The organism is Rhizobium sp. YTUHZ045 (genome assembly GCF_051124255.1).
GTDB lineage: Bacteria > Pseudomonadota > Alphaproteobacteria > Rhizobiales > Rhizobiaceae > Rhizobium.
Genome location: NZ_CP101432.1, coordinates 3,098,312 through 3,152,678, shown reverse-complemented (window position 1 = coordinate 3,152,678; position 54,367 = coordinate 3,098,312). Strand labels below are relative to the sequence as shown.

Below are 54,367 nucleotides of genomic sequence, written 5' to 3'. Positions count from 1 at the left end.
CGGCGCAATTCTTGGAGGAAGAAAATGGACGCGACATCAAAACCCACCTGCCACATCGTTCGTCCCAAGCACGCCTATGACGGCAAGCAGGGGCTCAGCTATTTCGAAGGGATAGCGGCCGAGACTGTCGGCGCCACGGGCATCTGCATGCACCTCCTGACGATCCCGCCCGGCGTGCGTGCCAAGGCGCACCTGCACGAGGCGCATGAGACGGCGATCTACGTGCTCTCCGGCGAGGCTCATACCTGGTACGGCGACCGGCTGGAGCATCACGTCATCACCCATGCCGGCGAACTGTTCTACATCCCGGCCGGCGTGCCGCATATGCCTGCGAACCTCAGCAGCACGCCCTGCACGGCGGTCATTGCGCGCACCGATCCCCACGAGCAGGAAAGCGTCGTTCTTCTGCCGGAACTGGACGCGCTGGTGCCGGCGTGAAGTCATCCGCATGAAGGCGTCGTTCCCCGGTTGATGGCCGTATCGCTATGCTCCATCGTCATACGCCGGTTGCCGGGATGCCACTGCGTTCCACTTTGCGCGGAGAGGTGATCTCCTTCCAGGTGGACAGCGCCTTGCTGACGGCTGTCACCGGTTCGCGCCTGACGAACTCGCCGTGGCCCTCGCGGGTCTTGATCGTACTTTCCTCGATCGCGACGACCCCGCGCGTCAGCGTGTAGCGCGGCAGGCCAGTCACTTCCTTGCCCTCGAAGACGTTGTAGTCGATCGCCGACTGCTGGGTCTTGGACGAGATGACCTTCGAACGGTTCGGGTCCCAGACGACGATATCGGCATCGGCGCCGACGAGGATCGCGCCCTTCTTCGGATAGATGTTGAGAATCTTGGCGATGTTCGTCGAGGTGACGGCGACGAACTCGTTCATCGTCAGCCGGCCGGTGTTGACACCATGCGTCCAGAGCATCGGCATGCGGTCTTCGAGGCCGCCTGTGCCATTCGGGATCTTGGTGAAGTCGCCGACGCCGAAACGTTTCTGCGCCGTGGTGAAAGCGCAGTGGTCGGTCGCGACCACCTGCAGCGAACCAGAGGCGAGCCCCGCCCAGAGGCTATCCTGATGCTGCTTGCTGCGGAAAGGCGGCGACATGACGCGGCGGGCGGCATGATCCCAGTCCGGATTGGAATATTCGCTCTCGTCGAGCGTCAGGTGCTGGATCAGCGGTTCGCCGTAGACGCGCATGCCCTTGGAGCGGGCCCGGCGGATCGCCTCGTGCGCCTGTTCGCAGGAGGTGTGGACGATGTAAACAGGGCAGCCGGCCATGTCGGCGATCATGATGGCGCGATTGGTGGCCTCACCCTCGACTTCAGCCGGCCGGGAATAGGCATGCGCCTCGGGGCCGTTATTGCCCTCGGCGAGCAGCTTTGCCGACATCGAGGCGACGACATCGCCGTTTTCGGCATGCACCAGCGGCAGCGCGCCGAGCTCGGCGCAGCGCTGGAACGAGGCGAACATCTCGTCGTCATCAACCATCAGCGCGCCCTTATAGGCCATGAAGTGCTTGAAGGTGTTGATGCCCTTGTCGCGGACGATGGTCTCCATCTCCTTGAAGACCTGCTCGCTCCACCAGGTGACCGCCATGTGGAAGGAATAGTCGCAATTGGCGCGGGTGGATTTGTTGTCCCACATGGTCAGCGCTTCGAGCAGCGACTGGCCAGGGGCGGGAAGGGCGAAATCGACGACCATGGTCGTGCCGCCGGAAAGCGCCGCGCGCGTGCCGCTCTCGAAATCATCGGAGGAATAGGTGCCCATGAAGGGCATTTCGAGATGAGTGTGCGGGTCGATGCCGCCCGGCATGACAAAACAGCCGGAGGCGTCGAGCGTTTCGTCGCCCGAGAGGTTCGGGCCAATCTCGACTATCCTGCCGCCATCGATCTTGACGTCAGCCTTGTAGGTGAGGTCGGCCGTGACGATGGTGCCGTTCTTGATGACTGTGGTCATGGCTGCTGTTCCTTTTTCCTAGCTGTTACTGCTCAACTGCCATCGTGGGCGTACCACTTCGCAGGAGCGCTGCACCCTTGGCGATTAGGCTGTAGATGGCTTCCTCACTCAGCTCAGCTGGCGTGTCATGCTCTTCCCCGTAATACCAGTCGGGCTGGTCAACGACGTCAGTACCGCCGACGGACAATGACCAAAAACCATCGCTTTCGCGAAAGTAGAAATCCTTGCCATCGATCAGCCCAGTTGACTGTACGGGATGGCTGCCGTTGGGACGTTCGATCAAAATGCCGGGCATGGAAGGGCCGAGTTCGATTCGAACGACACCAGGCCCATGTCCATAGATATAATGGGTTCGATGGGCCCCATTTGTGTCGGGGTCATCCGAATTGGCCAGTTGGACCCCGGAAGGTTTATACCGCCAAAAGCTGGATATTTGCGGAAGCCTAATCCGCTCGCCTGCAGCGTTGACGCCAACGTAATAGATCTGCGCGCTAGGGACGTCGCCCCACGGTCCTTCAGTCATTGGCGCCACATTGGAGGTGGCCCATGCGAGGTCGTCGGCAGTTCGCTGAATTCCGAACTTGAAGGCATCGGCATAGTCGAGATACGTCGTTGGCAAGTCGGATGCCATCACACCACGATCTCCGCCGTCTCGACCACCGCGTGGAACAGCACGTCGGCTCCGGCCGTCGCCCATTCCTTGGAGATTTCTTCCGCCTCGTTGTGGCTGAGCCCGCCGACGCAGGGGCACATGACCATGGTGGCAGGCGCGACCTTGGCGGCCCAGCAAGCGTCGTGGCCGGCGCCGGAGATAATGTTCATGTGGCTGTAACCGAGCCGTTCGGCGGCGGAGCGAACCGAGGTGACGAGCTTTTCGTCGAAGGTGACCGGTGCGAAATGGCCGATCGCCTCGATGGAACAGCCGACGCCCAGCGCGTCGCAGATGCCAGGCGCCTCAGCCTCGATCTTTGCCCGCATGCGATCGAGCTTGGCCTTGTCGGGCGAGCGGATGTCGACAGTGAAGACCACTTTGCCCGGCAGCACGTTGCGGGAATTCGGCGAGAAGAAGACTTGGCCGACGCCGCCGACGGCGCCCGGCTGCTCGCTCATCGCGACAGCCTGGACCATTTCCAGGATGCGCGACATGGCAAGACCGGCATTGACGCGCATGTTCATCGGCGTCGAGCCGGTATGGGCCTCCTTGCCGGTCAGCGTAAATTCCAGCCACCACAGGCCCTGACAGTGGGTGACGACGCCGATCTGCTTTTCCTCGGCTTCGAGGATCGGACCCTGCTCGATATGATATTCGAAATAGGCGTGCATCTTGCGGGCGCCGACCTCTTCGTCGCCGACCCAGCCGATGCGCTTCAACTCGTCGCCAAACAGATTGCCCTCTGGATCCCTGCGGTTATAGGCGAAGTCCAGGCTGTGCACGCCGGCGAAGACGCCCGACGCCAGCATGGCAGGGGCGAAGCGTGCGCCTTCCTCGTTCGTCCAGTTGGTGACGACGATGGGGTGCTTCGTCTTGATGCCGAGGTCGTTCATCGTGCGCACGATTTCGAGGGCCGAGAGCACGCCAAGCACGCCATCATATTTGCCGCCGGTTGGTTGGGTGTCGAGATGCGAGCCGACATAGACCGGCAGGGCGTCGGGATCAGTGCCCGGGCGGGTGGCGAACATCGTGCCCATGCGGTCGACACCCATGGCCAGGCCCGCCTCGTCGCACCATGTCTTGAAAAGGCTGCGGCCCTCGGCATCCGAATCCGTCAGCGTCTGGCGGTTGTTGCCGCCGGCGATTCCGGGGCCGATCTTCGCCATGTCCATGAGACTGTCCCAGAGACGGTCGCCATTGATGCGCATGTTCTCGCCTGGTGCTGCCACCATTCTTCAAGCCCTCACCTGTTTGCGGCAGTCATGCAAGGGGCATGCCCGCCTGTTCCCGTGGTCCTTTCCCGCGCCTGTTGTTGGTTTTGTCGAGCGCCGGAAAATCGCCAGTTGCCTTTGTTTTTCATCTGGCGGATATTTGACCGATTGGTAAACATTACAACTTCCACCGCGGGGCTCAAGACGAAAATCACGAAATTTGCCGATAAAAATGCGGGCAGTTGCTCAAGAAAGCGCCAGGGGTCGCCTCTGCCGAAGCTTGAGGGAAGAAGTTGAATATCAAGGGGAAACAATAGCCGATGGCTATTCCGAGAGCAGCGAAGACCCAGAGGCGAACGCGAATCCAGGAGGAGAAGGAAGAGCAGATTCTGGAGGCGGCGCTCGACGTGTTTTCGGCACGCGGCTTTCGCGGTTCGACGATCGACCAGATCGCCGAAGTCGCGGGCATGTCGAAACCCAATCTTCTCTATTATTTCCGCACCAAGGAAGCGATGCACCGGGCGCTGATCGACCGGGTCCTCTATACCTGGCTGGAGCCGCTGCGGGCCTTCGACGCCGAGGGCAATCCGGAAGAAGAAATCCGCAGCTACATCAGGCGCAAGCTGGAGATGGCGCGCGATTTTCCGCGCGAGAGCCGGCTGTTCGCCAATGAGGTGCTGCAGGGCGCACCGCATATCGAGGACGAATTGAAGGGGCCGCTGAAGCAACTGGTAGACGAGAAGGCGGAGGTCATCCGCGCCTGGACGAAATCTGGCAAGATCGTTGAATGCGATCCCTACCACCTGATCTTCTCGATCTGGTCGACGACCCAGCACTATGCGGATTTCGACGTCCAGGTGCGCGCGGTGCTGGGGCAGGAACATTCCGGCGAAGGGCGCTTCGAGGATGCCGCGCGGTTTCTGGAGCAACTCTTTATTGGCGGGCTGCGGCCGGAGGGTGGCTAACAGCTCGATTTCCTGAGAAGATGCCTTTTTCAGCTCATGACCGCCGGCAATTCCGCGGCCAGCCTATCGATGGCAAGACGCACTTTCGGCAGCATCACCGGCGATCGCGGCCAGACGGCATACGCTTCAAATATGGTTGATGGCGTATCAGTCAGAACCCGCACGAGTTCACCTGAGAGGACCTTGTCCCGCACCAGCCAGCAGGTCAGCCAGGCAAGCCCGCGGCCTTCAACCGCGGCGTCTGCGATCGAGGCGAGATCATCGAGCCGCAACCGAGATTTCGGCAGAACTTCGCGTGAGGGGCCGGACGGAGCCGGGAAGGTCCAGGCCTTGTCATTGTCACCCCTGCGATAGACGATGCCATGATGGCGGGCGAGATCGTCGAGCGTTTGCGGCACGCCATAGTTTTCGAGATAAGCCGGCGAGGCGCAGACCGTCATGGACTGCCGGGCGATCGTTCGCGCCATCAGGTCGGGATTGTCCTTCAGCGGACCGTTGCGGACGGCAAGGTCGAAGCCGTCCTCTAGGAGATCGACGACCCGATCGCTGAAGGATAAGTCCAATTCGAGATCGGGGTGGTCGTCGAGCAGGCGGGTCAGGATCGGAGCGGCGCAATGACGTCCAAACAGCGCCGGCATCGCTACCCTCAGCCTGCCGCGGACCTCGCGCCTGCCCGATTCAAGTTGGGCCTCGCCGATCCGGATTTCCTCGATGGCTTTCAGGCAGCGCTCATAGAAGAACCGGCCCTCGTCGGTCAGGCTCTGGGTCCGGGTCGTGCGGTTGAAGAGCCGGACGTCGAGTCGCTGTTCGAGCCTTGCGATCGTCTTGCTGACTGCCGAGCGGGTGAGGTGAAGCCGTTCGGCGGCGGCGGAGAAACCGCCGGCTTCGACCGTCTGGACGAAGATCGAAATCCCCTTCAATTGCTCCATCTTTGTTTCCTTTGTGGCACCAGTTCGACGATATAATATCGCAACAGGCGATGAATATTCAACGATATACCTGCTGCTCCTCCAATCGAGAAGGAGCAGGAGATGCAGACGACAAAGCAGTGGCGAACCGATGCCGTTGGGCCGGAGGCCAATCTGAAGATCGGTGAAGCGAGAATTCCCGACGTGTCTGGCAGGACGATCCGGGTGCGGACGCAGGCGGTCTCCCTCAATTTCCGCGACAGGCTTGTGCTCGAAAGCGGCATGGGACTGCCGCTGCAGTTTCCCTTTGTGCCGGCCTCGGACATGGCAGGCGTGGTTGAGGCCGTCGGGCCGGATGTCACACGCTTCAAACCCGGAGATCGAGTTATCTCCACCTTTTCCCCGGATTGGATCGATGGACGCGGCCCGGGCAACGCGCGTAATCTACCCTACCAGACGCGCGGCGGCTTCCATCCGGGCGTGCTGACCGAACACACCGTGTTTTCCGAGGAGTGGTTCACGCATGCGCCGAAAACGCTCGATGCCGCTGAAGCGAGCACGCTGCCCTGCGCCGGACTGACGGCATGGTTCGCGCTGATCGAATGCGGCAAGCTCAAGGCTGGCGACACGGTGCTGGTGCAGGGAACCGGCGGCGTCGCGCTCTTCGGCCTGCAGATCGCCAAGGCGCATGGCGCCGAGGTCTTCATCACGTCAGGCAGTAGCGAAAAGCTCGACCGGGCGCTGACGCTCGGCGCCGATCATCTGATCAACCGGCACGAGGGCGACTGGGTGGCGCAGTTCCATCAACTGACCTGCAATTACGGCGCCGACCACGTGCTCGAAATCGTCGGCGGACCACATCTCGGCCAAGCGCTGAAGGCTGTGGCGATTAACGGCCGCATTTCGGTGATCGGCGTCCTCGAGGGTTTTGAGATCTCGGCGCCGGTGGCGCCACTGCTTCTCAAGGCGCCCGTCCTGCAGGGAATTACGGTCGGTCACCGCAGGGCACTGGAGGATCTGGTGCGCGCCGTCGACCAGACCGGGCTGAAGCCTGCTATCGACAAGCGTTATGGTTTCGAAGAGCTGCCGCAGGCGCTCGATCATCTCTATCGAGGCCCCTTCGGCAAGATCGTCATTGAGTTTTGAGACATGAGGCTCCCTGCGCATCGTGGAGGGGAGCCTTCTGTTATTCGGCAGCGATGGTTTCGGTTTCGAAGGCAAAACCCTCATCGGCCCAGCCGGTCATGCCGCCGATCATCAGCTTGGCTCTGAGGCCGAGATTGGCAAGGCGAAAGGCCGCCTTGTCGGCGCCGTTGCAATGCGGACCAGCGCAATAGACGACGAAGAGCGTGTTTCTTGCCCATTCCGACATGCGATGTGCGGTCATCTTGCCGTGCGGCAGGTTAATCGCGCCCGGCACATGGGACTGCGCAAACAGTGCCGGCGAGCGCACGTCGAGAAGAACGAAATCGACCTTACCAGCTGCGAAAGCGGCGCGGACATCCGAACAATCGGTCTCGAAGGTGAGCTTAGCGGCATAATGGGCGGCGGCGAGGTCAGGCTCGGCGGCGGGGATATCGGAGACGGCGCTTGGCATCGGTCTTTCCTTTCGTGCTGGATTGCCCCCTGATATCGCCGATGTTAAAGCTTGGCGAAATTGGCCATCATGACTGACAGCGTAAAGATCATGCCAAACATATCTCCGAAGACGAACGGACCGCTGGTCGCGGTGCTTGCCTATGACGGGCTCTGCACCTTCGAATTCGGGATAGCTTATGAGGTCTTCGGCCTGCCGCGTCCCGAGATGGGCGAGGGGTGGTATCGCTTCTCCGTCTGCGGCATCGAGCTGGGGCCGCTTCGCGCCGCCGGCGGATTGACGGTCGCGGTCGACAGGGGGCTGGAAGTGCTCGACGCGGCGGACCTGATCGTCGTGCCCGGCTGGCGGTCGATCGATGCGCCGGTGCCGGAACCGCTTGCCGCCGCTCTCAAGGCAGCGCATCAGCGCGGCGCGCGCATCATGTCGCTCTGTTCCGGCGTTGCAGTCCTTGCCGGCGCCGGACTGCTTGCCAACCGCAGGGCGACAACACATTGGCGCTATGTCAACTCGATCGCGGCGCGTTATCCCGAAATCACGCTCGACGCGGATGTACTCTACATGGATGAGGGCAGCCTGCTGACAGCGGCCGGCAGCGCCGCAGGCATCGATCTGTGCCTGCATGTGGTGCGCGGCGATTTCGGCTCGGAGGCGGCAAACAGCGTCGCCCGCCGCCTCGTCGTGCCGCCGCACCGCGAAGGCGGGCAGGCGCAGTTCATCGGCGCGCCGGTTCCGGAGGAACGTGAGGGCATACGCCTCAGCCCGCTGATCGACTGGATGCGCGCAAGCCTTGCCGAGGAGCAGCCGATCAGCCTGCTCGCCAAAAGGGCCGGCATGAGCATACGCACTTTCCAGCGCCGCTTCGAAGCGACGACGGGTCTCAGCGTCGGCGAATGGCTGCTGAAGGAGCGGCTGCGCCATGCGCGCGACCTTCTCGAAAGAGAACTTGCCGTATCGCTCGACGATATCGCGATATCAAGCGGCTTCGGCACGCTGGCGACGATGCGGCACCACTTCCGCAAGCGGCTGGGCACGAGCCCGCATGCCTATCGGAAGTCATTCGGCGGCTGATCGCGTCATAACATAGGGTGCAACTTTTCAAAGAGTTCGAGATCGCCGAAAACCGTCACTCCGTCGGTTGGCAAAGCGCGCACTGGCTCGAGAGCTTCACTTACATTCTATCGCGAAGGTTTCGTACGGCTTGAGCTCAACAGTTTCGCCGATCATGTGCACTGGTTCATAATTGCAGATGAGGCATTCTCCGTTGATAGCGAGCTCCGTCGGCAAACTCAGCGTAATGTCCCTGGGTGTGAAGTTGGCGACCACGATGATCCAGCTCCTGTCGAGCGTGCGGGTATAAACGAAGACATCGGGGTGCTGGTCGAGCCAGGACCGGTACTCGCCATAAACGATAACAGGGTCGGTTTTCCGGAGAGCGATCAGCTTGCGATAATGATTCCAGATCGACTTCTCGTCCTTGATGGCCGCTTCGGCGTTGACCTTCGGATAATTGGGATTGACCTCGATCCAGGGGACGCCTGTGGAAAAACCGCCATAGCGGGCAGCACTCCATTGCATCGGCGTGCGGGCGTTATCGCGGCCGTTCTCGTTTGCTCCGCGGATGAATTCCTCCGGTGAAAGGCCGGCCTCCACGTGCAGCCTGTGCATGTTGATAGTTTCGATATCGCGATACTGTTCGATGGAGGTGAAGGGAACGTTCGTCATGCCGATCTCCTCGCCCTGATAGACGAAAGGCGTGCCCTTCAGGAGATGCAATGCAGTCGCCAGCATCTTCGCCGACTCAACGTGATAGCCGGTGACATTGCCGTAGCGCGAGACTGCGCGCGGAAGATCATGATTGCCCCAGAAGAGCGAATTCCACCCATCTTCGGATAGAGCAAGCTGCCATTTGCTGAGGACGGTCTTGAGGTTTACGAGGTCGAACGGCTTCGGGCGCCATTTCCCATAAACCGCGTCCCATTGCTGGGTGACGTGCTCGAACTGGAAGATCATCGACAGTTCCCGGCGTTCACGCCCGGAATAGAGGAGCGCTGCGCCGGGTGTGGCGCTCCAGGCTTCGCCGACCGTCAGGATATCGCGGCTGCCAAAGGTCTTGGCATTCATCTCCTGCAGATAATCGTGCAAATGTGGTCCGTCCTTGACGAGCTCCTGATCCACCTGCTTGCCGATATAGTCGATGACATCCATGCGGAAGCCTGCAATGCCGCGCTCGAGCCACCAGTTCATCATGTCGTAGATTTCCGCCCGGACCTTCTCGTTCTCCCAATTGAGGTCCGGCTGGCGACGGGAAAACATGTGCAGGTAATATTCGCCGGTGGCGGGATCGAGCGTCCAGGCCGGCCCGCCGAAGGAGGATGTTAACCGGTTCGGCGGTCCTCCGTCCGGGGCGGGCTTGCGCCAGATGTAGAAATCGCGGAATGGGTTGTCCAGGTCGCGGCGAGATTGAAGAAACCATGGATGCTCGTCGGAGGTGTGGTTCACGACGAGGTCGAGCATGATGCCGATCCCGCGGTCTTTCGCCTCCGCCACCAACTCGTCGAAATCTGCGAGCGTGCCGAACTCGGGGGCGATGTCCCTATAGTCGGATATGTCGTAGCCGTTGTCGTCCATCGGCGACTTATAGATCGGCGACAGCCAGACGATGTCGATCCCGAGTTTCTTCAGGTAATCGAGCTTGGAGGTAATGCCCGGAATATCGCCGATGCCATCTCCGTTACAATCGCAGAAGCTGCGCGGATAGACCTGATAGACAGTTGCCGTATGCCACCATTTCGGTTGGAGAGGTGATCGCGTGGGACCTCCCAGCGGTGTCGTGGACTGATCCATCGGAAGCTTTCCTACTTGTTTGGGATCTTTGGAGAACACCGGTGGTGCGCGTGGGTTCCATCGGGCCAGACCTCATCCCCACTTCCCGTTCGTAGCCGTGGCGCGGCTCAAGGAACCCCCTCCCTCCGGAACCGTTAGAAGGTGTGGCAACAGAGATTATCGGGAGACCGTCGCGGTGCCGAACCGAAGCAGCAGCTGGTATGCATAGGCTATTCCATATTCGAAGGTGCAGAACCCGTCCTAGGCAAGCACCGCGACCAGCAGTGCGGATGCCGATGCAATGGTGGTCGGAGAGGAAGGCGGGGTTCTGCAGTGCGAATGTCGGAAAACTGTGTCAGCCGATCGTCGCCGCCGGACCGTTTTCCTACAAGACGGAAATCGATTTTAGCGGCATGCAGCCCAGGAAGTTCAGAGATCCCATCGGCGATGTGGAGTTCGAAGGTATCCTCCAATCACGCCCGGAGCTCGAGCCCTATGCCGACCATTGGTTTGTTTCGGAAGGAAACGGATCATGACGCTCATCGGTTATCACGCATCCCATGAACAATTTTCGCCAAGTGAGCTCCTTGGACATGTGCAGGCGGCGGAAGCTGCAGGTTTCGGCGCCGTGATGTCGTCCGATCATCTGACGCCATGGAGCGAGAGGCAGGGTCAGTCAGGCTTTGCTTGGGCTTGGTTAGGGGCGGCCCTCCAGGCGACGCGGTCTATTCCCTTCGGTATCATAACCGTCCCTATGGGCTGGCGTTATCATCCGGCGATTACTGCACAGGCCGGCGCGACGATCGCAGAGATGTTTTCCGGACGGTTGCCGTGGATCGCGGTCGGCAGCGGGCAAGCCATGAATGAACACGTCATGGGTGAACGCTGGCCTTCCAAGGCAGAAAGAAATGAACGACTGCGAGCGGCGGTCGAGATCATACGGGACTTATGGTCGGGGAAGCTTGTCAGTCGGTCAGCGCCGATCAAAGTCGATCAGGCGCGGGTCCATACCCTGTCGAACAGGCTTCCCCGCATTGTCGCCGGTGCTCTTTCGCCCGAAACGGCCGAGTGGGCGGGAGAATGGGCGGATGCGCTTATCACCATCAACCAGCCGCCCGACAAGCTCGGCGAAGTCGTCGATGCCTTCCGCCGTGGCGGCGGGAAGGACAAGCCGCTCTATTTACAGGCGCATGTGTCCTATGCCGCCTCCGAAGGCGAAGCCAGGGCAAACGCTTTCGACCAATGGCGGAGCAACGCGATTTCGGCCGCGATCTCGGAAACGCTTCGTTTGCCGGAGGAGTTCGACGAGGCGTGCCTGAAGGTGCGGCCCGAAGACATGGATGAGCATGTGCGCATCTCGGCCGATCCGCAACAGCACCTCGAGTGGCTGAAGGCCGATATCGCGATGGGATTTGAAGAGATTTATATCCACAATGTCGGGCGCAACCAGCGCGAGTTCATCAAAACCTTTGGACACGAGGTCGTGCCCGCTTTCAGCATCGGCGCGCCGATTGCTGCAGGCGATCTCTCGATCCGAGCGGACTTGGAGGGCAGGCCAGGTATCAGCTGATGAGGACTTCAAAAAGTGCGGCTGGTCGTGCACGCGCCGCCCACCGGTCGCCTGTCCAAAGGAGGTATCATGTTCAAGAAATACGCCTACGCCTGGATCACAGTCGGCTTCTTTCTATTTTCGCTCGCCGGCCATTGGTTATTTGGCTGGTTCGCCTTTGTCGGCGAGCAACACAGCCACGGTCAAGCCCCTGATATCAATGCCTACCTGATGGAGATGAGCCGAGACACCTTTGAAAACTGGCAGTCCGAATTCTTGCAGTTGCTCTGGCAGGTCGTCGGTCTTGCCTACTTTCTCTATATCGGCTCTCCGTCTTCGAAGGAAAACGATGATCGCACCGAAGCGAAACTGGACGCTCTGATCAGATTAAATGCCGGAGAAAAAGCTGAAGCGATTATCGCCGAGATCGATAAGCACTTCATGAGAACCGGTGGACATGCGGGACCCTACGCCCACGAGCTGGAGACGCGCAGGGGACCCCAGAGGACCGGCGACGCCACTTAGGCAGGCTAAGCTGGACCACGGAGCTGCCGGTTCGGTTGCATCCTTGCAGCCGGCCGCTTAGGCACCTCACGGAGGTACGCTAGCGAACGGAAACAAGTCCCTCCAGACGACGTTGGATCTATGGCAGTCAGGAGGATTCGTGCCACACGATGAACAGATAATGGCGATCGCCGGTGCGCTTGAACGCCGGCAGGCCATCTTGTTCGTTGGGGCAGGCATTTCGATGAATGTCGGCTTGCCGTCGTGGACCTGCCTCATCGACCACATGTTGGTGGATCTCGGCCTGCCGTCGTCGTTCGCCGCCGAGCACGGCACCACCTATCAGGAAATCGCCGAATATTACCGGCTGAAGCACGGGTCATTGTCTCAGTTGGTCGCATGGATGAAGCGCGAGTGGCAGATTTCGCCGGAGCAACTGAGGAGTTCGGAGTTGCATCGGCTCATCGTGGAACTGGACTTTCCTCTCGTTTACACCACAAATTATGATGCAAATCTCGAAATGTCCTATGAGACATTCGAGCGGCCGTTCACCCGGATCACAAGTGCGAAAGACATGGCGGCCGCGCCAGCCGGCAAAACGCAGATCGTCAAATACCACGGTGATTTCTCCGATCCCGACACGCTGGTGCTGACCGAGTCGGATTATTTCGACCGCCTCTCATTCGACGCTCCCTTGGATATTAAATTCAGGAGCGATGCCTTCGCCTCAACGTTGCTGTTCATCGGCTACAGCATGTCCGATCTGAATATACGCTTTTTGCTGCATCACTTGTGGTCAACATGGCGGCGGACAGGACTGGACCGACACCGACCACCTCTTTTTCTCTTCATGCACGAGCCAACCGAAGTCCAGGTGCACGTTCTAAAGAGGTGGGGTGTTACCGTCCTCAGCGGCGAGGGCGAGAATTCAGGCCACTCCCTCGCTCAGTTCCTCGAACGTCTGCTTGAACGCCGAAGGCCGGGTGCCTGCCGTTAGCTACCGGGAGTCTCCGGCTCGCAAAATGCCGGCCTGCCATTCCTCCATCGGCACTGCCGAGGCGTTTTGCCGGTTGTCGACTTTTACGGGGGCGAGAACCAGGGCGATATCCCCGTTCAACACCCAACGCTTCTGAAAGTCATAGGGGCGGCGTCCGCTGCCACCGTAGGCGGCATCTTCACTCGACCACCAGAGATGCCATTGGTGACCTCTTGGTGAAGCAAAAAGCGGGTCCGGCAGACTGTCGATCACGAGATCATTGCCGAAGTTGATCAGCAATAGTCTCTCCTCAGACGGTTTTTCCGCGAAGAATCTGAGGAGGAAGGCGGTGCTGGAGGCGCTGGACAAGATACTGCCGTCCAATTGCCCGTCACGGGCGCAGGCTTGGCGGGAAAATGCCTTTTCTGTCTGACGCAGATTCAGCAGGTCGCGATGAAGCTGAACGACTGCCGCGTTCCTCTCCCATTCGGCCCAATCAAGCTTCACCTTGTCGAACGTCTCGCGAGCACATGGATCCGCCATGTGTCTGATGAGTTCTTCATCCCGCAGGTTCGGGAATTGACTGATAAAATCGCGCCGTCCCTGCCGTACGATGTCGGCGATTGCTCCTGTGTGATCAGCGAAATAATGGAACGGGGAAGAGGAACCAAACTCCTGCCCCTGAAAGAGCATGGGCGTCTGCGGCCCCAGCAGCTGGAGCGCCGTCAGGGCTCGAAGGCGAGCCGGCGATGTTATGTGGCCGATCCTCGCTCCTGTGCCGGAGTTAGCGACTTGATCGTGGTTTTGGAGAAAGTGTACGAAATTCCACGGCTTGAGGTCGAGCCCCGCAGTGCCCCGTGGTTTGTCCTGCCAATCATATCTTTGTCCCTGAAACAGGCAGCCATATTTGGCGGCGGAAACGAGCTCCTGAGCGGTACCACAATAATCATGAAAATAGGCTTCGTTGCGGCCCGTCAGCGCCACTGTCGCGGAGCGGTGGAAATCCTCATTCCACAAGGCGTCCAGCCCATGCCCTCCCACCTCAGCCGGCCGCACCATACTGGTTTGTTGCGGCTCATTTTCGCTGACGAGATAGATTTGACGCTGTCTCGCTGCTGCGCGAGCTTCCCTGGCGATAACCGTGACGATGTGTTCGCGGCTTGAGTCGAATAAGGCCTGCGTTGCATCGATGCGCAGTCCATCAAAATGAAATTCGTCGATCCAATAAGCCGCGTTCTTTGCGACGTACTCGCGAACGCCACGGCTGTTCGGTCCATCGAAGTTGATCGACTTGCCCCACTCGTTCGAATAACGCTCGGTGAAATAGTCTGGTGTGAATTCGCAAAAACGCTCACCTTTACCGAAGTGATTGTAGACGACGTCGAGGATCACCCCAATGCCGATCCGGTGGGCTTCGTCGACAAAGGCGCGCACATCATCCGGTGGTCCATAGAGTCGGGTCGGAGCATAGAGCAACGTGCCGTCGTAACCCCAGCCGAACTCGCCTTCAAATTCGTTGATCGGCATGACTTCCAGGCAGTTGATGCCAATCGACCGGAGTCTTGCCAGCTTTTCCCTGGCCGCCGCAAAGGTCCCCTCCCTTGTGAAGGTGCCGACGTGCATCTCATAGAGAGCGGCTCCGAAGGGGGACATTCCTTGCCAATGGTGATCGCGCCACTGATACCGCGTCGGATCCACGACGACTGATGGCCCCGATGGACCCTCCGGCTGAAAACGCGAGGCAGGATCGGCAAGAAGATCACCTGCGTCCTCAAAGTGAAACCGGTATCGCGTCCCTGCAACCAGACCGGGCAGATAGAGGCAGAAGTAGCCGCCTTCCTCCGCCGTCATCTCGTATCCGGGATTTTCCTCGATGACGAGGAAACAGCGTTCCCTGGCAGGGGCCCATAGCCGGAACGAAACGCCGCCGGCATCAACCTCCGCTCCGATCGGGAGGCGTCGGCTCCAACGGCGGGGTGCCGGTCTCGATTTTTCGCTGCTTGAGTGGTCGTGCATGGCTCTCTCGCGGAGATCGCCTGCGCTAACTTCGGCAGCCTCATGATGTTCCCGCTTCAGGGTCGTCCATCAAGCCGGAAATCCGGATTTGCAATCTAGCGTTACGCCGCGGACGCGCTAGTCCGCGGCGTTGAGAAGCCGTCACTCCGCCGCCTGGCGGGCCATCGGATTATTCGGGTGGGTCGTCCAGTTGGCATAGTTCGGATCGACGACGCGGCCGGTGCGCTTGTCGATGGTGCCGGCGGCAAGCGGTTCCATGGTGATGCAGTTCTCGACCGGGCAGACGTTGACGCAGAGATTGCAGCCGACGCATTCCTCTTCGATCACCTCGAAATGGCGTAGCCCGTTGACGACGTTGGTGATTGCCTGGTGCGAGGTGTCTTCGCAGGCGATGTGGCAGCGGCCGCATTTGATGCAGGCATCCTGGTCGATCTTCGCCTTGGCGACGTAGTTGAGGTTCAGATACTGCCAGTCGGTGACGTTGGGCACTGCGCGGCCGGTGATGTCGTCGAGATTGCGATGGCCCTTTTCGTCCATCCAGTCGGAGAGACCCGTTATCATCTCCTGCACGATCTTGAAGCCATAGGTCATCGCCGCCGTGCAGACCTGAACGTTGCCGGCGCCAAGAACCAGGAATTCGGCCGCGTCCCGCCAGGTGGTGATGCCGCCGATGCCGGAGATGGGCATGCCGTAGGTTTCGGGATCGCGTGCGATCTCGGCGACCATGTTGAGAGCGATCGGCTTGACCGCCGGGCCGCAATAGCCGCCATGGCTGCCCTTGCCGCCGACCGTCGGGTTGGGAGCGAAGTTGTCGAGATCGACCGACACGATCGAATTGATCGTATTGATCAGCGAGACGGCATCGGTGCCGCCGGCTTTGGCGGCGCGGGCGGGGCGGCGGATGTCAGTGATGTTGGGCGTCAGCTTTGTGATGACGGGCATGCGGGTGTACTGCTTGCACCAGCGCACGACCATCTCGATATATTCCGGGACCTGGCCGACGGCGGAGCCCATGCCGCGCTCCGACATGCCGTGCGGACAGCCGAAATTGAGTTCGATGCCGTCGGCGCCGGTCTCCTCGACCAGAGGCAGGATCGACTTCCAGGCCTGTTCCTCGCAGGGCACCATGATCGAGGCGATCAGCGCCCGATCCGGCCAGTTCATCTTCACCTGCTTCATTTCACGCAGGTTTGTATAGAGGTCGCGATCGGTGATGAGCTCGATATTGTTGAGGCCTAGCAGGCGGCGGTCGGCGCCGAAAATCGCGCCGTAGCGCGGACCGTTGACGTTGACGACGGGGGGGCCTTCCTCGCCGAGCGTCTTCCAGACCACGCCGCCCCAGCCGGCCTTGAAGGCGCGCTCGACGTTATAGGCCTTGTCGGTCGGCGGCGCGGATGCCAGCCAGAACGGGTTCGGGGATTTGATGCCGACAAAATTGTTGCGAAGATCAGCCATTGTTCATTCTCCCCTTCAAGCAACCGCGACAGCCGGAGCGGCTGTTGCGGAGAGGGCGCGATGGATGGATTCAGCCGCGTCGCGGCCATGGGCGACGGCGGAAACCGTGAGGTCCTCGCCGCCGAAGACGCAGTCGCCGCCGGCCCAGACGCCGTCGAGCGAGGTGCGGCCTTCGACGTCGACCGCGATGCGGCCGGACTCCATGCGCAGCGAACCAAGGCCCCCGGCATCAAAGGTCTGGCCGATTGCCTTGAAGATCTGGTCGGCGGCAATCACGCCGGTCTCGCCGGTGCCGACGAGGCGGCCCTCGACGATCTTGGTGTATTCCACTTCGATTGCGGCAACTTTGCCGTCCTGCGACACGATCGATTTCGGCGCCAACCAGTGGCGGATGATGACGCCCTTCGAGCTGGCCAGATCCTGCTCGTATTCGGAGGCGTTCATGTGCTCCTTGCCGCGGCGGTAACAGATGGTCACCTCTTCGGCGCCAAGCAGCTTTGCCTGTACGGCCGCGTCGATCGCCGTCATACCGCCGCCGAGCACGACGACCCGGCGGCCGATCGCGATTTTGCCTTTGTCTTCAGCCTGGCGGAGCGTTGCGATGAAATCCACGGCGTCCTCGACGCCGGCTAGGTTTTCGCCCTCGATACGCAGCGCATTGACGCCGGCAAGACCTATGCCCAGAAAGACTGCGTCATATTGCGACTGCAGATCGGAGAGCGAAAAATCGCGGCCAAGGAGGGCGCCGTGGCGGACGTCGATGCCGCCGACCGCGATGATGTAATCAACTTCCTGCTGGGCGAAATCGTCGACCGTCTTATAGGTGGCGATTCCGTATTCATTGAGGCCGCCGGATTTTTCCCTGCCGTCGTAAATCGTGACGGAATGACCCTTCACGGCGAGACGATGGGCGGCGGCAAGACCTGCCGGGCCGGCGCCGACGACGGCGATCTTCTTTGCTGTCGCTTCGGCCCTGACATAGAACTGTTTGCCGACCTGCATGGCGGCATCGGTCGCATAACGCTGCAGGCGGCCGATCTCGACGGGCCGTTCCTCGGCCGTGTTACGCACGCAGGCCTGTTCGCAGAGCTCTTCGGTGGGACAGACGCGGGCGCACATGCCGCCGAGGATGTTCTGGTCGAAGATCGTCTTGGCCGAACCCAGCGGATTGCCGGTCGAAATCTGGCGGATGAAAAGCGGAATGTCGATCGAGGTGGGACAGGCCGTCATGCACGGCGCGTCATAACAAAAATAACAGCGGTCGGCGGCGACCAGCGCCTCGTGATTGTCAAGGCGCGGATGCAGGTCGGAAAAATTAGCCTCATACTCGGCGGGCGAAAGCCGGCCGGCGTGAATCCCAGTTTCCAGTCGTTCCATTGAAGTTCCCTCATTATTGGTAAACGGCCTGTGAGGGAAAGCGTAACCCAGGTTTAAAAATTTATCAAACGGTAAAATTTTGACGGATCCTCCTGGAAGAGGTGCCGGTAAATAACTGTTTTTTAAAGATCAATTTCTTCAGTCTGGACTGATGATTTTTCTGAGCGTGCGGCGAGGTAAGGGCATCGGAAAAAAGATTAAAAAAACACGATTTTTTTCGAATGGCAGGGAACCAAACTTAAACTTCGCCGTTATTGCGGTATCCGGATGGTGATCGCATCGACCCAACATGCGCGCCCCCAACCCACTATCCGGACGTACTCACGGTCCCCTCCCGGTGAGTGAAGACAGCCGGTGCGCCGCCCTCGCACCGGCTGTTTTTCGTTGTGGTGTCGCGCTTCACACTCGCTTGAAGATCTCGAATTCGGTTTCCGGAATAGTCAGCCGATATTCGATGCGGCCGGGCACGAGGTTCAATTCCGCCTTGCCGTTGACCGACGAGGGCACGACACGCTCCAGCACGGTGCGGCCGAAGCTGTTATCGCTGAATTCGTGGACTTCAGACTGATCCTGCAGCACTTCGGCCCAGGCGATCTCGATCGCCTTCCTGTCGTTGATCATCGCTTCACGGCAGTTCAACGTGATTGAGGCGGCGCCGCCTGATATTGCTCCATAGGAAGCGGAGTTGACAATGAGCTCGTGGAGGGCGAGGCCGAGATGCACGGCGGCATTCGGCGTCAGATGGGCATTGATGCCGTAGATCGGCATGGAGCCTGATGTCTCCGGCCAGTAGGGAGCGAACTGTTTTTCAGCGAGTTCGAAGAGATAGGCGCCCCGCCAGCTCGAATCCGTGACGAGGTCCTGGGAATTCGAAAGCGATTGTAGCCTGCCGCGGAACTTGAGGAGGAAGCTGTCGAGCGAGAGCGTGTTGCGCGCTGTTTGAGTCGCAATGCCCTGAATGATAGCGAGAAGGTTCTTCGAGCGGTGCGAGAGCTCACGCAGCAGCGATTTCAGCACTTTTTCGCGATGCCGGCTTTCAGTGACCTCCGTCATCACGGACAGAAGTCCAAGCGTGCCGCGGTCGCCAGTACGTTGGATCTTCAATTCGTAGGTACGCAGTTCGCCGTCGACATCGATTTCGACCTCGGCATTGTTGGGAATGCCAGTCTCCAGCACCTTGCGCTTCAGCGCCGTCAGATATTGTCCATGGACATCACCGAAAAGGGCGGAATCACTGCCGCCGGGCATAAAAAGCGCTGCGAAATGCGGCGGCAGATTTTCGGCGTAGAAGATTGAAAGCCGGGCGTCCTGGCAGAGGATCGAAATCCCGGCGCTGCCGAGCGCCCGCTCCATCATTGCGGCTTTGCCTTCGAATGTGAAAGGCGTGCCCGACAATGGTTCAGTCGTATTCACTCGGCCGCCTTTCCCTGTGACATCTCGGAACATCGCTGAACGGAACGCCCCGCCAGAAACCGCCTGCCAACTCTAGAATAAAGCGCTGCAAAAACCGTTAAAGCCATCGGGGCGCCCCGGTAGCACCGGAACGCCTGTCTCGGCGGTTTGGTTCCGAGAACCGGAAAATTGCGTCTCAGGCGGCTACCTTGGTCGATTCATTGAAGAAAAGCGCTTGACTGATCAGGGCTTTGACCATGTCGGGATTGAACGGTTTGGTGACGAGGAAAGTGGGTTCGGGGCGTTCGCCCGTCAAAAGCCGTTCCGGGAATGCGGTGATGAAGATCACCGGCACGCTCGACGTCTTGAGGATGTCGTTGACCGCGTCTATGCCGGAACTGCCGTCGGCAAGCTGGATGTCGGCGAGCACCATGCTCGGCTTCGTCTTGTTGTAGAGCGCGACGGCTTCGGCGTGCGTGCGGGCAATGCCGGTGACGCGATGGCCGAGGCTTTCGACCATCTGCTCTATATCCATGGCGATCAGCGGTTCATCCTCGATAATCATGATGTCGGTTGCGACCTGACGGGAGATTTCCTGCGAGGCCTTGTCGAGCAACTGCATGACATCCTGTTCATCGAGTTCGAGAATTTCCGCGATTTCTGCAACGCGGAAATTCTCCACCGACGCGAGCAGGAAAGCCTGGCGGGCGCCGGGGGAAACCTTGGACAGATTGAGTGTGGCGCGCTGTTCCCATGCATAAGGGGAAGTCGGCTCCGGAATCTGCACCGCAGTGGAACCAAACAGTTGCGTGAACAGTTTGTAAAGCGCGACCCGGTCATTGGCCGTATCCGGGAAAATCGACAAATCGGCTATAATGGCTTCAAGAACGGCAGCGACGTAAGCGTCGCCTGAAGTCTGGGTGCCGGTAAGGGCGCGGGAATAGCGACGCAGATAAGGAAGGTGCGGCGCAATTCGAGTGGAAAGTGTCATTAAAGGCTCCCGTATGCAGGCCGGTCGTAGGTTCAATGGCCAGTTAACGCTGCCTTGGTAAAAAAGTTCCGGAACGGTAGGAACTTTTTTTGTCGCGCCGCATTATTCCACCCGACAAGAAAGGGCGGGCGTAGCATTTTGATCCATGCCGCGGCAAATATCAGCGATATCGATAGTGGAACGGTCGGTGTCGGTGGTTGATCTCTTGATTGCACGCCTTTGCAACAGATAACGGTGAGAAGACGAGTTGATGACTACACGCAATAAAGAGGCGGCGGACCAGCGGAAGCTGGAGCTGCGGGCAAGCGATATTCTGGACCCGAACAACCAGATCGGCGTCAAGCTGCGGTCGCTCTATGCCGCGGCACAAGAAGAGGCGATCCCCGATCGTTTTCTCGATCTTCTCGAAAAGCTCGACCATGCTGAAATGATGGCTTCTGCCAAGATGGCCGAATAGGATCGTCGCATGGAAGAGAAACTGCAACCCAGCTTCAAGCGGGAATTGCTGGCGGCCCTCCCTAGCCTTCGCGCTTTTGCCATTTCGCTGATCGGACGGCACGATCGCGCCGACGATCTCGTCCAGGATACTATCATGAAGGCCTGGGCCAAGCAGGACCATTTCGAGATGGGCACCAATATGAAGGCCTGGCTCTTCACGATCCTGCGTAACGAACTCTACAGCCAGATGCGCAAGAGCGGTCGCGAGGTGCAGGACAGCGACGGGCTGTTCACGGAATCGATGGCCATGCATCCCTCGCAGTATGGCGCACTCGATCTGCAGGATTTCAAGAAGGCGCTCGATCAGCTGCCGCCGGACCAGCGCGAGGCGATCATCCTCGTCGGTGCCTCAGGTTTTTCATACGAAGAGGCGGCCGAAATCTGCGGCTGCGCCGTCGGCACCATCAAGAGCCGCGTCAACCGCGCGCGGCAGCGCCTGCAGGAACTGCTGCAGATTTCAGGCGAGGCCGATTTCGGCCCCGACGCCACTTCGGCGCCTCTGACATCGAAGGCTTTTGCGTTCTGAGAACAGTCATGTTCAGAGGAAGCTGGCGGCTGTTTTGGAGCGCCGGCTTCTTCGTTGTGCCCGTCCCTAAATTGCCTCAACGGGGCGACGGCAACGTGGGAGCAGCAGATGACCTGCGGCGGCGGAGCAGGGCATTGCCACATCCCCTTCTCCCCGGCGGGGAGAAGATGCCGGCAGGCAGATGAGGGGGTGAGCGGCAAAGCCGCGAATCCGGAGCGTAAGCGAAGGGCAACAATGATGCCGTGTGGGCACTCACCCGACCCTTCGGGCCACCTTCTTGGATAAGAAAAATGTAGGATATTGATGCTTGCCGGGCGGGTGGCCGCCCGCCCGGCAGCTGGTTGTCGGATCGTCACCTTCTTAGCCGTTTTGGGCTGTGGGGAGCAGGATCGCAACCGGCTCTTCATCTGGCCCGTGTGGTTGCAGGAACCTTGGGGTTCGTATCCAAGACAGGGACGACGAAGATGACCGATAATAGCATGATTTGTGCCGGAATCGATGTCGGCAAAAGCCATCTCGACATCGCCCTCCATCCCGGTAAGGCAAGGCTGAGGGTCACGTACGACACCGCTGGCCTGAAGGCGCTTGACGCCTTTCTTCGAGAGCATGACGTCAGCCGCATCGGCTTTGAAGCCTCCGGCGGCTATGAATGGCGGCTGCTGGCGCATCTGCGGGCCGGCAAGCGGCCGGCGGCGCGTCTGCAGCCGGCGCAATTGCGCTTCTTTGCCAAGAGCCGGCTCAAGCGGGCCAAGAACGATCGGCTCGATGCCGTGCTGATTGCGTTGTTCACGGCAAGTCTCGAGCAGTTGCCGGCGCTGCCGGACGCACGCTTCGACAAGATGGCCGCCGAACTGACCTATCTGGAACAGATCGAGCAGCAGATCGCGCTGGTCAAGACCTTTGCCGAGACCGCCTTGTCGGAGGCGATCAAACGCCGCCACCTGCGCGAGGTCGCCCGCCTCGAAACCTGCCGCAAGGCCCATCTGCTGCGGCTCGAAAAGACGGTTCGCGACGATTGCGACCTGGCGCAACGGCTCGATCTGCTGATCTCCATCAAGGGGATCGGGCTGCGCAGCGCCCTGTGCTTGATCATTCGGCTGCCCGAACTCGGCCATGCCAGCCGCGCCGAGATCGCCGCCCTTGCCGGCGTCGCACCCTATGACGACGATAGCGGAAAATATCACGGCAGACGCCGCATCCAGGGTGGTCGCGAACGCCTGCGAAAGAGCCTGTTCATGTGCGCATTCACGGCAACCCGGCACAATCCGGATCTCGCCGCTTTCTACACGCGCTTGCGTCAGAACGGAAAGGAACACCTGTGCGCCGTCATAGCCGTCGCCCGAAAACTCATCGTCCTCGCCAACACAATCCTCTTTCGCAAGACCGAATGGACGCCCCAATACCGGAAAAATTGAACATGGTTGCTCCCCGCCGAGAAGGGCAGCACAATCGCCATCCTCCGACTCAATCCTCCCGCTTCGAGCCGATCAGATTGGCCGCGACGATGGCGGCCAGGACGCCGGCAGTGAGCAGCGGCTGGGCGCGGACGAGGCCGATGCCTACCGTCGCCAGAGATTCCAGCGCCGCTCGGCGATCGCGGGCTCGACGTGCCTCGCGGGCGTTGATGATCGACATCACCACCAGCATGATGATTGCGATCAGCAGCGCGCCGAAGGCCAGGAAGAGGACGGCGGCGAGCGGACCGTAGATGCCAGCGAGCCAAATGGCGCCGGCGGCCACCGCCAGCGCATAGGCTGTAAGGAGGAACAGCGCGGCAAGCGCGACGAAGATGCTGTTGCGTTTGACGCGCGCAACGGTCCGATGCACGCTTGCGCCCGTGAGCAGACTGAGGATCGAGAGCATCGAGCTTCCTCAGCGACGGGCGAGGAAGGCGATGGCCAAGCCCAAAGCGGCAGCGGCGCCGATGGTTGCCAGCGGATGATTGCGCACCGTCTCGCGCATTTCGGTCGCGCCGCGCTCGTAACCGTGCTGCAGCTCGCGCAGCAGTTCCTCGCTGCGGCCGAGCAGTTCCTCAAAGCCGGCGCTAGCCTGACTGCGAATCTTCTCGCTCTGGTGGCGCGAGTTCTTGCCGACGAGGCGCGTCAGTTCGGCGAGCTCGTCGCGCAATGCCTCGATCTGTTCTTCGATCCCGGATTCAAGATGGTGGAAGGTGCCGTTGCGGCGGCTGCGGCCGGACTGGAAGATAGAATAGCTCATGGCTGTCTCCATTGGCTGGGGCGCGCGCGAGCCCGCCTGTTTCGCACGAGGGTCACCACCGTCCGTTGCATGAATGATGTCGCCCGGCATTGACCCAGATCATTGCCGACAACGTGTTGAAGGGGCAAAAGTTCCGCCTGCGCAGGCTTAGGCATGGGAGAGGGCGCTGTGGGCGAGCACGAAAGGCGTGCCGTCAGCCGGGACTTGGTTGATCCGCAGCGCGCAACCAAAGACCGAAAGCATCGTCGCGTCGGTCAGCACCTCTTTAACTCTTCCGGCGGCGGCGAGCCGGCCGGATTTCATCAGCACGAGCCGGTCGGCAAAGAGCGCTGTCAGGTTTAGGTCGTGCATGACGGCGATGACGCCGCCGCCGCGTTCGCAGAAATTGCGCGCGAGCGTCATAATGGTCAGCTGGTGGCTGATGTCCAAGCTCGAGACCGGCTCGTCGAGCAGCAGCCAGCAGGGTTTGCCGGCGACGACGGGTTCGGAGATCTGGCACAGCACGCGGGCAAGCTGCACGCGCTGCTGCTCGCCGCCGGAGAGTTCCTGGTAGAAGCGGCCTTCGAAACCGGTCAGATCGACCGAGGCGAGGGCGGCCGCCGCCGTCTGATCTGATTTGTCGGGATGCAGGTTCTGGCCCGAAGTCAAGCCCATGCGGACGATCTCGCGCACGGTGAAGGGAAAGGAAATGGCGCTTGCCTGCGGCAACACGCCGCGAATGGCGGCAAGCTGCCAGGGTTTCAGCCCCTTCACCTCGTCGCCGCCGATGCGCACCGAGCCGCCATAGGCGAGCTCGCCTGAAACCGCCTTCATCGTCGTCGTCTTGCCGGAGCCGTTCGGCCCGGCGATCGCCGTCAGCTCTCCGGCCCTTGCGGTGAAAGCGACTTCGCTGATGATTGATTTGCCGGAAAGGCGCACGGAGAGGCCGGACACTTCGATCATCTGCACGTCACTCACAAGTTCTCTCAGATGGCAAGGCGCGAACGCTGCTTCAGCAAGATCCACAGGAAGAACGGGCCGCCGACCGCTGCGGTGATGATGCCGATCGGCAGCTCGGCAGGAGCGACCAGGGTGCGGGCGAGCACGTCGGCGAAGATCAGCAGCGAACCGCCGAGAAGGGCTGCGGCGGGCAGCAAGAAACGATGATCCGGCCCAATCGCCATGCGCAGGACATGCGGCACGACGATGCCGACGAAGCCGATTCCGCCGCTGACGGCCACGGAAGCGCCGGTCGCGGCCGCGACGCCGAGGATCGCGACATTCTTCAGCCGCTGCACCGGCACGCCCATATGAAAGGCGGCTGCCTCGCCGAGCGTGATCGCATTGAGGCCGCGCGCCATGAAGGGCAGGACGGTGAAGGACAGGAGAATGATCGGGCCGGCGGTGGCGATCTTCGTCCAGGTGGCGCCGGCAAGCGAGCCCATGCTCCAGAAGGTCAGGTCGCGCAGCTGCTGGTCGTTCGCCAAGTAGATCAAGAGGCCGGTGAGCGCCAGCGCAAGCGCCCCGAGCGCGATGCCGGCAAGCAGCATCGTCGCCACCGAGGTCTGGCCATGCCGTGTCGCAATCCCGTAGAGCAGCAGCGTCGTGACGAGACCACCGCCGAAGGCAGCCGCCGGCAGAGCATAAATGCCGAAAAATGCCTGGAGGGGCGCTGCGAGGCCGCCGCCGAGCACGATCATGGCGACCGCGCCGAAACTTGCGCCGGAGGAGACGCCGACGAGGCCGGGATCGGCCAACGGATTGCGGAACAGGCCCTGCATCACCGTGCCGGAAACGGCAAGCGAGGCGCCGATCAGGAAGCCGAGGATCGCCCGGGGCAGGCGGATATCGAAGATGATGATGCGGTCACGGGCGCTGAGCGCCGTCTCGGAGCCGGCCATATTGGCGATGACATCGAGGATCGAAGCATTCGAAGCGCCCATTGTCACCGAAAACAGCATCGAGAAGGCAGAGCCGGCGACGAGCAAGGTGATTGCCAGCAGGGCGAGCCGCGTCCTGTCGCCTGCCTGCTGGCTTTCAAGCATCGCCGCCATCGCGATTAATCGCCTTCGTTCCGTGATGGCTTGCGGCAGGGCCATGATCAGCCCCCGTAGATCGCCGCATTGAGGTCACGCACCGCGCTCGCCGTACGCGGGCCGAAGCCGAGCAGGTAGACGCCGTCCATCCGGATGATCGCCTTCTTCTCTCCGGCCGGCGTCAACCCAATTGCCGGCTGCGCCAGCAGGTCTTCGTTCTTAGTGCCGGCGCCGTCGCCGCGGTTCATCATCAGGATGATGTCGGGCTTGGCTTCGATGATCGCCTCGTCCGTCAGCGGCTTGTAGCCCGGAAATACGCCGACGGCATTGACGGCGCCGGCAAGCTTGATCATGCCGTCGGCCGCCGTGCCGGTGCCCGAGGCCATGATCCGGCCGTTCTGGGCGCTGAGTATGAAGAGAACGCGCTTGCGCTCGGCCTCCGGGCGCTTTTCGGCATCGGCGATCGCCGTGTCGAGATCGGCAGCGACCTTTTCTTCGAGCGTCTTTGACTTGTCAGGCACGCCGAGCAGCGTGCCGACGCGGTCGATCTTGGCGATGATGCCGTCGCGGGTGAAGGTGTTCGGCACGGTCTCAAAGGGCACGCGGGCATTCTTCAGCACAACAAGTGCCTCCGGCGGACCGGAGCCTTCGACGGCGATGATCGCCGTCGGGTTCATGGCGAGGATGCCTTCCGGCGAGAGCGCCCGCATGTAACCGACATTCGGGAGCTTCAGCGCCGCCTCCGGATAGAGGCTCGTCGTATCGCGGGCGATCAGCCGGCTTTCCTCGCCGAGGGCGTAGACGATCTCGGTGACGTCGCCGCCGACCGAAACGAGGCGCGACGTATCGAGCTTCTTTTCCTCGGCGTGAGCGGTGCGGATGAAAGTGAAGTGCTTGCCGGCCGGCGCCGTCGGGATCAGCGGCAGCGCCATGACAACAGCCGTCAAGGTTAGTTCCCATAGACGAATCCGGCGCAGATTGTTACGCATCGTCATCGCTGTAATCCTTATGCGGCTACGCTGGCTGCCCGCGGCAGGTTTTCCATGATCTCGCGCCATTCGGCGCGTTCATCGGTACCTTCCTTCCGCTTGCCGAAGAACTGGATGATCATCTCGCCCTCGGCATTGTAGGCTTCCAGCGAGGTGACGTGGCCGTCCTTCGTCGGCTTGCGCACGGCCCAAGTCTCGGCGATGTGATCCTGGCGCAGATGCAGGTGGAAGGTCGGGTCCATGATGTTGATCCAGGGACCCATCGTCTGCACGTTGAAGATCGGGCCGGAATGGATCTGGACGATCCCGTTATTGGCGACGAAGCACATGATCGGCAGGCCCGATTTTACCGAAACATGCATCATTTCCGCCGTCGCTGTGTTGTCGAGCTTCCAGGCATAGTCGTCGCCGACGGTGCGCACAGCCGCCTGGCGGCCGATCTTCAGGCGCTTCAGCATGCCGAAGAATTCGTGGGTATCGGTGAGCTTGCTCCAGTTGTCGCGCAGCTCGTCGCGGCTGACGTCGGCGGTCTCGTCGGCTGCATTCGAGATCTCGGCCTCGACGAATTCCTGCGACTGTTCTTCGAGCTTCAGCTCAGCGACGATCGCGTGATAGGCCTCGATATTCGAATTCGGACGCAGATGCACCTTGTGCACGGCGTTGCCCGCCTTGTCGAAATATTGCAGGCTGAGACGCTCCTGTTCGCCATCCTTCTTGGAGACGGCAAAGCCATGCCCCCAGCGGTTGGGGAAGATGCGCAGGTCGATGTTCTCGCCGAGGACGATCGCGGCCTGGGCGCCGCTCTTGATGTTTTCGAAGACGCCGATCTTTTCGTGCACGGCGCTTTCGTTGCGCGACAGCGCCATCACTTCGCCGAGACGTTCCACGCGTTCGAGAAGCTTCGCCGCGCTGCCATCGATGCGGGTCACGCTGATGCCGGTTTCGGCGGCGACGAGGGCTGCCTCGGAAATCTTCAGCTGGGCGGCGATATCGCGCTCGCGCATTTTCGGGTTTTCGGCGCGAAATGCACGGATTTCGGCTGGCGCCGGTCTTTTCTGCTCAGTCATGTCTTACCTGTTTATTGGCCCTATTTATTGAGAATGAGCTTGCCCTGGCGGGTAATCTTCAGGCGGTAAACCAGCCCGTCGTGTCTGATCATGATCTCGTTCGTGCCGCGGAAAAGATCCGCGCTTTCGATGATCCGGTGCTGCGCCGCAGGGTCGCTCTGCAGCGCCATGTCCTTAAAGTTATCAACCATCATTTCGGTTTGGCATTTCCGTGAGGCCGGGGATCTGAAGGTCTCCGGTCGTGTCTAATATTAACTTGACTTTCTTACTCATAGTTTTTTAAAGACGCAATAGGAGACTAACGTAGTCAAGTTTTTAGATTGCTGATACGAAGCCGTCCGCCGACGGCTCGCGACAATGCGGAGACGATTATGACTGGTAGGTTTGCGGCCGTTGCGGCCGGCTTGGTGATGGTGGTTGCAATCGCAGCCCAGGCGCAGGAGGCGGCGCCCGCAGCCTCCCTCGATGTCGAACTCAATGCGCTGGCGCCCTCGCAGAAGGGCTGCATGATGACCTTCGTGACGCTCAACAAGCTACCCGCCGCCATCGACAAGGTTTCCTTCGAGCTTGCCTTCTTCAACGACAAGAATGCCGTCGACCGGATCACCGTTCTCGACTTCCGCGATCTGCCGCAAGGCAAGAAGCGCGTGCGCCAGTTCGACATGCCGAATGTCAAATGCGAGAGCGTGACCCGCATCCTGATCAACGACACACCGGTCTGCGACGGGCCGGTCGCCGGTGGATGCATGAAGGGTCTCGTCACTCGCTCGCAGATCTCCGTTCCCTTCGAAGGTTAGAGCATTTCCGTACGCGGAAATGCTCTAACTCTTTGTTTTTACGCAATTCCCGACGCAAAACCGCTGCGCACTTTTGCTGGAATTGCTCAAGAATACGCCGGGGGATGAACCCCGGCGGACATGTTCCAGGCTGTCCGAGGCGTAAACAATGGCGATTTCAGCGAAGTCCAGATCGAGACACGTGCTCATCGGAGAGGCGGACGCCGGCGACAGCCTGAACGACAATACGCCTGGCGTGCATCCCGGCCACGAGCTTCCGGAACTGCGCAACGCGCAGCGCCAGCCGGCCGGCGAAACGGTGATCCACTACACGCGTTTCGCGCAGATCTCCTCCTTTCCCGACCATCCGGAAACCGCGCCGGCAGCTCCGACTCCCGCGCCTCCGATGGATGCGGCGGTGGAGAAGCAGGAAGACGAGAAGACGCCGGTGCGGCGGCGGGTGGCGGTGAGTTGTGCTGGCTCATTCTTTTTCCATGCTGCGTTGGCAGCCACGCTGCTTATTGTGGTGCCTGCGCCCTTGGATGAGACGCTGATGGAGGCGGGCGAGGCGATCAGCGTGGTCATGCTCGGCAGTTCCGCCGCCGATCAGAGCGCAGCCGGCGACACCGAGGTGACCATACAGGAAGAAGTGGTCCCAGAGGCCGTTGAACCCGAGACGGTTAAGCCAGTCGAAACGGCGGAAGTACAGCCGGAGGTCGTTCAACCGGAAACCGTTGAGCCGGTTGACGCAGAGCCGGTCGAGGTCGTCCAGCCTCTACAGGACGTTACGCGTCAGTCAGCAGAGGCGGTTGCGACTGCAGAACCGGAGGTTCTCGTTTCGGAAACGCCTGCCGAGACGTCCGTCGCGCAGCCGATGTCGACGGTGGTGCCGGAGCAGCCAGTGATTTCAAGCGAACCGCCAATGGCAGCCGCAATGCAATCCCAACCTGAAGAGATCAAGCCTGTGGAGGTGGCTCCTGTTTCTCCCGAAGCGGAGCCGCCGACAGAAGTGGTTGCTCCGCAGCCGAAGCCGAAGCTGGAGAAGCCTGTAGAAAAGAAGGTGGTGGAAAGAAAACAGCCGCCGAAGAAAGCACAGGGTTCGGAGGGCGATGCCAAGCAGGAGGCGCGCAGGGGCGCTGCAGATGGACAGGCAGACGCCAATTCCACTGATAGTTCGCGCACATCCGGTGGCAGGAACGGGGCGGGAGGTGCGTCGGAAGCCAACTATAAAGGCAAACTTGTTGCGCGGTTGTTCCGTTGCGTCGACCGGATGGAGTCTCGCTATCGCACGGCTCCCGCCACCTTAACCGTTCGCATCACCGTCAATCGCAGCGGCGACATCACAGCATCGAGTGTTATCCGTGGCTCGAGGCTCCCTGAGGTTGATAGCGCCGCTCTTGCCAGGGTGGCCTCCTGCAACCTGCCGGCCATGCCCGATACGATCGCCGCATCCTCGCGAACCTACACGTTCCCCGTCCAGGTCACTCCGCGATAATATGATTAGAATCCTCAACTTTATACTTTACTACAAAAATCAAGTTTAATAAGGTCCGTTCGCACACGCAGGAATCGTGTGACGATCAACCAGCGAACGGGTGGCATATGGCTCGCAAGGGCAAGAAGGGATCGAACCGGGAGGTCCGCGACAGCGCGGGGGCGGAGGCCGGCCAGGCATCCAACGGACGAACCAAACTGGATGGCCGCAGTTTCCTTTATGTCGGCGGGCGCGACTGCCAAGTGGCGCATCTGCGCCAGATCGCCAGCAATTTCGGCGCCGAACTCATTCATCACGATGGCGGCCTGCGCGAGGCGGTTTCGCGCATCGACACCTTGCTTCCCTCTGTTGACTGCGTGTTCTGCCCCATCGACTGTATTAGCCATGATGCCTGCCTGCGCGTGAAGACCGGCTGCAAGAAGTTCAGCAAGGCCTTCATCCCGCTTCGAAATGGCAGCAAGTCCAGCCTGGAACGTGCGCTGCAGACGATGAACGAACGAGACAATTCCCGATGAACGACAAGCGCCCCAACGGCTTCACCATGATCGGCCTGCACAAGCTCGCCGCGCAGAGCGGTGGCGGCCTCGTGCCCGAGCTTTACGAGCTTTTTCAGCAGTATGCCGAACGCCGGCAGATCTACCAGAATGTGACGCTGTTCCCGATCTGGGAGGCGACAAGACCGCTTGGCGCGGCGGCGGCAAATGGCAATAATATTCTCGCCTTTCCCTCGCCTGCTGTAAGGGCCGCCAAGAGGAAGCGTAAGGAGACTTCATGTATATCGCAATGAATCGCTTCAAGGTGGTAACCGGAACCGAGGGCGATTTCGAGACGGTCTGGCGCAATCGCGATTCCAGCCTGGCCGAGGTGCCCGGCTTCGTCGAATTCCGCCTGCTGCGTGGCAAGGTCAATGAAGAAGAGGGGTATACGCTCTATTCCTCGCACACGGTCTGGAAGAGCGAAGAGGATTTTCAGAACTGGACGAAGTCCGAGAATTTTCGCGCGGCGCACCGCAATGCCGGAGACCGCAAGGCGATGTATAAGGGTCCGCCGGTTTTTGAGGGTTTTAATGTGGTCGACGGGATTTGATGGCAATTTTTACGAGTGGAAGGCGAGGCGTTCCCCACGCTCATTCCTGTGCCCGTCACAGCAATCCAGCCACGGCGCGTCCGTCCCGTGAATGACCCGTAGGGCCTGAAGAGAGTCTCCCGCGCCCAAGGACTTGGGCGCGCTGGATCCCTGTGACGAGCACAGGGAAGAGAGGGCAGCGGACTCCCATCAGCCGCTCAGTTTGCGGATGGATACTCTGCTGCAACGTACCCTCATAGACAAGCGGCCGAGTTTTCCAAGCCCCTAAAACCGCACGCGAAAGACAGCACCTGCCGCCACAGCCAGCCAGCCGAGCATCATCGCCCAGCCGCCGGTCGGCGCGGCGTAGGGGAAGAGGCCGGAGCCGGAGAAGCGGAGCGTAACAAGATCGCCGGCAAAGAGCAGGGTTCCCACGATCATCAGAAAACCGGCGAGCCAGGCGGTTTTGAGCTTGGCGGTGCCGAGGGCCAAAGCGAGCAGGGCAGGGGCGTGTGCAAGGCACATGGCGGAGGCGGATGCCGCAAGATTGGCCTCACCGCGGCCATGGGCGGCAAGCGCGGCGAGCGCCACGCCGGCCACGCCGAACAAGCCGGCGAAGAGATAGAGCACCGGCTCGATGCGCGCGTTCAGGCTCATGACTATTCCTTGTTCTGCATATGATAGGCAAGGCGCTCGACCGGCGCCCAGATGAGATCGCGCAGCGCCTGACTTGCGATCGTCTCGTCGAGCGCGCGGCGGAAGCAGAGCAGCCATTCGTCCCGTTCGATAGGCCCGATTTCGGCAACGAAATGGCGGCTGCGCAGGCGCGGATGGCCGCGCTTGTCGATATAGAGCGGCGGGCCGCCGAGATAGCCGGTCATATATTCGTAGAATTTCTCTTCGCTGCCTTCGAGGCTCGGCGGGTGTACGGCACGCACGTTTTTTGCCTCCGGCAGCGTATCCATCAGCGCATAGAAGCGGTGCGTCAGCGCCCGTACGGCGGCATTGCCGCCGATCGCTTCGTATAGAGTGGTGACCTTCTCCGCCACGAAACCATTCCCCGATATCATTCTACTCCCGATCCTTCATGCACCTGATGGAAAACGACCGCAACTGTCATCAAGGTGCCGCGGCATTTCGCGCATGATGCCTGGGGCCAGGCGTTTGCAGCGATTCTCCTTGACAAAACCGTCTGGACGGTATCTTTATAGCGCATGTCAAACGCTCATCACCGCAAGAAACAACCGGCTCTCGTGCGCCAGGAATTGCTGGAGGTCGCAGCGAGCCTTGCCGCCAGCGAAGGCATGGCGGCCGTGACACTCGATGCGGTCTCCGCCGCCTCCAGCGTCAGCAAGGGCGGATTGCTGCATCACTTCCCGACGAAGAATGCGCTGCTCGACGCGCTGTTCGAGAGCCTGCTCGAAAGGTTCGATGCGGATATCGAGGAACTGATGCGCGGCGATCCCGTGCCGCAGGGACGCTTCACCCGGGCCTATCTCAGGGCGGTGTCCGGTCTCAAGGATCGTCCCGACGATTCCAGGAGCTGGACGCAGGTGACGATCGCGCTTCTCGCCGAACCCAGGCTGCGCCTTCGCTGGCGCCAATGGGTGCAGGCGCGGGCTGAGGAATATGTCGGCACCGACTCCTCTCTCGATGCTCAGATCGTGCGGTTCGCCGCCGATGGGCTGTGGTTTGCTGACACGTTGGAGAGCCATGACATCAGCAGTGCCCTGAGGCGGAATCTCATCAGCCGTCTTGTCGAGCTCACGGGAAAGTAATCCGAAAAAGGAATTCGTCATGAGCCAGGCCGCCATCTACGGGCTGCTCTTTGCAGCCATCGTGCTCGAAGTCATCGGCACTACGGCGCTGCAATTGTCGCAGCAGTTTACCCGCATCGGGCCGACGGCGCTTGTCGTCGCCTGTTATGCGGCGGCCTTCTATTGCCTGTCCTTAACGCTGAAGAGCATTCCCGTCGGCATCGCCTATGCGATTTGGAGCGCTTTGGGAATAGTGCTGATTTCGTCGGTCGGCCTGATCTTTTTCAAGCAGCGCCTCGATCTGCCGGCCATTGTCGGCCTCGGGCTGATCATATCGGGCGTCATCGTCGTCAATCTGTTCTCGAAATCCGTTTCTCATTGATTTCATTGTTATATCTCAGAAGGTCCTCCGGAGTCTCAGGAGAGAAAATTTCCCCTTTGTCAAACTTCTGACAAAGCGCTATGTGTTGCTCGGACGTTGTGGAGATCGAGGCGCACCCAGCGCCTTTCTCCAAAGCGCTTTGAATTCTGCCTTTCCCGCCTAAACGATCCTTCCAGCTTCCAGAGGAGCACAGTATGGCCATACGCACCGTTGTGTGGGGTGAAAACATTCACGAGAATACCAATGCGATCGTCCGGGGCATCTATCCGGAAGGCATGCATACGACGATCGCCAATGCGCTGAATACCGATCCTGGCATCTCGGCTACGACGGCGACGCTGCAGGAGCCGGAGCACGGGCTGAGCGGAGCCCGGCTTGCCGAAACCGATGTCTTGATCTGGTGGGGCCACAAGGATCACAGCGCGGTGTCAGACGTCGTCGTCGAACGCGTCGCCAAGCGCGTCTGGGAAGGCATGGGCCTTCTCGTGCTGCATTCCGGCCATTTCTCGAAAATCTTCAAGCGGCTGATGGGAACGCCCTGCGCGCTGAAATGGCGCGAGGCGGGTGAGCGTGAGCGGCTGTGGACGATCAACCCGCGCCATCCGATCGCCGCCGGCATCGGCGAGCATTTCGAGCTTGAGAACGAGGAAATGTATGGCGAGCAGTTCTCGGTGCCGGAGCCGCTCGAAACCGTGTTCATCTCCTGGTTCCAGGGCGGGGAAGTGTTCCGCTCGGGCCTGACCTGGCGCCGCGGCGCCGGCAACATCTTCTATTTCCGCCCCGGCCATGAGACCTACCCCACCTATCACGACGCCACCGTTCAGAAGGTGCTGATCAACGGCGTCAAGTGGGCCTACAACCCTGAAGGCGCGTTGACTGGCATTACCGACGCTCCAAATGTGCCGGTGGAAAAGGCATTGGAGCCGATCGTCGAACGCGGCCCGAAACTGCACCAGGCCGGCGAAGCCGGTTACCGCTGAGGAGCATCCATGCGACTACTCGTTCTTGGCACGGGCGTGATGGCGAAAAGCCAGCTCACCCACTTCAGCAAAATCGAGGGGGTGACGGTGGTTGGCGCCGTCGACACCGATCCAGACCGGCTTTCCGCCTTTGCCGACAAGTTCAATATCGAAAAGCGGTTTCATTCGTTGGATGAGGCGATCGCCTGGGGCGAGTTCGATGCGGCGACGAACATCACGCCCGATCGCATCCATCACCCGACCACCATGGCGCTGATTGCGGCCGGCAAACATATGCTCTGCGAGAAGCCGCTGGCGGAAAACTATCCTAAGGCGCTGGAGATGACGGAAGCGGCCGAAAAGGCCGGTGTCATCAACATGGTGAACCTCACCTATCGCAACGTTGCGCCGCTGCAGCGTGCCCGCGAGATGGTGCTATCAGGCGAACTCGGCACGATCAAGCATGTGGAGGCCTCCTATCTCCAGAGCTGGCTCGTCTCGCGCGCCTGGGGCGACTGGCGCACCGAATCGACCTGGCTGTGGCGGCTTTCCACCGGCCACGGCTCGAACGGGGTGCTCGGCGACGTCGGCATCCACATCCTCGATTTCGCTGCTTACGGCGCCGCGACCGACATCGACCACGTCTTTGCCCGGCTGAAAACCTTCAACAAGGCGCCAGGCGGCCAGATTGGCGAGTATATGCTCGACGCGAATGACAGCTTTACCATGGCCGTCGATTTCGCCAACGGCGCGCTCGGCGTCATCCATGCCAGCCGCTGGGCGACGGGCCATCTGAATGAGCTTAAGCTGCGCATCTATGGCGAAAAAGGCAGCCTTGAAGTCATCAATCGCCCGGCTGGGTCCGAGTTGCGCGGCTGCCTCGGAGAGGATGCCGAGACCGCCAGCTGGAAGGAGATCGAAGCGCCGCCGGTGCCAACCAACTACCAGCGCTTCGCCGAAGCGGTGGCAAGCGGCATCCAGCCCGACCCGAACTTCCGCCACGCCGCCAACCTGCAGAAGGTTCTCGATCTCGCCATGGTGACGGAGCGCGAGCGGCGCGAGCTGAAAGTCTGATCTCCGCTTGGGATATGGAAGCGCCGTTCAGACGGCGGTTTGCCGTGCTATCGCGCGCCGATTGATTGTTGGTGCAATCGTAGAAAAAGGCCCCGCCGAAGCGGGGCCGGAGGTAGTCGAGCCGCAGCAGGCGGTCTCGATCGCTTGATTATTCGATGACCTGCACGACTCTATGGGTGCGGGGTTCAACGATCACACGACGATCGTTGATGACCGTATAGGCGTATTTAGGGTTGTCGGGCACCGGAGTGACGACGACATCCGCCGGAAGCGGCTTGCCGACAACGATCGGCTGTTCAACGACCACGCGGGAGGTCGGGGTCGGCTGCTGCTCGACATAGGTGACGACCTCGCGCGGCGGCGGGTCAATAGCGGCACCGGCGACACCGCCGGCGATGCCGCCTACTGCGGCACCCACAGGACCACCGACGATCGCGCCGGTGATGGCGCCACCAGCTGCACCGGTGACTGCTCCGTCAGCCAGAGCATTGGTGGCAAGCGACGACAGCGCAAGGGCGCCGGAGACAAGTATGATCTTGTACATTTTGCTTCTCCTTTGCTGGGGTTGCACTCGACTAACGACGTCGCCAAATCGAGGTTCCCGCAGCAAAGAGTCACGCTTTGGAAGGCCGGTTTACATTCTGTGAGACGGCCGCTGCAGGTGTGGGACTGGGATTATTCTAGGCGCCGGCGGAAGAGCCAGGCAGCGGCGCTGAGCGTCACTGTAGCGATCAGCGCCAGTGGGATGGTCTGGTTCACCACCTCGCTCAAAGGGATATCCTTGAGGAATACGCCTTTGACGATCACCAGGAAATAGCGCAGCGGATTGACGTAGGTTATCGGCTGCAGCCAGCCCGGCATGTTTTCGATCGGGGTCGCGAAGCCCGAGAGCAACATGGCCGGGACCATGAACAGGAAAGCGCCGAGGATCGCCTGCTGCTGCGTCATCGACAGCGCAGAGATGAAAAGACCGAGGCCGGCGACAGAACCGAGATAGAAGATCGCGCTGCCGTAAAGCAGGAAGAGCGAGCCACGCAGCGGCACCTCGAAGAGGAAGACGGCGGCGAGGATATAGACGGTGATGTGGAAGAGGCCGATCATCATCGGCGGGATCAGCTTGCCGATCAGAATCTCGTGCAGGCGCAACGGGGAGACCATCAGCTGGTCGAAGGTGCCGAGCTCGCGCTCGCGGGCGATCGACAGTGCCGTGACGATCAGGCCGATCAGGAGCGCGATGCTGGCGATCAGGTTCGGCACCATGAACCATTGATAGGTGAGGTTCGGGTTAAACCAGTTGCGCGGCACGGATGAGACGATGCTGGCCCCGGCGCGTTTGCCGGCCGGCGTCTCGGCAGCAAGCGCCGCACCGATCTGCGAGAGGTAGCCCGCGACGATCTGCGAGGCGTTGGAGCGGCGGCCGTCGAGCACCACCTGCAGGTCGGTCGGCGTTCCCGCTTCGATATTGCGGGAGAAATCCGGGCCGATTTCGATCGCGGCGATGACCGTCTGATTGTCTATCGCCACCTGGACCTCAGCCTGTTCGGCGGCGATCGAGATATTGCGGAAGGTCGGCGAGCCATCGATACGCTCGATCAGCTCCTGGCCCCAATGGCCGTTGTCGCGGTTGAGGATCATGACGTCGACGTTGCGCACTTCGAGCGTCGCCGCATAGGAGAAGACGAGGAGCTGGACGATCGGCGGGCCGATCAGGATGGCGCGGCCCTTGGGATCGCGCAGCACGGCGAGCAATTCCTTGACGATGAGGGCGTAGAGCCTTGTCCATCCCATCTCAGCCGATCCTCTTTCTGGTGCTGCGTGCGGCCAGGACGAACATGACGCCGCCGATCGTCAGCATGACCGAGATTGCCTGTCCGAACATCGGCCAGATGTCGCCAGCGAGAAACACCGTCTGCAGGCTGGGGATCAGGTAGCGGGCCGGCACGATGAAGGTGATCCACTGGATGATCCTGGGCATGGAGTTGATCTCGAACAGGAAGCCCGAAAGCAGGAAGGCCGGCAGGAAGGCGGAGATCAGCGCCAGCTGCGAGGCGAGAAACTGGTTCTTGGTTGCCGTCGAGATCAACAGGCCTTGCCCCAGCGCCGGGATCAGGAAGGCGGCCGACAGGGCATAAAGGCCAGCGACCGAGCCGCGGAACGGCACGCCGAAGAGAAAGACCGCAAGCAGAACGCAGAGCGTCATCGACGTCAAGCCGAGCAGAAAATAGGGCAGGATCTTGCCGGCAAGCAGCTCGACTGCCGTCACCGGGGTCGCCATCATTGCTTCCATCGTCCCGCGCTCCCATTCGCGGGCGACGACGAGTGAGGTCAGCAGCGTGCCGACCAGCGTCATGACGATGGCGATCGAGCCCGGCACGAGGAAATTGCGGCTGGTCAGCTCCGGATTGAACCAGAAGCGCTGCTCGACTGTGATGGCGGGACTGTGGGAGGCGACGTCCGCCTGCCTCTGCTGTTCCCAGTTGGCAACGGCGCCCTGCGCATAGTTCTGGACGAAGTTCGCCGTGTTCGGATCGGAGCCGTCGACAATTACCTGGACCTGCGGGCGGTTGCCGGCGGTATAACGGGTGGTGAAATCGGCCGGGATGACGACGATGCCGCGCAGCTTTCCGATCACGAGATCTTCTTCGAACAGGCGGCGGTCACGGCCGATCGCCACGTCGAAATAGCGCGAGGCCCGGAAGCTGGCCGCGAGGTCCTGCGTCAGCGGCGTCATCTCCTCGGTCACGAGGCCTATGCGGGTACGCGTTGTATCGAGCGAGACGCCGTAGCCGAAGAGGAAGAGCAGGATCAGCGGCAGTACGAAGGCGATGAGGATGCTGCTCGGGTCGCGGATCGCCTGGAAGCTTTCCTTGCGCACCAGAGCTGCAAGACGCCGGAGCCGGCCGGAGGAAATGCTCATGCTGCATCCTCCGCTTCCGATTGCTGCACCAGCGCGATGAAGGCGTCCTCCATCGTCGGGTCCGGCGCATCCTTTGTCGCGACACGTGCCTTCAGCTCATCGGGAGAACCGAGTGCGATCGAACGGCCGCGGTAGATCAGCGAAATGCGGTCGCAATATTCCGCCTCGTCCATGAAATGGGTGGTGACGAGCACGGTGACCCCCTTTTCGACCAGGCCATTGATATGCGTCCAAAACTCGCGGCGAGTGATCGGATCGACGCCGGAGGTCGGTTCATCGAGGAAGAGGGCGCGCGGTTCGTGCATGACGGCGCAGGCAAGTGCCAGGCGCTGCTTGAGCCCGAGCGGCAGATCCTTGGCGGCTTCGCGGGCATGGCGGCCGAAATCGAAAATGTCGGCCATCAGCTCTATGCGCTCGCGCCTGCGCTGGCCGCGAAGGCCATAGACGCCTGCGAAGAATTCCAGGTTCTGCATGACTGTAAGATCGCCGTAGAGAGAGAATTTCTGCGCCATATAGCCGAGCTGGTTGCGAGCTTCGGCGGCATCGCGACGGAGATCGAAACCGGCGACGCGGCCTTCGCCGCCGGTCGGCTTCAACAGGCCGCAGAGCATCTTGAAGGTGGTGGACTTGCCGGCGCCGTTCGGACCGAGCAGGCCGAAGATCTCGCCGCGGCGGATATCGAAGCTGATGTCGTCGGCGGCGGTGAAATCGCCGAAGCGCTTGGTCAGGCCCCTGGCCTCGATCACCGGCCGGTCACCCTCGGCTGTCAGCGGCTCTTGCGCTTCGGCAAGCCGGGAGCGGCCGCCGGGGCCGCCGCCGAGCATATCGACGAAAGCGTCCTCGAAACGCGGTGGGGCGGGAGAAAGCGATGCGCCGTCGCCGGCCTTGCCGATATCGGGCGTCTTGCCGCTGGCCGCGACGAGGCGGATCGCCTCGCCCTGAATCACCCCGTCGATGACGCCATCGGCCTGCAGGAGTTCGGCGAGAACCTGCCGACGGCGGCCGGTGACATCGGAGACCCGGAAGACGCGGTCGCGGACGCGCTCGGTCATTTCATTCGGTTTTCCCGAGAAGAGCAGTTTTCCCTGGTTCAAGAGCAGCACGTGGTCGCAGGCTTCGGCCTCGTCGAGATAGGCGGTCGACCAGACCACGCCTATGCCTTCCCTAGTCAGGTTCCCGACCATCTTCCAGAGGTCGCGGCGCGAGATCGGGTCGACGCCGACGCCCGGTTCGTCGAGCAGCAGCAGGCGCGGCTTTTTCAGAAGCGCGCAGGCAAGGCCGAGCTTCTGCTTCATGCCGCCGGAGAGCTTTCCAGCGAGCCTGCCGGTGAAGCGTTTAAGGTCGGTGAAGGTCAGCAGCTCGTCGAAGGCGCCGGTGCGTTCGCTCTTCGGCAGGCCGCGCAAATCGGCATAGAGGTCGAGGTTTTCCTGCACCGAGAGATCCTCATAAAGACCGAAGCGCTGCGGCATGTAGCCGATCGCCGCCTGAATGCCGGCGGCGTTCTTTCTGGTGTCGAAGCCCAGCACTTCCATCGTTCCGGTGTCGGGCAGCATCAGGCCGGTCATCAGCCGGATCAGCGTCGTCTTGCCGGCGCCGTCGGGACCAACGAGGCCGGTGATCGCGCCGCCGCCGATGACGCCGGAGACGGCGTTAAGGGCTGCAGGCGCATCGCCGAAGCGTTTGGTGACGCCGTCGATCCGAACGAGCGGCCTGGCGTCCCGACCGGGTTCTGGGGCAGTCATTGTCCGCCTGTCGGCGGCGCGGACAGCCGCACGGTGACCGGCATGCCCTGCCGCAGGTCGGGGCCGGGCCTGTCGATGACGATCCTCAGGCGATAGACGAGATCGGTCCTCAGTTCAGGCGTCTCCACCGACTTCGGCGTGAATTCGGCGACCGGCGAGATGAAGCCGATGGTGCCTTCATAGGGTCTATCCGGCTGGGTATCGGAGGTGACGGATACTTTCATGCCCGGGTGGACGCGGCCGAGATCGGGTTCGGCGACATAGCTGCGCACCCAGACCGGCTCTGTCAGGGAGAGCACGAAGACGGTATCGGCCGGCGAGACGATCGCGCCGTTCTCCCGCACCCGCGAGAGGATGACGCCGTCGTTCGGAGCGCGCAGTTCGGTGTCTGCGAGCGAGGTTCGGGCTGAGGCGAGTGTGGCCTCGGCGGCCTTCAGCTGGGCGTCGGCGGCGGCGATGTCCTCGACGCGCGAGCCTTCCTGCAGCAGCTTCAGCGCCTCGCTGGCGGATTGCGAGCGGGCGGCGGCCATCGCCTTTGCGGCGGTCGCCTGGTCGAGATTCGCTTCGGAAATCGTGCCCTGCGGGCGAAGCTGGCGGGCGCGGTCGTAAGCGAGGTTGGCATTCTGCAGATCCGCCAGGCTTTCGTCGTAGGCAGCTCGCGCCTGGGCGATCTCGGTCGGCCGCGGGCCAGCCTTCAGCTTGTCGAGCGTCGCGCGAAGGGCCGCGGCATTGGCCTCGCCGGAGCGGACTGCGAATTCGTAGGGTGCGGCGTCGAGCTTCGCCAAAACCGTTCCGCTCTTGACGACATCACCCTCGTCGACCCCGAGTTCGGAAATACGGCCGCTGACGCGAAAGCCGAGCGAGACCTGACGGATATCGACATTGCCGTAAAGGACGAATTCGCGACGCGCCTCGGGCAGCCAGCCGAGCCGTTCGGGCAGGCCGTACCACCAGGCGGCGGCACCTGCGGCAAGGAGGAGAAGAATCACGAGGAGAAGGATGCGTTTCATGCCGCGCCTCTTTTCGGCGGTCCGATGACATCGACCAGTTCGGCAGCAAGGCCGCGCAGGATTTCCACCTGTTCCGGGCCGAAGGCGTCCCATTCCATCTGCGCGAGTACGGAGGCATGGGCGAAGCGGAAGATGAGGATGCTGCCGACGAGATTGAAAGTGCGCAGGCGCACATGTTCGGACGCAGGATTCTCGCCGATAATGGCGCCGACCAGGCGCCGACCCATTTCGATCATCGGCCTCATGATGCCTCGATAGACCCGCTTGAAAGCTTCGGTCGGCTCCATCTGCTCGCGGATGAGGAATCGGGCCCAGGGTTCCGATTCCTTGGCGACGAAGAGCGTCACCATGGTCTGGAGAACTTCAGTCAGGAAAATGCGGGCGTCGGCTTCGCCGAGCGGCTCGCCGGCCGCGTCGAGCGCCACCAGATGCGCTCCGATGCGCGCCCTCATGCCGCTGACATGCGCATCGATCCTCATCATCAGATATTCGGCGGTGGCGATGTAGAGGCCTTCCTTGCTGCCGAAATAATAGGGGATCGCCTGCAGGTTGACGCCGGCGGCTTCAGTCAGCTGGCGCGTCGAGGCGCCATCGAAACCGTAGCGCCCGAAGACATCGAGAGCAGCGGTCAGCATCTTCTGGCGCGCGATCTCGGCGCGGGCGGAGGCCGGGGGATTTGGAGTGTCACTGTTCTGGGTCATGACGGATTCATAACACCGAAGTTGTATTAAGTCAATCGAATGATATATTCCAGATGGCGAACCGCTTCGGACGCGGAAAAGGGCACGTTATGTCCTCTCAGAGCTCGGGATGGCGGCTAAAGCGGTTCAGCGTCACGGAAGCGCAGAACCGCTCCAAACCTTTTTGGATTTGTGCCGGATGGAAACCGCTTCGCACTTTTTTGGAATTGCTCTGACAGTGGGAAGCACCATTGACGACAGTGATGTGTCCGGCGCCGACCGCGGCGGAACGAAGAGCCGTTGTTTTTCTCGTTATGCGCTCATTTTTTGACACAAAACTGCCTTGCTCCTTCCCTATCGCCAATGCGATGCGTATCCAAATCTATATTATCGCGCTCCTGCTCAGCGCCATCATGTGGTCGATCTCGTTCGATGCGGCGCGAGAATCCTATCATGCCGCGCAGAGCGCGGGCCTGATGCCGAACCTGCATATCAACAAGAAGCTGGATCGCATCCTCTAAGCTGCGATTCGCGTCCGGGCATCGCTTCCAGCCGCGGCGTGGCTGGTTTCGTCAGGCATGTCGATGTCCTTCCGTATAGAAAGTCAAATTTCCTAAAATTTGACCGATGCGCTTAAAAGCCCTGCAAATACTGACGTGTAGAGTGTTCTCATGAAGGCGGCCGAAGCGTGGACAGACGCATCGATCGCTTGGATCAGGGCGAGACGAAAGCCCTGCGATCCGAAAACGGGGACTTTCGACATGCAGAAAACTCTTGCCGCCATCGTCTTGACCTCGAGCATCATTGCGGCTGCCGGGCCGGCCCTCGCCGTCGGGCCTGCCGGTCTTGCCCAAGACCTGATGTATACGTCTGCCATCGGCCGTTCGCCCGAGATTCCGCTGACGACACGTGTGGGTTTCGTGCGGCCGAGCGTTCCCTTCGTTCTACGCAGCCCGGCTGCTATCGAAGGCGAGGGCTATCGGCTCAAGGCCTATTCGAAGAGCCTGAGTTTTGCCATCGACTATGTGTTTGCAAAGACTATCGGCACCGTGGAAGCGCTCGCGTTTCTGCGCTAAGTCGCAAGGATGTTCGGATTAAGCGTCTAGTTCGCGACGAACGTCGAGATACCATTCGACGAAGGCTTTGACGCCGACATCGAGCGTTGTGCCCGGCTTGTAGCCCGTCAGCGCGACGAGCAGATCAGGGGCAGCGAAGGTGCGCGGCACGTCGCCCTTCTGCATGGCCAGCATCTTGCGGATGGCAGGACGGCCGAGCGCTTTTTCCACCGTTTCGACAAAATCCATCAGACTGACCGGCTGGCCGCCGCCGATATTTACGACGCGGAAAGGCGCCTGTCGCGAGAGCGTTTCGATGCTCGCGTCGGCCAAACGATTCTCTTCGCGCGGAGCAATGGCCGAGAGCCGGACGATCGCTTCGATGAGATCGTCTATATAAGTGAAGTCACGGCTCATATTGCCTTCGCCGTAGATCTCGATCGGCTGGCCTTCGAGCATGTTCTTGGCGAATTTGAACAGCGCCATATCGGGCCGGCCCCATGGGCCATAGACGGTGAAGAAACGGAAGGCCGTCGTCGGAATCTTGTGGAGATGGGCATAGCTGTGTGCCATCAGCTCCATCGATTTCTTCGTCGCGGCATAGATGGTCAGCGGTTCGTCGGCACGGTCGGTTTCGCGGAAGGGGACAGTCGCGTTGGCGCCATAGATCGATGATGTCGAGGCCAGCATCAGATGGCGGACTTCAACCCGCCGGGCGATTTCCATGATGTTCCAGGAGCCTTCGACATTCGAATGTATATAGGCTTCGGGATTTTCCAGGCTGTAGCGAACTCCGGCTTGCGCGGCGAGATGGATCAGGATGTCAGGCGCGGCCGCGGAGACTGCCGCTTCCAGCGCCGGCCGGTCCTCAAGCATTGATATGACAGGCCGGAAGGCAGGAAACTGAGAGAGTGCGGCGTGGCGCATCTCTTTGAGCTTGACGTTGTAATAAGGAGTGAGGCCGTCGAAGCCTGTCACCTCATGCCCTTCCTGCAACAGGCGCCTAGCCAGATGAAAACCGATAAAGCCGGCAGTACCTGTAATGAAGTAGCGCATTCCCACCTTTTCTCGGCTCCCTGCCGACGGCAAAAGCCGATTCCGTAAAATGGCACCCACTTACAGGATAAAAAGAGGCCGAGTCGATAGGCCATTGAAAGATAGCACCTGAGGCGGCGCTGCTGTCGTCGTTTCCGGACGTTATGCTGCATTGCACCATAATGGCTTGCATGTTATGGGCGGCGGTCGTCTTGAGCATGATGCCGAAATGGTTGAGCGGTTTCGGGCGACATCCTGTTCAGGCGGGACCAGGGATTGATGAGAAACATAGTTTATTGGATTCTCTCTGCGTTTCTGACCCTCGCCATTGCGGTCGTGTCGCTGCGCTATCTCACGAATTTCTGGCTGCTCTCCTTCATCTACAGTTTTCAGATCCATCTCGGCCTCACATTCGCCGCCGCCAGCCTCGTCATCCTGGTTGTCAGAAGACATGCTTACGGCTTTGCCCTTCTGCTTGTCTCGCTGCTCCTCACGGCGCACGGCGTTATCATGCTCCGTGAATTCGCCGGGGACGACAGGGGAACGGGAACGGCGCCGCTTTTCCGTCTGATGTCGTTCAACGTTGCGATCGATAACTGGAAAAATTCGACCGCCATCGCGGATATGGTGATCGCTTCGAATGCCGATGTCGTCAATCTGCTCGAAGCCAAGCCGCTGACGTTCCATCTGCAGCGATTGTTCAAGGTCTATCCGTATCATATCGGTTGCGACAACGGCAAAGACAGCTGCGATACGCTGGTGCTATCGAAACGCCCGTTCGTGACCCGCCAGGTCGCGAGCATCGGCAGCTTGCGGAAAGACAGGCTGGTCGCAGCGAGCGTCGATTTTGGCGGGCATACCATCAATCTCGTCTCGGCCCATCTCACCAAACCCTATTTCGACGACTACCAGATAGAAGAGCTGGATGATCTCAGCAACGCGCTTGATGCGATCTCAGGTCCGCTGGTGCTGTCCGGCGATTTCAATTCGTCGTCGATCGCTCCCAGCATACAGGCTCTCCTGCGCAAGCAGAAGCTGAAGACTATGGCGCCCGAACCGGCGACATGGCCGATCGCCGCCGGTCGGTTCGGTATTGCCATCGATCACGTATTCGCGCGCGCGCCGCTTCATCTGACGTCGTTGAAGCGCCTCGACGACAATCTCGGCTCCAACCATTCAGGGCTGATCGCCGAATTCGTTGTCGACAAGAGCCGCGAGACGGCGCCGGCACGATAACAGGGCAAGATAAGCCGGGCTGAAATTAGAATCTGGTTCGGCCGCCCTTGCGGTCGATCATCTGAAAATTCTTGCCGTCAGTCTTCACGTTGACGCAGTCGGTCGACTTATCGGGAAACCGGACACAGACCTCGCCATTGTTGATCTTGTAGCCATTCTTGCTGCCCTCGCGATATTCATAGCCGTTGCTGCTTTCTTTCAGCTCCGACGTGCCGGGCAGATGCTGTCGGATTTCCGCCTCGCTTGCGGCGCGCATGTTCGCCGTTTGGGCAAAGGTCATTGCCGGCAGCAGGATTGAAAGAAATCCGGCGAGGGCGGGCAGGGTACGCATCAGAGGACATCTCCTGTCAGGTCTGTCGGCTCATTCATTCTACGAGAATTCCGGCAGGGAATTCAACAGGGATGGTGGTCATGCCGCAAGCGCCGGCGGGCTGATAGGACCCGCCGGCCGTTCCAGCGCTTGGCTTACGTTCTTCCGAATTCGTCGACGATGCGGATGATATCGTCCTCGCCGAGATAAGAGCCCGTCTGAACTTCGATGAGCTCGAGAACGATCTTGCCGGGATTGGCGAGACGATGGACTTCCCCGAGCGGGATATAGACGCTTTCGTTCTCACGCAGCATCTGCACATTGTCGCCGATCGTCACCTCGGCCGTTCCCTTGACGACGACCCAGTGCTCGGAGCGATGGTGGTGTTTTTGCAGCGAAAGCTTCTTGCCCGGCGTGACGAAGATGCGCTTCACCTGAAAGCGGTCGCCGTTGAAGATAGAGGTATAGCCGCCCCACGGTCGGTAGGATGTGGGATGCGTTTCGGCAAATTTCGCCGTCGCCGAGGAGGAGGCCAGCATCTTGACCAATTGCCCGACGTTCTGGCTGTCCTTGAGTGGTCCGACATAGACGGCGTCTTCGCTGGCGATGACGGCGACATCCTCCATGCCTTGGACGGCAAGGTGCACGCCATGGGTCATGACCAGCGAGTTGCGGGTATTGACGACGGTCGTGTTGGCGGCGGCGACATTGCCGTTATCGTCGCGTTTGCCCGATTTCCAAACGGCATCCCAGCTTCCCATGTCCGACCACCGGAATGGCGAGGGGACGACCGCGGCCTTCGACGTCTTTTCCATGACCGCATAATCGATCGATATATCCGGGCTCTTGGCGAAATGGTCGGCATCGAGGCGGGTGAAGTCGAGATCGCGGCTTGCCTTGGAAACAGCCTTGCTTGAAGCCTTCAGCACCTCGGGCGCATATTCCTGCAGCTCGGCAAGAAGTTCCGTCACGGGGAACATGAAGATGCCCGAGTTCCAGTAGAAGCCGCCGTCGGCGAGCATCCGCTGGGCTTCATCCAATGCCGGCTTCTCGACGAAGCGGCTCACCTTGTGAGCGCCATTATCAAGCGCATCGCCGATCTCGATATAGCCATAGCCCGTCGCCGGCTCGGTCGGGTTGATGCCGAAGGTGACGAGCCTGCCGTCGGCCGCCGCCTCGCGAGCGATGCGGATACAGTCGAAATAGCTCTTGTCCGCGAGGATTTCATGATCTGAGGCGAGCATCTGGATGATAGTGCCCTTGCCAAAGAGGTCCGCGGCAAGCGTTGCGGCGGCAGCGACCGCGGCGGCGGTGTTGCGGGCGACCGGTTCGAGCAGCACGGCGGCGAGCGGGATGGCAAGCTCGCGCGCCTGCTCGGCGACCAGAAAGCGGAACTCCTCATTGGTGACGACGATCGGAGCTTCATAGAGCTCGGGATCGGAAACGCGTTCGAGCGTTTCCTGAAACAGCGTCTTATTACCCACGAACTGGATGAATTGTTTCGGCGCGGTCGCACGGGAAAGCGGCCAGAGCCGCGTGCCTTTGCCGCCGGCCATGATCACGGGAACGATTTTCTGCGTCATAGGCGGGTTCCTTGAAATAGACGACCTTACTGGTTGCATGTCAGCGGGCGGCTGCCCAGCCTCTTATTCTGTTGAGACCGGCGTGCAGCAGGTCGAGAGCTGCAGGCTCGCTGCCGGCTTCCACGTAGCAGCGCATTTCCGGCGCATTGCCGGATGGGCGGAAATGGATGATCCGGCCGTCCGTCAGTGTCATCCGAAGCCCGTCAATATCGGATTTGGTCGCGACAGCGCCGATCGGCTGCAGGAAAGAACGGAGATTTTCATCCGAGGCGCGCAAGTGTTGCATCAGCGCGGCGCTCGTCTCGACCGGGAAATTCTCCAGACGATCGGCAGCGGCGAAGGGCAGCTTATAGGAGGTCGCAATGGCAGAGAGCGGCTGCCTGCGAGCGGCCGCAAGCGACAGGACTGCGAGCATGGGAATAAAACAATCGCGCGTTGGCAGGGCGCGGACGTTCTGCCCGTTGACATCGAAAGGGCTGGCGGTCAGCAAACCGCCATTGGCCTCAAAGCCCATGACCCGATCGTCGCCGGCCGCCACGGCCTCTTCCATGCCTGTTATGACGAAGGGAGAGCCGACACGGGTGCGCTTGACGGCGAAGGATCCCGCGACCTCGATGCCGGAATTGGAGGTGACGGGCGTCACCACGATGCGAGCTCCCAAGAAATTGGCTGCTATAAGGCCGAGGAGGTCGCCGCGCAGTGGCGTGCCGGTTTCGTCGGCGACTAGCGGGCGGTCGCCGTCGCCGTCGGTCGAGACGATTGTATCGAAGCTGTGATCGGAGACCCAGCGCTTCATCAGCGTGATGGTCTCCTCGGAAACGGCTTCTGTATCGACCGGAATGAAGCTATCCGAACGCCCGAGAACGGTGACCTCAGCGCCATAATGGGCAAGAACGTCGACCAGGAGATCACGGGCGACGGTGCTGTGCTGGTAGACGCCGATCTTCAGGCCGGACAGCGCGCCTTCCGGAAGCAGGGCCGTATTGCGTTCGAAAAAGAGCTGTCGACAGATCGCCTCACGATCTTCCATCGCCGCTGGCGCCTGGATCACGGCTTCGCCGCTTTTCTCGATTTCGGCCGCCAAGGCGGTAATCGCAGCCTCGTCCGATTTGTCAATCTCGCCGTCCGGACGGTAGAACTTGATGCCGTTGCGGTCCGCCGGAATATGAGAGCCGGTTATCATCAGGCATGCGGCCTTGCTTTCAAGACCATAAAGAGCAAGGGCTGGCGTCGGGACATTGCCGCAGTCGAAAATGCGGAAGCCAAGCGCGGCAAGCGCGCCAGCGCAATTGCCCGAGATTTCGGGGCTGGAATCGCGAAAGTCGCGGCCGATCAAAATGACGTCGCCGGTCTGTGCCTTGCCGCTTTTCAGCAGATATTTGCCGAACGCCATCGCGTAGAGAGCCGAGGCCCGACCCTTGAGATCCACTGAAAGTCCGCGAAGGCCGCTCGTGCCGAATTTCATTTGAAGAGGTGTCTCCAGTTTACAGTCAAGGTTCTACTCAGGCCGCCTGCCGGCGTAAATACCGAAGCCGTCATATAGTTAAACACGAACGACGATGCCTCGGACAGCCTCTCGCAGTCTTCTCTCGCCGATCCTAAAGACGTAGACCCATTGCCGACAGGCATTGCAGCGTAGATCGATTTTGTTAGAACCGTGTGTCCATTGTTTCGTCCTATGCTGAAGGGTTCCTGATGAGCGATACATCCGTCAGTCTCGATGAGAGCTGGAAGGCCGCGCTGGCGGGGGAGTTTTCAAGCCCCTATATGCAACAACTCAAATCCTTCCTCGTCGCGCAGAAACGAGTGGGCAAGCGGATCTTCCCGAAGGGCAGCGAATATTTCCGCGCTCTTGATCTGACGCCGATTGCCAATGTCAAGGCCGTCATCCTTGGACAGGATCCCTATCACGGGCTGGGGCAGGCCCATGGCCTGTGCTTCAGCGTCCGGCCGGGCGTGCGCATACCGCCCTCGCTCGTCAACATCTACAAGGAGATGGAGACCGATCTCGGGATATCGCCGGCGCGTCATGGCTTTCTCGAACATTGGGCAAGGCAGGGCGTGCTTTTGCTGAACAGCGTGCTGACGGTCGAGGAAGGGCAAGCGGCCGCCCACCAAGGCAAAGGGTGGGAGCGCTTCACCGATGCCGTTATCGGCAAAGTCAATGACGAATGCGAATCCGTCGTCTTCATGCTCTGGGGCTCCTATGCCCAGCGCAAGGCCGCCTTTGTCGACACGGCGCGGCATCTGGTGCTCAAGGCGCCGCATCCCTCGCCGCTTTCGGCTCACAACGGCTTCTTTGGCTGCAAACATTTTTCCAGGGCGAATGCCTTCCTCCAGTCCCGCGGGCGGGCGCCGATCGACTGGCAATTGCCGGCAGATCCTTACGGTGCCTGAAGTGAACGCGGCCCGGTCTTTGTTCACTAATAGTAGACAATGCGTTTTGGTCTCAGGGTCTATTCCGGAGGCCGGGTGAGGCGCATTTATGATCCATGAAAAGCCCGCGAAAGGCGGGCAAGAAAGGGGTCTCACATGCTCGATCAGATCAAGGGTCTGCACCACGTCACGTCGATGGCGGAGGACGCCCGCACCAACAACCAGTTTTTCACCCATGCGCTCGGCCTGCGTCGCGTCAAGAAGACGGTCAATTTCGATGCGCCTGATGTCTACCACCTCTACTATGGTGATGAGACCGGTGCGCCCGGCACGATCATGACCTATTTCCCGTTCCCGAAGATGGCGCAGGGCCGCCCCGGCACCGGTGAGGTCGGCACGACGGTATTTTCCGTCCCGCAAGGCTCACTCGGCTTCTGGAGTGACCGCTTCGCTACGCTTGGTCTCGGCGGCCTCAAGGCTGAGGAAAGCTTCGGCGAAAAGCGCCTCAACTTCTCCGGCCCGGATGGCGACGGCTTCGCGCTCGTCGAGGTCAAGGACGATGACCGCCAGCCGTGGACGCATGGCGGCATCAGCGAGGATCACGCCATTCGCGGCTTCCACTCCGTTGCCTTGCGGCTGAGAGACGAGGGCGCGACGGCCGAACTCTTGAAATTCATGGGTTATCAAGTGGCTGAGGAGCGGGATGGCATCAAGCGGCTGATCAAGCCTGACGGCAACGGCGCGCACCTCATCGACCTTGAGACGATGCCGAACATTGCCCGCGCGCTTCCCGGCGCCGGCTCCGTCCACCATGTCGCCTTTGCCGTCGAGAATCGTGAAAAGCAGCTCGAAGTGCGCAAGGCGCTGATGGATACCGGCTATCAGGTCACGCCTGTCATCGACCGGGATTATTTCTGGGCGATCTACTTCCGCACGCCGGGGGGCGTTTTGTTCGAGGTCGCGACCAATGAGCCCGGCTTCGACCGTGACGAGGACACGGCCCATCTCGGCGAAGCGCTGAAGCTGCCGCAGCAGCACGCTCATCTTCGCGCCTTGCTCGAGCAGCATCTGCAGCCGCTCGAAGCCTGAGGAGAGCAAGATGACCGAAACAGGCTATGTGCACCGGCTGCATGCCGGTGCACCTGACAAACCTATTCTGCTCGTGCTGCACGGCACCGGCGGCGATGAAAACCAGTTCTTCGATTTCGGCCGACGGCTGCTGCCCGAAGCAACGGTTCTTTCGCCGCGCGGCGATGTTTCCGAATATGGCGCGGCGCGGTTTTTCCGCCGCACCGGGGAAGGGGTCTACGACATGTCCGACCTCTCACGCGCGACGGAGAAGATGGCGGCCTACGTCAAGGCATTTGCCGACGAATACCGGGCTTCTCACATTCTCGGCCTGGGTTTTTCGAACGGCGCAAATATTCTTGCCAATGTGCTGATCGAAAAGGGCATCTTCGACGCGGCGGTTCTGATGCATCCGCTCATTCCGTTTCAGCCCGAGGCTCGCTCGACGCTCGCGGGAAGAAAGGTGCTGGTGACAGCCGGGCAGCGGGATCCGATCGCTCCGATTGCGGTGACCCAGGCGCTGTCTGCGCACCTGGAGGGCCGGGGCGCGGAGGTCAGGACGGTCTGGCATGCCGGTGGGCACGAGATCGCAGCATCGGAGATCAATGCGGTTGGCGACTTCCTCGGCGGCTATTGACCTGTGCCAGCATTAGTGGACAAGACAGAAAGCGGGGCCGGCGAATGCCGGCCCCGCATCATTGCTGCAACGACGATCATGGCGTCGTTGATCGACAAGTTATCCAAAGCGCGTCGCGATCTTTCAGATTCGCTCCTTGCGCTTTAGGTCCCCGATTGCGCATGTCGTTGCCGCAAAACCGCAGCGCAGTTCTGCGCGACATGCTTATGGGCGATGAGGATATTTGCCTCTTATCGCCTTCATGTAAAAATTCCCCGGTGATTCTGCCATCGTCAAGCCGACGACGACGCCTTTGGGGACTCCTTCATATTCTCGTCTCTGACCGTTGGTCAGATAGACCCGTAGATGCCGGCTGTCTTCGTCGTAGCTGATCGCCTCGATAAGTTTCGAATCAACCGCAGTTTCCACTTTACACCCCGCAGTTTTGGATCTGAGATTCCTGATCAAGAATTGTCATTCACGCTCGCAGCGCACCATATTTATGCGGCGTCGAAGGGTCGTCAAGCGTGATCTGCTTTAACGTTCATTTTTTCCGGTAGCCTCTCGCTATAGTTGATATGTGCAGCTTTTTCGAAGTCCTCACCTGTGGAAAGTCCATCGTTTCGAGTTCTTCCAGGCGTGGAAATATTGGATGACACAGCTGAACGTGAAAGAATCGAACCAGTAGACATACGTTTAACCTGCGGTTAAGCATCATGTAATAAAATACAACCTGTTATTAATCGCGATGTCTTCCCAACTATGGATAAGTACAGAACGCCGATTTCCGCGGCAGCCGTTTTGCTATCGCCGGTGAGCTGCGGCGCTTGGCACAGGGGAAGATACGCAGGAGACCCTTGCGCTTTCCATCGCGAGCTACAAGGATGGACCGTCCCCGTTGCTTGATGTGTTGGGAGGGCAGCGTTCTATCGCGACCGCGCAGGCGAGCCTGGCGCGCGCGGTTCAGCAAACCGCGAAGGATCATGTCGTTCTGAATATGGCAAGAGGTTGCGGCTACATTGTCGACGCCGCGATCAGGCCAACTTCTTATGAACACTGCGATTCGTGCCATTGCAGCGATAGATGGGAAATCGATCAACCCGCCACGCGGTCGGGTCTCATAAATGGGTTACATGTCTAATTATCTAGGACGGTGGCGACAACAGATACCGATGCTGGCCGGCAATCGTAAGCAGCGCGCTCGGCTGACCTTTGCCGAAGGCGACTTCGCTGCGGTCTACGCCATGAGCGATGTTCACGGATGTTACAACGAACTCCTCGACGTACATCGCCGTATCGAGGAGGACGCAGCACGCATTCAGGGGCCGAAACTCATCGTCATGCTCGGCGATTATGTCGACCGTGGACCGGATTCAAGCGCGGTTCTGGAGTTCCTGAGCAAGAACCCGCCGCCAGGATTTCAGCGCTTGGTCCTTTGCGGCAATCACGATGCTGAGTTGGTGAAGCTCTATCGCAAACCGGCGGGTATTCTCGAATGGCTGGGTTTCGCCGGGACGGAGACGCTGCGCTCATACGGCATCGATATCGAGCATCTCCTGCAGTCGGCGGCCGGAAACGAAACGATCGCCCGCGTCATTCGCACTATGATACCCGAGCGGCATATCCAGTTCCTCGAATCGCTGCCGATCATGGTGCGAATGGGCAGGGTAGTGTTTGTGCATGCAGGCGTCAGACCCGGCATCGATCTTGAGAAACAAAAAGACAGCGACCTCATGTGGATCCGGCAGCCCTTCCTGGACGAGGGACCGCAGCTTCCTGTCCTCGTGATCCACGGACATACTCCGGGGCGAGCCCCGACATTCGGTCCGCAACGCATCGGCATCGACACCGCCGTTTCGGCGACGGGCCGGCTGACCGTACTGACGATCAAGGGGACGCGGGTAGGGCTGCTATAGCGCGCCGTGCATCTTTTCGGACGAAGGGCGCCCTCTCTGCACTCTGAATTTACGCCTCGTACTTTCCAAAAGTCGTTTCTGATCTTCGTGCCGATGTGCTGGTCGAAGAGAGCGTGGCGCACGCTTCAAAAACAAACGCCGCGGGATTGTGCCCGCGGCGCCAGAAGGTTCACATAGTTGGCAGGCGCTGTCAGGCGTCCTGGTAAAGGTTGGTGCCAATACCGGTATAGGTAAAGCCGTGTTTGCGGATCTCGTCACTGCGGTAGATGTTGCGCAGATCGACCAGGACCGGAGCGCGCATCGACTGCTTCAGGCGATTGAAATCGAGTGCGCGGAACTGGTTCCATTCGGTGACGATGACGAGGGCATCGGCGTCGGCAGCGGCTTCGTAAGGGCCGTTCGCATATTCGATGTTCTCGATGACCTTGCGTGCATTGTCCATACCCTCGGGATCATAGCCGATGACCTGGGCGCCGGCGTCCTGCAGCGTCTGGATGATGGCGATGGCCGGGCTGTCGCGCATGTCGTCGGTGTTCGGCTTGAAGGTCAGTCCGAGGATGGCGACTTTCTTGCCGCGAATGTCCCCGCCGACGGCCGAAATGACCTTGCGGCCCATCGCCCGCTTGCGGTTGTCGTTGATCGAGATCGTCGTTTCGATCAGACGGACCGGTGCGTCATAATCCTGCGCCGTCTTGGCAAGGGCAAGCGTATCCTTGGGGAAGCATGAACCGCCGTAACCCGGACCGGCATGCAGGAACTTGGAGCCGATACGGCCATCGAGGCCGATGCCGCGTGAAACGTCCTGGACGTTTGCGTCGACCCTTTCGCAGAGATCGGCGATCTCGTTGATGAAGGTGATCTTCATGGCCAGGAAGGCGTTGGCCGCATATTTGATGAGCTCGGAGGTGCGGCGGCTCGTGAAGACCAGCGGAGCCTGGTTGAGGTAGAGCGGACGATAGACTTCAGTCATGGTCTCGCGTGCCCGGTCGTCATTCAGCCCAACGACGATCCGATCCGGACGCTTGAAATCCTCGATCGCCGCGCCTTCGCGCAGGAATTCGGGATTGGAGACGACGGCGACGTCAGCCGAAGGATTGGTTTCCCGCACGATGCGCTCAACCTCATCGCCGGTGCCGACCGGCACCGTCGACTTGGTGACGATGACGGTGAAGCCCTCCACATAGGTGGCGATCTCGCGCGCAGCGGCATAGACGTAGGAGAGATCGGCATGGCCGTCGCCGCGACGGGACGGCGTGCCGACCGCGATGAACACGACGTCGGCGCCACGAACGCTTTCGCCGACATCCGTCGAAAACGACAAGCGGCCGGTGCTGGTGTTTTCAGCAACCAATTGATCGAGACCCGGCTCGTAGATCGGAATACGGCCCTCGCGAAGGGCCTCGATCTTACTCAGATCCTTGTCGACGCAGATGACGTCGTGGCCGAAATCCGCAAAGCAAACGCCTGAAACAAGGCCGACATAGCCTGATCCAATCATCGTGATGCGCATATTTCCCTCAAATCATTAGAGTAGAACGTCATGCTGCGTCGCAGCATGACGTTCGTCATACTGAATCTGGGCCAAAAGACAATATCGAAGATCGCTTAATACCCACATCGGAAGTCGTATTGAGGG

The 54,367-nt window shown here is 60.6% G+C and carries 58 protein-coding genes and 1 pseudogene; 27 read left to right on the top strand and 32 right to left on the bottom strand.

Annotation, left to right across the window (positions count from 1 at the left end; all coding sequences use genetic code 11):
- Positions 1-24: 24 nt before the first annotated feature.
- Positions 25-438: a cupin domain-containing protein gene (locus tag NMA58_RS15770; RefSeq protein ID WP_011426527.1), complete on the top strand. Its 414-nt coding sequence runs from the start codon at positions 25-27 to the stop codon at positions 436-438.
- A gap of 58 nt (positions 439-496) precedes the next feature.
- Here NMA58_RS15770 and hydA read toward each other — a convergent pair whose 3' ends face one another.
- The 3 genes from hydA to NMA58_RS15755 are packed head-to-tail and all read right to left on the bottom strand — an operon-like array spanning position 497 to position 3,835.
- Positions 497-1,951 (bottom strand): dihydropyrimidinase, encoded by a 1,455-nt coding sequence (gene hydA / locus NMA58_RS15765; RefSeq protein WP_434711118.1) that lies wholly within the window; start codon positions 1,949-1,951, stop codon positions 497-499.
- Between the two features lie 25 nt (positions 1,952-1,976).
- The gene (locus NMA58_RS15760; protein WP_221113547.1) at positions 1,977-2,582 is read right to left on the bottom strand and encodes a hypothetical protein; all 606 of its coding nucleotides are present in this window, start codon (positions 2,580-2,582) and stop codon (positions 1,977-1,979) included.
- Positions 2,582-3,835, bottom strand: a complete 1,254-nt coding sequence (locus NMA58_RS15755) for a Zn-dependent hydrolase (protein WP_434711115.1) — start codon at positions 3,833-3,835, stop codon at positions 2,582-2,584. The genes NMA58_RS15760 and NMA58_RS15755 overlap by 1 nt, the downstream gene beginning before the upstream one ends.
- 299 nt (positions 3,836-4,134) lie before the next feature.
- Between NMA58_RS15755 and NMA58_RS15750 the strand changes: the two genes are divergently transcribed.
- On the top strand, positions 4,135-4,779 hold the full coding sequence (locus NMA58_RS15750) for a TetR family transcriptional regulator C-terminal domain-containing protein (RefSeq protein WP_085779165.1): 645 nt from the start codon (positions 4,135-4,137) through the stop codon (positions 4,777-4,779).
- 29 nt (positions 4,780-4,808) lie between these two features.
- On the opposite strand, the gene NMA58_RS15745 is transcribed toward NMA58_RS15750, so the two are convergent.
- Positions 4,809-5,708, bottom strand: a complete 900-nt coding sequence (locus NMA58_RS15745) for a LysR family transcriptional regulator (RefSeq protein WP_434711113.1) — start codon at positions 5,706-5,708, stop codon at positions 4,809-4,811.
- Positions 5,709-5,810: 102 nt separating this feature from the next.
- Between NMA58_RS15745 and NMA58_RS15740 the strand changes: the two genes are divergently transcribed.
- Positions 5,811-6,833, top strand: a complete 1,023-nt coding sequence (locus NMA58_RS15740; RefSeq protein ID WP_434711111.1) for a zinc-dependent alcohol dehydrogenase family protein — start codon at positions 5,811-5,813, stop codon at positions 6,831-6,833.
- Between the two features lie 40 nt (positions 6,834-6,873).
- Here NMA58_RS15740 and NMA58_RS15735 read toward each other — a convergent pair whose 3' ends face one another.
- Complete coding sequence (locus NMA58_RS15735) at positions 6,874-7,284, bottom strand: rhodanese-like domain-containing protein (protein WP_434711109.1); 411 nt, start codon at positions 7,282-7,284, stop codon at positions 6,874-6,876.
- A 69-nt stretch (positions 7,285-7,353) separates the two neighbouring features.
- Between NMA58_RS15735 and ftrA the strand changes: the two genes are divergently transcribed.
- Complete coding sequence (gene ftrA, locus NMA58_RS15730; protein ID WP_434711107.1) at positions 7,354-8,352, top strand: transcriptional regulator FtrA; 999 nt, start codon at positions 7,354-7,356, stop codon at positions 8,350-8,352.
- 96 nt (positions 8,353-8,448) lie between these two features.
- Here the strand turns inward: ftrA and NMA58_RS15725 are convergent, their stop codons facing one another.
- On the bottom strand, positions 8,449-10,128 hold the full coding sequence (locus NMA58_RS15725; RefSeq protein ID WP_434711105.1) for a glycoside hydrolase family 13 protein: 1,680 nt from the start codon (positions 10,126-10,128) through the stop codon (positions 8,449-8,451).
- A gap of 511 nt (positions 10,129-10,639) precedes the next feature.
- Between NMA58_RS15725 and NMA58_RS15720 the strand changes: the two genes are divergently transcribed.
- The 3 genes from NMA58_RS15720 (at position 10,640) to NMA58_RS15710 (ending at position 13,157) form a co-directional block, all read left to right on the top strand.
- Positions 10,640-11,677 (top strand): TIGR03885 family FMN-dependent LLM class oxidoreductase, encoded by a 1,038-nt coding sequence (locus NMA58_RS15720; protein ID WP_434711103.1) that lies wholly within the window; start codon positions 10,640-10,642, stop codon positions 11,675-11,677.
- A 69-nt stretch (positions 11,678-11,746) separates the two neighbouring features.
- On the top strand, positions 11,747-12,181 hold the full coding sequence (locus NMA58_RS15715) for a DUF6766 family protein (RefSeq protein ID WP_434711101.1): 435 nt from the start codon (positions 11,747-11,749) through the stop codon (positions 12,179-12,181).
- A 139-nt stretch (positions 12,182-12,320) separates the two neighbouring features.
- Complete coding sequence (locus tag NMA58_RS15710; RefSeq protein ID WP_311043961.1) at positions 12,321-13,157, top strand: SIR2 family NAD-dependent protein deacylase; 837 nt, start codon at positions 12,321-12,323, stop codon at positions 13,155-13,157.
- On the opposite strand, the gene treZ is transcribed toward NMA58_RS15710, so the two are convergent.
- From treZ to NMA58_RS15685, 5 genes are all read right to left on the bottom strand, one after another.
- Positions 13,158-15,152, bottom strand: coding sequence for a malto-oligosyltrehalose trehalohydrolase (treZ, locus tag NMA58_RS15705; protein ID WP_434711099.1), 1,995 nt, complete (start codon positions 15,150-15,152; stop codon positions 13,158-13,160).
- A 141-nt stretch (positions 15,153-15,293) separates the two neighbouring features.
- The gene (preA, locus tag NMA58_RS15700) at positions 15,294-16,607 is read right to left on the bottom strand and encodes an NAD-dependent dihydropyrimidine dehydrogenase subunit PreA (RefSeq protein WP_097600644.1); all 1,314 of its coding nucleotides are present in this window, start codon (positions 16,605-16,607) and stop codon (positions 15,294-15,296) included.
- 15 nt (positions 16,608-16,622) lie between these two features.
- Complete coding sequence (locus NMA58_RS15695; RefSeq protein WP_434711096.1) at positions 16,623-17,984, bottom strand: NAD(P)-dependent oxidoreductase; 1,362 nt, start codon at positions 17,982-17,984, stop codon at positions 16,623-16,625.
- A 399-nt stretch (positions 17,985-18,383) separates the two neighbouring features.
- Complete coding sequence (locus NMA58_RS15690) at positions 18,384-19,379, bottom strand: sensor histidine kinase (protein ID WP_176536356.1); 996 nt, start codon at positions 19,377-19,379, stop codon at positions 18,384-18,386.
- Positions 19,380-19,572: 193 nt separating this feature from the next.
- A complete protein-coding gene (locus NMA58_RS15685) occupies positions 19,573-20,367 on the bottom strand; it encodes a response regulator (protein ID WP_020922074.1) in 795 nt (264 codons plus the stop codon).
- Positions 20,368-20,617: 250 nt separating this feature from the next.
- Between NMA58_RS15685 and NMA58_RS15680 the strand changes: the two genes are divergently transcribed.
- The 3 genes from NMA58_RS15680 to NMA58_RS15670 all read left to right on the top strand — a co-directional run bounded on the left by NMA58_RS15680 (position 20,618) and on the right by NMA58_RS15670 (position 22,806).
- Positions 20,618-20,824: a NepR family anti-sigma factor gene (locus tag NMA58_RS15680; protein ID WP_011426508.1), complete on the top strand. Its 207-nt coding sequence runs from the start codon at positions 20,618-20,620 to the stop codon at positions 20,822-20,824.
- 9 nt (positions 20,825-20,833) lie between these two features.
- Positions 20,834-21,391, top strand: coding sequence for an RNA polymerase sigma factor (locus tag NMA58_RS15675; protein ID WP_011426507.1), 558 nt, complete (start codon positions 20,834-20,836; stop codon positions 21,389-21,391).
- A gap of 464 nt (positions 21,392-21,855) precedes the next feature.
- Positions 21,856-22,806, top strand: a complete 951-nt coding sequence (locus NMA58_RS15670; RefSeq protein WP_434711093.1) for an IS110 family transposase — start codon at positions 21,856-21,858, stop codon at positions 22,804-22,806.
- 49 nt (positions 22,807-22,855) lie between these two features.
- Here NMA58_RS15670 and NMA58_RS15665 read toward each other — a convergent pair whose 3' ends face one another.
- The 7 genes from NMA58_RS15665 to hemP all read right to left on the bottom strand — a co-directional run bounded on the left by NMA58_RS15665 (position 22,856) and on the right by hemP (position 27,873).
- Positions 22,856-23,254, bottom strand: a complete 399-nt coding sequence (locus NMA58_RS15665; RefSeq protein ID WP_183699148.1) for a hypothetical protein — start codon at positions 23,252-23,254, stop codon at positions 22,856-22,858.
- Positions 23,255-23,263: 9 nt separating this feature from the next.
- Positions 23,264-23,608, bottom strand: a complete 345-nt coding sequence (locus tag NMA58_RS15660; protein WP_085779156.1) for a glycine zipper domain-containing protein — start codon at positions 23,606-23,608, stop codon at positions 23,264-23,266.
- A 147-nt stretch (positions 23,609-23,755) separates the two neighbouring features.
- The gene (locus tag NMA58_RS15655) at positions 23,756-24,550 is read right to left on the bottom strand and encodes a heme ABC transporter ATP-binding protein (RefSeq protein WP_434713442.1); all 795 of its coding nucleotides are present in this window, start codon (positions 24,548-24,550) and stop codon (positions 23,756-23,758) included.
- Positions 24,551-24,573: 23 nt separating this feature from the next.
- Positions 24,574-25,686: a FecCD family ABC transporter permease gene (locus NMA58_RS15650; protein ID WP_434711090.1), complete on the bottom strand. Its 1,113-nt coding sequence runs from the start codon at positions 25,684-25,686 to the stop codon at positions 24,574-24,576.
- 2 nt (positions 25,687-25,688) lie between these two features.
- Entirely contained in the window at positions 25,689-26,618 is a 930-nt protein-coding gene (locus NMA58_RS15645) for a heme/hemin ABC transporter substrate-binding protein (protein ID WP_434711088.1), read from the bottom strand.
- A gap of 11 nt (positions 26,619-26,629) precedes the next feature.
- Positions 26,630-27,679, bottom strand: coding sequence for a hemin-degrading factor (locus NMA58_RS15640; RefSeq protein WP_434711086.1), 1,050 nt, complete (start codon positions 27,677-27,679; stop codon positions 26,630-26,632).
- A gap of 20 nt (positions 27,680-27,699) precedes the next feature.
- Positions 27,700-27,873, bottom strand: a complete 174-nt coding sequence (gene hemP, locus NMA58_RS15635) for a hemin uptake protein HemP (RefSeq protein WP_434711085.1) — start codon at positions 27,871-27,873, stop codon at positions 27,700-27,702.
- Between the two features lie 177 nt (positions 27,874-28,050).
- Here hemP and NMA58_RS15630 point away from each other — a divergent pair, with 177 nt between their 5' ends.
- The 5 genes from NMA58_RS15630 (at position 28,051) to NMA58_RS15610 (ending at position 31,036) form a co-directional block, all read left to right on the top strand.
- Positions 28,051-28,476 (top strand): hypothetical protein, encoded by a 426-nt coding sequence (locus tag NMA58_RS15630; protein ID WP_434711083.1) that lies wholly within the window; start codon positions 28,051-28,053, stop codon positions 28,474-28,476.
- Between the two features lie 148 nt (positions 28,477-28,624).
- A complete protein-coding gene (locus tag NMA58_RS15625; RefSeq protein WP_434711081.1) occupies positions 28,625-29,950 on the top strand; it encodes a TonB family protein in 1,326 nt (441 codons plus the stop codon).
- 107 nt (positions 29,951-30,057) lie between these two features.
- A complete protein-coding gene (locus tag NMA58_RS15620; protein ID WP_434711079.1) occupies positions 30,058-30,465 on the top strand; it encodes a DUF2325 domain-containing protein in 408 nt (135 codons plus the stop codon).
- Positions 30,462-30,737: a hypothetical protein gene (locus tag NMA58_RS15615; RefSeq protein WP_434711077.1), complete on the top strand. Its 276-nt coding sequence runs from the start codon at positions 30,462-30,464 to the stop codon at positions 30,735-30,737. The genes NMA58_RS15620 and NMA58_RS15615 overlap by 4 nt, the downstream gene beginning before the upstream one ends.
- The gene (locus NMA58_RS15610) at positions 30,722-31,036 is read left to right on the top strand and encodes an antibiotic biosynthesis monooxygenase family protein (protein WP_097600633.1); all 315 of its coding nucleotides are present in this window, start codon (positions 30,722-30,724) and stop codon (positions 31,034-31,036) included. Before NMA58_RS15615 ends, NMA58_RS15610 begins: the two co-directional genes overlap by 16 nt.
- Before the next feature lie 264 nt (positions 31,037-31,300).
- On the opposite strand, the gene NMA58_RS15605 is transcribed toward NMA58_RS15610, so the two are convergent.
- Positions 31,301-31,672: a DUF423 domain-containing protein gene (locus NMA58_RS15605; protein ID WP_434711075.1), complete on the bottom strand. Its 372-nt coding sequence runs from the start codon at positions 31,670-31,672 to the stop codon at positions 31,301-31,303.
- 2 nt (positions 31,673-31,674) lie between these two features.
- On the bottom strand, positions 31,675-32,064 hold the full coding sequence (locus NMA58_RS15600) for a group II truncated hemoglobin (RefSeq protein WP_434713441.1): 390 nt from the start codon (positions 32,062-32,064) through the stop codon (positions 31,675-31,677).
- A gap of 165 nt (positions 32,065-32,229) precedes the next feature.
- Here NMA58_RS15600 and NMA58_RS15595 point away from each other — a divergent pair, with 165 nt between their 5' ends.
- The 4 genes from NMA58_RS15595 to NMA58_RS15580 all read left to right on the top strand — a co-directional run bounded on the left by NMA58_RS15595 (position 32,230) and on the right by NMA58_RS15580 (position 35,187).
- Positions 32,230-32,793, top strand: a complete 564-nt coding sequence (locus NMA58_RS15595) for a TetR/AcrR family transcriptional regulator (protein ID WP_430958535.1) — start codon at positions 32,230-32,232, stop codon at positions 32,791-32,793.
- A 19-nt stretch (positions 32,794-32,812) separates the two neighbouring features.
- The gene (locus tag NMA58_RS15590) at positions 32,813-33,154 is read left to right on the top strand and encodes a DMT family transporter (RefSeq protein ID WP_064804454.1); all 342 of its coding nucleotides are present in this window, start codon (positions 32,813-32,815) and stop codon (positions 33,152-33,154) included.
- Between the two features lie 194 nt (positions 33,155-33,348).
- The gene (locus tag NMA58_RS15585) at positions 33,349-34,134 is read left to right on the top strand and encodes a ThuA domain-containing protein (protein ID WP_434711072.1); all 786 of its coding nucleotides are present in this window, start codon (positions 33,349-33,351) and stop codon (positions 34,132-34,134) included.
- A 9-nt stretch (positions 34,135-34,143) separates the two neighbouring features.
- Entirely contained in the window at positions 34,144-35,187 is a 1,044-nt protein-coding gene (locus NMA58_RS15580) for a Gfo/Idh/MocA family protein (protein WP_434711070.1), read from the top strand.
- A 148-nt stretch (positions 35,188-35,335) separates the two neighbouring features.
- On the opposite strand, the gene NMA58_RS15575 is transcribed toward NMA58_RS15580, so the two are convergent.
- The 6 genes from NMA58_RS15575 to NMA58_RS15550 form a co-directional block, all read right to left on the bottom strand.
- Positions 35,336-35,731, bottom strand: a complete 396-nt coding sequence (locus NMA58_RS15575) for a DUF1236 domain-containing protein (RefSeq protein WP_434711068.1) — start codon at positions 35,729-35,731, stop codon at positions 35,336-35,338.
- Positions 35,732-35,862: 131 nt separating this feature from the next.
- Entirely contained in the window at positions 35,863-36,975 is a 1,113-nt protein-coding gene (locus tag NMA58_RS15570) for an ABC transporter permease (protein WP_434711066.1), read from the bottom strand.
- Between the two features lies 1 nt (position 36,976).
- Positions 36,977-38,104 (bottom strand): ABC transporter permease, encoded by a 1,128-nt coding sequence (locus NMA58_RS15565; protein WP_430958531.1) that lies wholly within the window; start codon positions 38,102-38,104, stop codon positions 36,977-36,979.
- Complete coding sequence (locus NMA58_RS15560) at positions 38,101-39,846, bottom strand: ATP-binding cassette domain-containing protein (RefSeq protein WP_434711064.1); 1,746 nt, start codon at positions 39,844-39,846, stop codon at positions 38,101-38,103. Before NMA58_RS15560 ends, NMA58_RS15565 begins: the two co-directional genes overlap by 4 nt.
- A complete protein-coding gene (gene hlyD / locus NMA58_RS15555) occupies positions 39,843-40,856 on the bottom strand; it encodes a secretion protein HlyD (RefSeq protein WP_434711062.1) in 1,014 nt (337 codons plus the stop codon). The genes NMA58_RS15560 and hlyD overlap by 4 nt, the downstream gene beginning before the upstream one ends.
- Positions 40,853-41,557: a CerR family C-terminal domain-containing protein gene (locus NMA58_RS15550; protein ID WP_434711060.1), complete on the bottom strand. Its 705-nt coding sequence runs from the start codon at positions 41,555-41,557 to the stop codon at positions 40,853-40,855. The genes hlyD and NMA58_RS15550 overlap by 4 nt, the downstream gene beginning before the upstream one ends.
- Before the next feature lie 230 nt (positions 41,558-41,787).
- Here NMA58_RS15550 and NMA58_RS15545 point away from each other — a divergent pair, with 230 nt between their 5' ends.
- Both NMA58_RS15545 and NMA58_RS15540 read left to right on the top strand, forming a co-directional pair.
- Complete coding sequence (locus NMA58_RS15545; protein WP_434713519.1) at positions 41,788-42,057, top strand: hypothetical protein; 270 nt, start codon at positions 41,788-41,790, stop codon at positions 42,055-42,057.
- 240 nt (positions 42,058-42,297) lie between these two features.
- Positions 42,298-42,612 carry a hypothetical protein gene (locus tag NMA58_RS15540; RefSeq protein ID WP_434711058.1) on the top strand — a complete coding sequence of 105 codons (315 nt, stop codon included), beginning with the start codon at positions 42,298-42,300 and terminating at the stop codon, positions 42,610-42,612.
- Positions 42,613-42,630: 18 nt separating this feature from the next.
- On the opposite strand, the gene NMA58_RS15535 is transcribed toward NMA58_RS15540, so the two are convergent.
- Complete coding sequence (locus tag NMA58_RS15535) at positions 42,631-43,647, bottom strand: NAD-dependent epimerase/dehydratase family protein (RefSeq protein ID WP_285194340.1); 1,017 nt, start codon at positions 43,645-43,647, stop codon at positions 42,631-42,633.
- Between the two features lie 258 nt (positions 43,648-43,905).
- Here NMA58_RS15535 and NMA58_RS15530 point away from each other — a divergent pair, with 258 nt between their 5' ends.
- Positions 43,906-44,862, top strand: a complete 957-nt coding sequence (locus NMA58_RS15530; RefSeq protein ID WP_434711056.1) for an endonuclease/exonuclease/phosphatase family protein — start codon at positions 43,906-43,908, stop codon at positions 44,860-44,862.
- A 25-nt stretch (positions 44,863-44,887) separates the two neighbouring features.
- Here NMA58_RS15530 and NMA58_RS15525 read toward each other — a convergent pair whose 3' ends face one another.
- The 3 genes from NMA58_RS15525 to NMA58_RS15515 form a co-directional block, all read right to left on the bottom strand.
- Positions 44,888-45,193, bottom strand: a complete 306-nt coding sequence (locus NMA58_RS15525) for a hypothetical protein (RefSeq protein WP_085779135.1) — start codon at positions 45,191-45,193, stop codon at positions 44,888-44,890.
- A gap of 134 nt (positions 45,194-45,327) precedes the next feature.
- Positions 45,328-46,755: a mannose-1-phosphate guanylyltransferase/mannose-6-phosphate isomerase gene (locus NMA58_RS15520; protein WP_430958525.1), complete on the bottom strand. Its 1,428-nt coding sequence runs from the start codon at positions 46,753-46,755 to the stop codon at positions 45,328-45,330.
- A 40-nt stretch (positions 46,756-46,795) separates the two neighbouring features.
- The gene (locus NMA58_RS15515) at positions 46,796-48,220 is read right to left on the bottom strand and encodes a phosphomannomutase (protein ID WP_434711053.1); all 1,425 of its coding nucleotides are present in this window, start codon (positions 48,218-48,220) and stop codon (positions 46,796-46,798) included.
- Positions 48,221-48,450: 230 nt separating this feature from the next.
- On the opposite strand from NMA58_RS15515, the gene ung reads away from it, so the two are divergent.
- From ung to NMA58_RS15500, 3 genes are all read left to right on the top strand, one after another.
- A complete protein-coding gene (gene ung, locus NMA58_RS15510; RefSeq protein ID WP_434711051.1) occupies positions 48,451-49,152 on the top strand; it encodes a uracil-DNA glycosylase in 702 nt (233 codons plus the stop codon).
- Between the two features lie 135 nt (positions 49,153-49,287).
- Complete coding sequence (locus NMA58_RS15505; protein WP_434711049.1) at positions 49,288-50,220, top strand: VOC family protein; 933 nt, start codon at positions 49,288-49,290, stop codon at positions 50,218-50,220.
- Between the two features lie 10 nt (positions 50,221-50,230).
- Positions 50,231-50,836, top strand: coding sequence for an alpha/beta hydrolase (locus NMA58_RS15500; RefSeq protein ID WP_434711047.1), 606 nt, complete (start codon positions 50,231-50,233; stop codon positions 50,834-50,836).
- A 204-nt stretch (positions 50,837-51,040) separates the two neighbouring features.
- On the opposite strand, the gene NMA58_RS15495 is transcribed toward NMA58_RS15500, so the two are convergent.
- Positions 51,041-51,283 carry a KTSC domain-containing protein gene (locus NMA58_RS15495; RefSeq protein WP_064804427.1) on the bottom strand — a complete coding sequence of 81 codons (243 nt, stop codon included), beginning with the start codon at positions 51,281-51,283 and terminating at the stop codon, positions 51,041-51,043.
- A gap of 376 nt (positions 51,284-51,659) precedes the next feature.
- Between NMA58_RS15495 and NMA58_RS15490 the strand changes: the two are divergent.
- Positions 51,660-51,956: pseudogene (locus NMA58_RS15490) on the top strand (hypothetical protein); the annotation flags it as partial.
- A complete protein-coding gene (locus NMA58_RS15485) occupies positions 51,940-52,731 on the top strand; it encodes a metallophosphoesterase (RefSeq protein WP_434711045.1) in 792 nt (263 codons plus the stop codon). The pseudogene NMA58_RS15490 and the gene NMA58_RS15485, both read left to right, overlap by 17 nt.
- 190 nt (positions 52,732-52,921) lie before the next feature.
- Here the strand turns inward: NMA58_RS15485 and NMA58_RS15480 are convergent, their stop codons facing one another.
- A complete protein-coding gene (locus NMA58_RS15480; RefSeq protein WP_434711043.1) occupies positions 52,922-54,241 on the bottom strand; it encodes a UDP-glucose dehydrogenase family protein in 1,320 nt (439 codons plus the stop codon).
- Between the last annotated feature and the right edge of the window lie 126 nt (positions 54,242-54,367).

What these genes read in the sequence shown, in the direction of transcription:
- NMA58_RS15770 (WP_011426527.1), top strand. Translation starts at nt 25, where the DNA reads ATGGACGCGACATCAAAACCCACCTGCCACATCGTTCGTCCCAAGCAC.
- hydA (WP_434711118.1), bottom strand. Translation starts at nt 1,951, where the DNA reads ATGACCACAGTCATCAAGAACGGCACCATCGTCACGGCCGACCTCACC.
- NMA58_RS15760 (WP_221113547.1), bottom strand. Translation starts at nt 2,582, where the DNA reads ATGGCATCCGACTTGCCAACGACGTATCTCGACTATGCCGATGCCTTC.
- NMA58_RS15755 (WP_434711115.1), bottom strand. Translation starts at nt 3,835, where the DNA reads ATGGTGGCAGCACCAGGCGAGAACATGCGCATCAATGGCGACCGTCTC.
- NMA58_RS15750 (WP_085779165.1), top strand. Translation starts at nt 4,135, where the DNA reads ATGGCTATTCCGAGAGCAGCGAAGACCCAGAGGCGAACGCGAATCCAG.
- NMA58_RS15745 (WP_434711113.1), bottom strand. Translation starts at nt 5,708, where the DNA reads ATGGAGCAATTGAAGGGGATTTCGATCTTCGTCCAGACGGTCGAAGCC.
- NMA58_RS15740 (WP_434711111.1), top strand. Translation starts at nt 5,811, where the DNA reads ATGCAGACGACAAAGCAGTGGCGAACCGATGCCGTTGGGCCGGAGGCC.
- NMA58_RS15735 (WP_434711109.1), bottom strand. Translation starts at nt 7,284, where the DNA reads ATGCCAAGCGCCGTCTCCGATATCCCCGCCGCCGAGCCTGACCTCGCC.
- ftrA (WP_434711107.1), top strand. Translation starts at nt 7,354, where the DNA reads ATGACTGACAGCGTAAAGATCATGCCAAACATATCTCCGAAGACGAAC.
- NMA58_RS15725 (WP_434711105.1), bottom strand. Translation starts at nt 10,128, where the DNA reads ATGGATCAGTCCACGACACCGCTGGGAGGTCCCACGCGATCACCTCTC.
- NMA58_RS15720 (WP_434711103.1), top strand. Translation starts at nt 10,640, where the DNA reads ATGACGCTCATCGGTTATCACGCATCCCATGAACAATTTTCGCCAAGT.
- NMA58_RS15715 (WP_434711101.1), top strand. Translation starts at nt 11,747, where the DNA reads ATGTTCAAGAAATACGCCTACGCCTGGATCACAGTCGGCTTCTTTCTA.
- treZ (WP_434711099.1), bottom strand. Translation starts at nt 15,152, where the DNA reads ATGCACGACCACTCAAGCAGCGAAAAATCGAGACCGGCACCCCGCCGT.
- preA (WP_097600644.1), bottom strand. Translation starts at nt 16,607, where the DNA reads ATGGCTGATCTTCGCAACAATTTTGTCGGCATCAAATCCCCGAACCCG.
- NMA58_RS15695 (WP_434711096.1), bottom strand. Translation starts at nt 17,984, where the DNA reads ATGGAACGACTGGAAACTGGGATTCACGCCGGCCGGCTTTCGCCCGCC.
- NMA58_RS15685 (WP_020922074.1), bottom strand. Translation starts at nt 20,367, where the DNA reads ATGACACTTTCCACTCGAATTGCGCCGCACCTTCCTTATCTGCGTCGC.
- NMA58_RS15680 (WP_011426508.1), top strand. Translation starts at nt 20,618, where the DNA reads ATGACTACACGCAATAAAGAGGCGGCGGACCAGCGGAAGCTGGAGCTG.
- NMA58_RS15675 (WP_011426507.1), top strand. Translation starts at nt 20,834, where the DNA reads ATGGAAGAGAAACTGCAACCCAGCTTCAAGCGGGAATTGCTGGCGGCC.
- NMA58_RS15670 (WP_434711093.1), top strand. Translation starts at nt 21,856, where the DNA reads ATGACCGATAATAGCATGATTTGTGCCGGAATCGATGTCGGCAAAAGC.
- NMA58_RS15665 (WP_183699148.1), bottom strand. Translation starts at nt 23,254, where the DNA reads ATGCTCTCGATCCTCAGTCTGCTCACGGGCGCAAGCGTGCATCGGACC.
- NMA58_RS15660 (WP_085779156.1), bottom strand. Translation starts at nt 23,608, where the DNA reads ATGAGCTATTCTATCTTCCAGTCCGGCCGCAGCCGCCGCAACGGCACC.
- NMA58_RS15655 (WP_434713442.1), bottom strand. Translation starts at nt 24,550, where the DNA reads ATGATCGAAGTGTCCGGCCTCTCCGTGCGCCTTTCCGGCAAATCAATC.
- NMA58_RS15650 (WP_434711090.1), bottom strand. Translation starts at nt 25,686, where the DNA reads ATGGCCCTGCCGCAAGCCATCACGGAACGAAGGCGATTAATCGCGATG.
- NMA58_RS15645 (WP_434711088.1), bottom strand. Translation starts at nt 26,618, where the DNA reads ATGACGATGCGTAACAATCTGCGCCGGATTCGTCTATGGGAACTAACC.
- NMA58_RS15640 (WP_434711086.1), bottom strand. Translation starts at nt 27,679, where the DNA reads ATGACTGAGCAGAAAAGACCGGCGCCAGCCGAAATCCGTGCATTTCGC.
- hemP (WP_434711085.1), bottom strand. Translation starts at nt 27,873, where the DNA reads ATGATGGTTGATAACTTTAAGGACATGGCGCTGCAGAGCGACCCTGCG.
- NMA58_RS15630 (WP_434711083.1), top strand. Translation starts at nt 28,051, where the DNA reads ATGACTGGTAGGTTTGCGGCCGTTGCGGCCGGCTTGGTGATGGTGGTT.
- NMA58_RS15625 (WP_434711081.1), top strand. Translation starts at nt 28,625, where the DNA reads ATGGCGATTTCAGCGAAGTCCAGATCGAGACACGTGCTCATCGGAGAG.
- NMA58_RS15620 (WP_434711079.1), top strand. Translation starts at nt 30,058, where the DNA reads ATGGCTCGCAAGGGCAAGAAGGGATCGAACCGGGAGGTCCGCGACAGC.
- NMA58_RS15615 (WP_434711077.1), top strand. Translation starts at nt 30,462, where the DNA reads ATGAACGACAAGCGCCCCAACGGCTTCACCATGATCGGCCTGCACAAG.
- NMA58_RS15610 (WP_097600633.1), top strand. Translation starts at nt 30,722, where the DNA reads ATGTATATCGCAATGAATCGCTTCAAGGTGGTAACCGGAACCGAGGGC.
- NMA58_RS15605 (WP_434711075.1), bottom strand. Translation starts at nt 31,672, where the DNA reads ATGAGCCTGAACGCGCGCATCGAGCCGGTGCTCTATCTCTTCGCCGGC.
- NMA58_RS15595 (WP_430958535.1), top strand. Translation starts at nt 32,230, where the DNA reads ATGTCAAACGCTCATCACCGCAAGAAACAACCGGCTCTCGTGCGCCAG.
- NMA58_RS15590 (WP_064804454.1), top strand. Translation starts at nt 32,813, where the DNA reads ATGAGCCAGGCCGCCATCTACGGGCTGCTCTTTGCAGCCATCGTGCTC.
- NMA58_RS15585 (WP_434711072.1), top strand. Translation starts at nt 33,349, where the DNA reads ATGGCCATACGCACCGTTGTGTGGGGTGAAAACATTCACGAGAATACC.
- NMA58_RS15580 (WP_434711070.1), top strand. Translation starts at nt 34,144, where the DNA reads ATGCGACTACTCGTTCTTGGCACGGGCGTGATGGCGAAAAGCCAGCTC.
- NMA58_RS15575 (WP_434711068.1), bottom strand. Translation starts at nt 35,731, where the DNA reads ATGTACAAGATCATACTTGTCTCCGGCGCCCTTGCGCTGTCGTCGCTT.
- NMA58_RS15570 (WP_434711066.1), bottom strand. Translation starts at nt 36,975, where the DNA reads ATGGGATGGACAAGGCTCTACGCCCTCATCGTCAAGGAATTGCTCGCC.
- NMA58_RS15565 (WP_430958531.1), bottom strand. Translation starts at nt 38,104, where the DNA reads ATGAGCATTTCCTCCGGCCGGCTCCGGCGTCTTGCAGCTCTGGTGCGC.
- NMA58_RS15560 (WP_434711064.1), bottom strand. Translation starts at nt 39,846, where the DNA reads ATGACTGCCCCAGAACCCGGTCGGGACGCCAGGCCGCTCGTTCGGATC.
- hlyD (WP_434711062.1), bottom strand. Translation starts at nt 40,856, where the DNA reads ATGAAACGCATCCTTCTCCTCGTGATTCTTCTCCTCCTTGCCGCAGGT.
- NMA58_RS15550 (WP_434711060.1), bottom strand. Translation starts at nt 41,557, where the DNA reads ATGACCCAGAACAGTGACACTCCAAATCCCCCGGCCTCCGCCCGCGCC.
- NMA58_RS15540 (WP_434711058.1), top strand. Translation starts at nt 42,298, where the DNA reads ATGCAGAAAACTCTTGCCGCCATCGTCTTGACCTCGAGCATCATTGCG.
- NMA58_RS15535 (WP_285194340.1), bottom strand. Translation starts at nt 43,647, where the DNA reads ATGCGCTACTTCATTACAGGTACTGCCGGCTTTATCGGTTTTCATCTG.
- NMA58_RS15530 (WP_434711056.1), top strand. Translation starts at nt 43,906, where the DNA reads ATGAGAAACATAGTTTATTGGATTCTCTCTGCGTTTCTGACCCTCGCC.
- NMA58_RS15525 (WP_085779135.1), bottom strand. Translation starts at nt 45,193, where the DNA reads ATGCGTACCCTGCCCGCCCTCGCCGGATTTCTTTCAATCCTGCTGCCG.
- NMA58_RS15520 (WP_430958525.1), bottom strand. Translation starts at nt 46,755, where the DNA reads ATGACGCAGAAAATCGTTCCCGTGATCATGGCCGGCGGCAAAGGCACG.
- NMA58_RS15515 (WP_434711053.1), bottom strand. Translation starts at nt 48,220, where the DNA reads ATGAAATTCGGCACGAGCGGCCTTCGCGGACTTTCAGTGGATCTCAAG.
- ung (WP_434711051.1), top strand. Translation starts at nt 48,451, where the DNA reads ATGAGCGATACATCCGTCAGTCTCGATGAGAGCTGGAAGGCCGCGCTG.
- NMA58_RS15505 (WP_434711049.1), top strand. Translation starts at nt 49,288, where the DNA reads ATGCTCGATCAGATCAAGGGTCTGCACCACGTCACGTCGATGGCGGAG.
- NMA58_RS15500 (WP_434711047.1), top strand. Translation starts at nt 50,231, where the DNA reads ATGACCGAAACAGGCTATGTGCACCGGCTGCATGCCGGTGCACCTGAC.
- NMA58_RS15485 (WP_434711045.1), top strand. Translation starts at nt 51,940, where the DNA reads ATGGGTTACATGTCTAATTATCTAGGACGGTGGCGACAACAGATACCG.
- NMA58_RS15480 (WP_434711043.1), bottom strand. Translation starts at nt 54,241, where the DNA reads ATGCGCATCACGATGATTGGATCAGGCTATGTCGGCCTTGTTTCAGGC.